This is a genomic window from Streptomyces sp. NPDC048255 (assembly GCF_040652415.1).
In the GTDB taxonomy this organism is placed as follows: Bacteria; Actinomycetota; Actinomycetes; order Streptomycetales; family Streptomycetaceae; genus Streptomyces.
In genome coordinates this window covers 1-57,671 of the sequence record NZ_JBEZMA010000047.1, presented here as the reverse complement: position 1 = coordinate 57,671, position 57,671 = coordinate 1, and the positions used below count along the sequence as shown (strand labels likewise).

Annotated in this window: 44 protein-coding genes, 1 other RNA gene and 1 pseudogene; 24 read left to right on the top strand and 22 right to left on the bottom strand. The window is 72.7% G+C overall.

Annotation, left to right across the window (positions count from 1 at the left end):
* Positions 1–102: 102 nt before the first annotated feature.
* From AB0D94_RS28590 to AB0D94_RS28565, 6 genes are read right to left on the bottom strand one after another with little or no spacing between them, the layout of a single operon-like run.
* Positions 103–744 (bottom strand): Uma2 family endonuclease, encoded by a 642-nt coding sequence (locus tag AB0D94_RS28590; RefSeq protein WP_362057215.1) that lies wholly within the window; start codon positions 742–744, stop codon positions 103–105.
* 24 nt (positions 745–768) lie between these two features.
* Entirely contained in the window at positions 769–2,079 is a 1,311-nt protein-coding gene (locus tag AB0D94_RS28585; RefSeq protein ID WP_362057213.1) for a DUF58 domain-containing protein, read from the bottom strand.
* On the bottom strand, positions 2,079–3,059 hold the full coding sequence (locus tag AB0D94_RS28580; protein WP_362057210.1) for a MoxR family ATPase: 981 nt from the start codon (positions 3,057–3,059) through the stop codon (positions 2,079–2,081). Before AB0D94_RS28580 ends, AB0D94_RS28585 begins: the two co-directional genes overlap by 1 nt.
* Positions 3,056–4,270, bottom strand: coding sequence for a DUF4350 domain-containing protein (locus AB0D94_RS28575; protein WP_362057207.1), 1,215 nt, complete (start codon positions 4,268–4,270; stop codon positions 3,056–3,058). Before AB0D94_RS28575 ends, AB0D94_RS28580 begins: the two co-directional genes overlap by 4 nt.
* Complete coding sequence (locus tag AB0D94_RS28570; protein ID WP_362057237.1) at positions 4,267–4,944, bottom strand: DUF4129 domain-containing protein; 678 nt, start codon at positions 4,942–4,944, stop codon at positions 4,267–4,269. The genes AB0D94_RS28575 and AB0D94_RS28570 overlap by 4 nt, the downstream gene beginning before the upstream one ends.
* Before the next feature lie 10 nt (positions 4,945–4,954).
* Positions 4,955–6,295 (bottom strand): hypothetical protein, encoded by a 1,341-nt coding sequence (locus AB0D94_RS28565; protein WP_362057204.1) that lies wholly within the window; start codon positions 6,293–6,295, stop codon positions 4,955–4,957.
* 234 nt (positions 6,296–6,529) lie between these two features.
* On the opposite strand from AB0D94_RS28565, the gene mtrA reads away from it, so the two are divergent.
* The 6 genes from mtrA (at position 6,530) to AB0D94_RS28535 (ending at position 13,900) form a co-directional block, all read left to right on the top strand.
* The gene (gene mtrA, locus AB0D94_RS28560; RefSeq protein WP_189747360.1) at positions 6,530–7,219 is read left to right on the top strand and encodes a two-component system response regulator MtrA; all 690 of its coding nucleotides are present in this window, start codon (positions 6,530–6,532) and stop codon (positions 7,217–7,219) included.
* Positions 7,220–7,307: 88 nt separating this feature from the next.
* Positions 7,308–9,164 carry an MtrAB system histidine kinase MtrB gene (mtrB, locus tag AB0D94_RS28555; protein ID WP_362057234.1) on the top strand — a complete coding sequence of 619 codons (1,857 nt, stop codon included), beginning with the start codon at positions 7,308–7,310 and terminating at the stop codon, positions 9,162–9,164.
* Between the two features lie 4 nt (positions 9,165–9,168).
* Positions 9,169–11,106: an LpqB family beta-propeller domain-containing protein gene (locus AB0D94_RS28550; RefSeq protein ID WP_362057200.1), complete on the top strand. Its 1,938-nt coding sequence runs from the start codon at positions 9,169–9,171 to the stop codon at positions 11,104–11,106.
* A gap of 74 nt (positions 11,107–11,180) precedes the next feature.
* A complete protein-coding gene (locus AB0D94_RS28545; protein WP_362057197.1) occupies positions 11,181–11,918 on the top strand; it encodes a phosphoribosyltransferase family protein in 738 nt (245 codons plus the stop codon).
* Between the two features lie 312 nt (positions 11,919–12,230).
* Complete coding sequence (raiA, locus tag AB0D94_RS28540; protein ID WP_362057194.1) at positions 12,231–12,959, top strand: ribosome-associated translation inhibitor RaiA; 729 nt, start codon at positions 12,231–12,233, stop codon at positions 12,957–12,959.
* Positions 12,960–13,150: 191 nt separating this feature from the next.
* Positions 13,151–13,900 carry a response regulator transcription factor gene (locus AB0D94_RS28535; RefSeq protein WP_362057191.1) on the top strand — a complete coding sequence of 250 codons (750 nt, stop codon included), beginning with the start codon at positions 13,151–13,153 and terminating at the stop codon, positions 13,898–13,900.
* 135 nt (positions 13,901–14,035) lie between these two features.
* Here the strand turns inward: AB0D94_RS28535 and AB0D94_RS28530 are convergent, their stop codons facing one another.
* Positions 14,036–15,229, bottom strand: coding sequence for a crosslink repair DNA glycosylase YcaQ family protein (locus AB0D94_RS28530; protein WP_362057187.1), 1,194 nt, complete (start codon positions 15,227–15,229; stop codon positions 14,036–14,038).
* Between the two features lie 10 nt (positions 15,230–15,239).
* A complete protein-coding gene (locus AB0D94_RS28525; RefSeq protein WP_362057184.1) occupies positions 15,240–15,821 on the bottom strand; it encodes a GNAT family N-acetyltransferase in 582 nt (193 codons plus the stop codon).
* 240 nt (positions 15,822–16,061) lie between these two features.
* Here AB0D94_RS28525 and secA point away from each other — a divergent pair, with 240 nt between their 5' ends.
* A complete protein-coding gene (gene secA, locus AB0D94_RS28520; protein ID WP_362057181.1) occupies positions 16,062–18,869 on the top strand; it encodes a preprotein translocase subunit SecA in 2,808 nt (935 codons plus the stop codon).
* Positions 18,870–19,120: 251 nt separating this feature from the next.
* On the opposite strand, the gene AB0D94_RS28515 is transcribed toward secA, so the two are convergent.
* Entirely contained in the window at positions 19,121–19,822 is a 702-nt protein-coding gene (locus tag AB0D94_RS28515; RefSeq protein ID WP_362057178.1) for an Rv3235 family protein, read from the bottom strand.
* A gap of 337 nt (positions 19,823–20,159) precedes the next feature.
* Between AB0D94_RS28515 and AB0D94_RS28510 the strand changes: the two genes are divergently transcribed.
* The 3 genes from AB0D94_RS28510 (at position 20,160) to AB0D94_RS28500 (ending at position 26,664) form a co-directional block, all read left to right on the top strand.
* On the top strand, positions 20,160–20,660 hold the full coding sequence (locus AB0D94_RS28510) for a hypothetical protein (protein ID WP_362057175.1): 501 nt from the start codon (positions 20,160–20,162) through the stop codon (positions 20,658–20,660).
* The gene (locus AB0D94_RS28505; RefSeq protein ID WP_362057172.1) at positions 20,657–21,325 is read left to right on the top strand and encodes an HAD family hydrolase; all 669 of its coding nucleotides are present in this window, start codon (positions 20,657–20,659) and stop codon (positions 21,323–21,325) included. The genes AB0D94_RS28510 and AB0D94_RS28505 overlap by 4 nt, the downstream gene beginning before the upstream one ends.
* A gap of 356 nt (positions 21,326–21,681) precedes the next feature.
* Positions 21,682–26,664: an NAD-glutamate dehydrogenase gene (locus AB0D94_RS28500; RefSeq protein ID WP_362057169.1), complete on the top strand. Its 4,983-nt coding sequence runs from the start codon at positions 21,682–21,684 to the stop codon at positions 26,662–26,664.
* A 313-nt stretch (positions 26,665–26,977) separates the two neighbouring features.
* Here the strand turns inward: AB0D94_RS28500 and AB0D94_RS28495 are convergent, their stop codons facing one another.
* Entirely contained in the window at positions 26,978–27,721 is a 744-nt protein-coding gene (locus tag AB0D94_RS28495; protein ID WP_362057231.1) for an ABC transporter ATP-binding protein, read from the bottom strand.
* 82 nt (positions 27,722–27,803) lie between these two features.
* Positions 27,804–28,640: an ABC transporter permease gene (locus AB0D94_RS28490; RefSeq protein ID WP_362057228.1), complete on the bottom strand. Its 837-nt coding sequence runs from the start codon at positions 28,638–28,640 to the stop codon at positions 27,804–27,806.
* 257 nt (positions 28,641–28,897) lie between these two features.
* Between AB0D94_RS28490 and AB0D94_RS28485 the strand changes: the two genes are divergently transcribed.
* Positions 28,898–29,530: a TetR/AcrR family transcriptional regulator gene (locus AB0D94_RS28485; protein WP_362057167.1), complete on the top strand. Its 633-nt coding sequence runs from the start codon at positions 28,898–28,900 to the stop codon at positions 29,528–29,530.
* A gap of 125 nt (positions 29,531–29,655) precedes the next feature.
* Here the strand turns inward: AB0D94_RS28485 and AB0D94_RS28480 are convergent, their stop codons facing one another.
* The 5 genes from AB0D94_RS28480 to AB0D94_RS28460 form a co-directional block, all read right to left on the bottom strand.
* Entirely contained in the window at positions 29,656–31,926 is a 2,271-nt protein-coding gene (locus tag AB0D94_RS28480; protein ID WP_362057164.1) for a bifunctional glycosyltransferase family 2 protein/CDP-glycerol:glycerophosphate glycerophosphotransferase, read from the bottom strand.
* A 121-nt stretch (positions 31,927–32,047) separates the two neighbouring features.
* Positions 32,048–32,914 (bottom strand): carbohydrate ABC transporter permease, encoded by an 867-nt coding sequence (locus tag AB0D94_RS28475; RefSeq protein ID WP_362057161.1) that lies wholly within the window; start codon positions 32,912–32,914, stop codon positions 32,048–32,050.
* On the bottom strand, positions 32,911–34,176 hold the full coding sequence (locus AB0D94_RS28470; RefSeq protein WP_362057224.1) for a sugar ABC transporter permease: 1,266 nt from the start codon (positions 34,174–34,176) through the stop codon (positions 32,911–32,913). Before AB0D94_RS28470 ends, AB0D94_RS28475 begins: the two co-directional genes overlap by 4 nt.
* Before the next feature lie 92 nt (positions 34,177–34,268).
* Complete coding sequence (locus AB0D94_RS28465; protein ID WP_362057158.1) at positions 34,269–35,630, bottom strand: ABC transporter substrate-binding protein; 1,362 nt, start codon at positions 35,628–35,630, stop codon at positions 34,269–34,271.
* A 118-nt stretch (positions 35,631–35,748) separates the two neighbouring features.
* A complete protein-coding gene (locus AB0D94_RS28460; protein ID WP_362057155.1) occupies positions 35,749–38,718 on the bottom strand; it encodes an FHA domain-containing protein in 2,970 nt (989 codons plus the stop codon).
* 435 nt (positions 38,719–39,153) lie between these two features.
* Between AB0D94_RS28460 and AB0D94_RS28455 the strand changes: the two genes are divergently transcribed.
* Both AB0D94_RS28455 and AB0D94_RS28450 read left to right on the top strand, forming a co-directional pair.
* Positions 39,154–40,920 (top strand): protein kinase, encoded by a 1,767-nt coding sequence (locus AB0D94_RS28455; protein WP_362057152.1) that lies wholly within the window; start codon positions 39,154–39,156, stop codon positions 40,918–40,920.
* A gap of 159 nt (positions 40,921–41,079) precedes the next feature.
* Positions 41,080–42,330 (top strand): serine/threonine-protein kinase, encoded by a 1,251-nt coding sequence (locus AB0D94_RS28450; RefSeq protein WP_362057149.1) that lies wholly within the window; start codon positions 41,080–41,082, stop codon positions 42,328–42,330.
* Between the two features lie 121 nt (positions 42,331–42,451).
* Here the strand turns inward: AB0D94_RS28450 and AB0D94_RS28445 are convergent, their stop codons facing one another.
* Positions 42,452–43,453, bottom strand: coding sequence for a 2-oxoglutarate and iron-dependent oxygenase domain-containing protein (locus AB0D94_RS28445; RefSeq protein ID WP_362057146.1), 1,002 nt, complete (start codon positions 43,451–43,453; stop codon positions 42,452–42,454).
* 314 nt (positions 43,454–43,767) lie between these two features.
* Here AB0D94_RS28445 and prfB point away from each other — a divergent pair, with 314 nt between their 5' ends.
* Positions 43,768–44,877, top strand: coding sequence for a peptide chain release factor 2 (gene prfB, locus AB0D94_RS28440; protein WP_362057143.1), 1,110 nt, complete (start codon positions 43,768–43,770; stop codon positions 44,875–44,877).
* Between the two features lie 96 nt (positions 44,878–44,973).
* Here the strand turns inward: prfB and AB0D94_RS28435 are convergent, their stop codons facing one another.
* Positions 44,974–45,165 (bottom strand): hypothetical protein, encoded by a 192-nt coding sequence (locus AB0D94_RS28435; RefSeq protein WP_362057140.1) that lies wholly within the window; start codon positions 45,163–45,165, stop codon positions 44,974–44,976.
* 235 nt (positions 45,166–45,400) lie between these two features.
* Here AB0D94_RS28435 and ftsE point away from each other — a divergent pair, with 235 nt between their 5' ends.
* From ftsE to ssrA, 5 genes are all read left to right on the top strand, one after another.
* Entirely contained in the window at positions 45,401–46,090 is a 690-nt protein-coding gene (ftsE, locus tag AB0D94_RS28430) for a cell division ATP-binding protein FtsE (RefSeq protein WP_266936419.1), read from the top strand.
* Positions 46,091–46,107: 17 nt separating this feature from the next.
* Positions 46,108–47,070, top strand: a complete 963-nt coding sequence (ftsX, locus tag AB0D94_RS28425) for a permease-like cell division protein FtsX (protein WP_362057135.1) — start codon at positions 46,108–46,110, stop codon at positions 47,068–47,070.
* Positions 47,071–47,137: 67 nt separating this feature from the next.
* Positions 47,138–48,340 (top strand): S41 family peptidase, encoded by a 1,203-nt coding sequence (locus AB0D94_RS28420; protein WP_362057132.1) that lies wholly within the window; start codon positions 47,138–47,140, stop codon positions 48,338–48,340.
* Between the two features lie 18 nt (positions 48,341–48,358).
* Positions 48,359–48,844 carry an SsrA-binding protein SmpB gene (smpB, locus tag AB0D94_RS28415; RefSeq protein ID WP_362057129.1) on the top strand — a complete coding sequence of 162 codons (486 nt, stop codon included), beginning with the start codon at positions 48,359–48,361 and terminating at the stop codon, positions 48,842–48,844.
* Between the two features lie 127 nt (positions 48,845–48,971).
* Positions 48,972–49,360: a transfer-messenger RNA gene (ssrA, locus tag AB0D94_RS28410) on the top strand.
* A 61-nt stretch (positions 49,361–49,421) separates the two neighbouring features.
* Here the strand turns inward: ssrA and AB0D94_RS28405 are convergent.
* Positions 49,422–49,574, bottom strand: a pseudogene (locus tag AB0D94_RS28405) (type II toxin-antitoxin system prevent-host-death family antitoxin); the annotation flags it as partial.
* A gap of 136 nt (positions 49,575–49,710) precedes the next feature.
* Here AB0D94_RS28405 and AB0D94_RS28400 point away from each other — a divergent pair.
* Positions 49,711–50,055, top strand: a complete 345-nt coding sequence (locus AB0D94_RS28400) for a DUF6247 family protein (RefSeq protein ID WP_362057126.1) — start codon at positions 49,711–49,713, stop codon at positions 50,053–50,055.
* 40 nt (positions 50,056–50,095) lie between these two features.
* Here AB0D94_RS28400 and AB0D94_RS28395 read toward each other — a convergent pair whose 3' ends face one another.
* The 3 genes from AB0D94_RS28395 to AB0D94_RS28385 form a co-directional block, all read right to left on the bottom strand.
* A complete protein-coding gene (locus AB0D94_RS28395; RefSeq protein ID WP_362057123.1) occupies positions 50,096–50,275 on the bottom strand; it encodes a hypothetical protein in 180 nt (59 codons plus the stop codon).
* 105 nt (positions 50,276–50,380) lie between these two features.
* Positions 50,381–51,691 (bottom strand): SH3 domain-containing protein, encoded by a 1,311-nt coding sequence (locus AB0D94_RS28390; protein WP_362057120.1) that lies wholly within the window; start codon positions 51,689–51,691, stop codon positions 50,381–50,383.
* Between the two features lie 46 nt (positions 51,692–51,737).
* Positions 51,738–53,015: an MFS transporter gene (locus tag AB0D94_RS28385; protein WP_362057221.1), complete on the bottom strand. Its 1,278-nt coding sequence runs from the start codon at positions 53,013–53,015 to the stop codon at positions 51,738–51,740.
* 165 nt (positions 53,016–53,180) lie between these two features.
* Between AB0D94_RS28385 and AB0D94_RS28380 the strand changes: the two genes are divergently transcribed.
* The 4 genes from AB0D94_RS28380 (at position 53,181) to AB0D94_RS28365 (ending at position 57,533) form a co-directional block, all read left to right on the top strand.
* The gene (locus AB0D94_RS28380) at positions 53,181–54,155 is read left to right on the top strand and encodes a LysR family transcriptional regulator (RefSeq protein ID WP_362057218.1); all 975 of its coding nucleotides are present in this window, start codon (positions 53,181–53,183) and stop codon (positions 54,153–54,155) included.
* 97 nt (positions 54,156–54,252) lie between these two features.
* Positions 54,253–55,620: a nitrate/nitrite transporter gene (locus AB0D94_RS28375; RefSeq protein ID WP_362057117.1), complete on the top strand. Its 1,368-nt coding sequence runs from the start codon at positions 54,253–54,255 to the stop codon at positions 55,618–55,620.
* Positions 55,621–55,725: 105 nt separating this feature from the next.
* Positions 55,726–56,877, top strand: a complete 1,152-nt coding sequence (locus tag AB0D94_RS28370; protein WP_362057114.1) for a uroporphyrinogen-III synthase — start codon at positions 55,726–55,728, stop codon at positions 56,875–56,877.
* 107 nt (positions 56,878–56,984) lie between these two features.
* A complete protein-coding gene (locus AB0D94_RS28365; protein WP_362057111.1) occupies positions 56,985–57,533 on the top strand; it encodes a GNAT family protein in 549 nt (182 codons plus the stop codon).
* Positions 57,534–57,671 lie beyond the last annotated feature (138 nt).

Sequence of the window (57,671 nt, the reverse complement as noted above, 5' to 3'; positions counted from 1 at the left end):
GCCGCCGAACAATCATTGCGGAAGCCCCGCACCAAACCCTTCGGGGTTCGGTGCGGGGCTTTCTGCGTTTACGGCCCGCGCCGTTTGGTGCGACCCTGCGCTTCACCAGTCGGCGGGGTAGCTCTTGAGGCTGCTCGTTTCGAGGGTCCAGCGGCCGGCGGTGACGGTGTCCCCGAAGGCGTAGGGCACGGTCTTGCGGAAGCGGATGCCGTCGGGCCCTGTTGAGGGATCGCTGTGTACGGTGACGGTCTTCTTCTCCTTGCGGGGGTCTACGACGACATACAGCGGGACCCCCATCCTCGGGTAGTCGTGCAGCTTGTCGCGGATGTCGGTGAGCGAGTTCGTGCGTGAGACGACTTCCACCACCATCAGGACATCGCGGGAGTTGACGACCTTTGCCGTGTCGTCGGTGTCCTCTTCCGCGATGACCATGAGATCGGGCACCTTTGTGAGGCCGGTTTGAGGATCGCCCATGTTCGTGTCGTTGAGGGCCATGACCTCTGGTGTCTGGGCCTCGATCTGGCGGCGCAGCCGGACCACGTTGAGCCCGTGGGGGGCCGTAGGGCTCATCATCGTGAGGAAGATCTGACCATCGGTGGTCTGCACCTTCCACTGGTCCTCCTGGTGCTCGGCCAGCTCCGCGAGCTGCTCCGCGAAATCGTGCATGCGGCGCATCTGCTCGGGGGTGAGGTCGGCCATGGTGTCCTCCTGGTGGGTGCGCGACCAGCGTATCCAGCCCGCCACGGTGAAACCTTGTAGTTCGGGAGGCTAGAGGCGGCCGGCGGCCTTGAGGGCGAGGTAGGCGTCGGCCAGGGCCGGGGCCAGGGTGTCCGGGGTGGCGTCGACGACGTGGACGCCGTGGCGGGTGAGCTGGTCCGCCGTGCGGCGGCGTTCCGTCTGGGCCTGGGTGCCGGCGGCGGCTTCGTAGACCGCGTCGACACTGCCGCGAGACGTTGTCATGTCAGCGACGTGCGGGTCGGCCACGGAGGCCACCAGGACCGTGTGGCGCTGGGTGAGGCGCGGGAGGACGGGGAGCAGGCCCTCTTCGATGGGGGCCTTGTCCAGGCTCGTCAGGAGGACCACCAGGGAGCGGCGCGGGGCGCTGCGCAGGATGGTGGACACCAGCGTGCGGGAGTCCGTCTCGACCAGTTCTGCTTCCAGCGGGGCCATCGCGTTCACGAAGGACGGCAGGACGTCGGCCGCGGGGCGGCCCTGGACCTGGGCGCGGGGGCGGCGGTCGTGGGCCAGCAGGTCCACGCGGTCGCCGGCGCGGGTGGCGAGGGCGGCCAGCAGCAGGGCCGCGTCCATGGCGGAGTCCAGGCGGGGGGCGTCGCCGACGCGGCCGGCCGAGGTGCGGCCGGTGTCCAGGCAGATCAGGATGTGCCGGTCGCGTTCGGGGCGCCAGGTGCGGACGGCCACCTTGTGCTGGCGGGCCGTGGCGCGCCAGTCGATGGAGCGGGTGTCGTCGCCGGGGACGTAGTCGCGCAGGCTGTCGAACTCGGTGCCCTCACCGCGGGTCAGGAGGCTGGTGCGGCCGTCCAGTTCGCGCAGCCGGGCGAGCCGGGAGGGCAGGTGCTTGCGGCTGGTGAAGGGGGGCAGGACGCGGACCGTCCAGGGGACGACGTGGGTGCCCTGGCGGGCCCACAGGCCCAGCGGGCCGTACGAGCGGATCGTGACGCGGTCGGCCGTGCGGTCGCCGCGGCGGGTGGGCCGCAGGCGGGTGGTCAGGCGGCGGCGCTCGCCCGCGGGGACGGTGACCTCGTGGCGGGAGGCCGCGATCTCCGTCCCGGGCAGCCAGCTGCTCGGGGGCCACGCGTCGCGGACGCGGGCGCGCAGTGTGCGGCCGCTCGGGTTGGTCACCGTGAGGTGGACGTCCGCGGTTTCGCCCAGGCGGACCGAGGTGTCGCCCGAGCGGGACAGGCCGAGGGTGCGGACCGGCGCCGCGAGGGCGTGGTCGATCGCGCAGGCCAGGGCGAGCGGGCCGTTGACCGCGATGATCCCCGCCCAGCTCGGTTCGAGGATGCCGACGGGGATGCTGCCGAGGGCCGCCAGCAGGGCGGCGCGTCCGGTGAGGGCCATCAGCGCGGGACGGGGACGTGGGAGAGGATCGCGGTGATGACGGCGTCGGCCTTGACCCCCTCCATCTCCGCTTCCGGGCGCAGCTGGACGCGGTGGCGGAGGGTGGGCAGGGCGAGGGCCTTGACGTCGTCGGGGGTGACGTAGTCGCGGCCGGTGAGCCAGGCCCAGGCGCGGGCGGTGGCCAGCAGGGCGGTCGCGCCGCGCGGGGAGACGCCGAGGGTGAGGGACGGCGATTCGCGGGTGGCGCGGCAGACGTCGACGACGTAGCCGGCGATCTCGGGGGAGACGGAGACCTTGGCGACGGCTTCGCGGGCGGCTTCGAGCTGGTCGGGGCCGGCGACCGCGCGGACGCCCGCGGCGTGCAGGTCGCGGGGGTCGAAGCCGGCGGAGTGCCGGGTGAGGACGGCGATCTCGTCCTCGCGGGAGGGCAGCGGCACGGTGAGCTTGAGCAGGAAGCGGTCCAGCTGGGCTTCGGGGAGGGGGTACGTGCCCTCGTACTCAAGCGGGTTCATGGTGGCCGCGACGAGGAAGGGCTCGGGGAGCGGGCGCGGGGTGCCGTCGACGGTGACCTGCCGTTCCTCCATCGCTTCGAGGAGGGAGGACTGGGTCTTGGGAGGGGTCCGGTTGATCTCGTCCGCGAGGAGGAGGTTGGTGAAGACCGGGCCGTTCTGGAAGGAGAACTCGGCGGTGCGGGCGTCGTAGACGAGCGAGCCGGTGACGTCGCTGGGCATCAGGTCGGGGGTGAACTGGACGCGCTTGGTGTCGAGTTCGAGGGAGGCGGCGAGGGCCCGCACGAGGAGGGTCTTCGCGACGCCGGGGACGCCTTCGAGGAGGACGTGGCCGCGGCACAGGAGTGCGACGACGAGACCGGTGACGGCGGAGTCCTGACCGACCACGGCCTTGCCGATCTCGGTGCGGAGCGCTTCGAGGGAAGCGCGGGCGCTGTCCGCGGCGGCGGACTCGGTGGCCGGGTACGTCATGACGTACGGACCTCTCTTTCGAGGGCGTCGAGGTGGTCGGCGAGCGCGACGAGTGCCGCGTCGTCGGAAGGGGTGGGGCCGAAGAGGAGGGTGTTCACGTCCCGGGTTCCGTCCGTGAGGCGGGCGGAGACCGAGGGGACCAGTGCCGAGGGGTCGTGGGCCTGGGAGTGCGGGACGCCGACCAGCGCGGCCAGGCGTTCGCGGGCGGCGGCGCGCAGCACGGTGGCGGCGCGGTCGCGGGCTCCGGCCTTGCGGTAGAGGCGGGCGCGGCCCTCGGTGGCCTCGGAGGCGCGGATGGCGACGGGCAGTTGCTCGGTGACGAGGGGGCCGTGGCGGCGGCCGCGCCAGAGGGCGGCGAGGGCGGCGGCGACGAACAGCTGGAGCAGGGCCCAGGACCAGCCGGCGGGGATGAGGTCGAAGAGGGTCTTGTCCTCGTCGGCGGCGCCGGCGTCCGGGTCGGTGTCGGCGAGGGAGGGCAGGTACCAGACGAGGTCCGGGCGGGAGCCGAGGAGTTGGAGGGCGAGGGAGGCGTTGCCCTCCTTCGCGAGGCTCTCGTTGAGGAGGATCGTCTCGGAGCCGAGGATGACGGTGTCGCCGCCGGTGGTGCCGGTGGGCAGGACGAGGAGGGTGGGGTGGCCGTCGCTGGGGTAGCAGGCGGTGGCCCCGGGGAGGGTGGTGCTGTACCGCAGGCCGGTGCCGGTGGTGGCGCGGCCGGCCGTGGTGGCTGCGGGCAGGGCGCAGGCGGGGGCGAGGGCGGCGGCGGTGAAGCCCTGCTCGGTGCGTACGCCGGGGGCCAGGCCGGGCAGGCTCGGGCCGTCGGGGCCGAGGAGGACCGTACGGCCGCCGGAGAGGTCCATGGCGGAGCGGACGGTCCGGCGCTGGGCTTCGCCGAGCAGGGCGGGGTCGGTGACCAGGAGGGTGGTGCCGGGTCCGGATGCGGCGGCGGCCTCGCGGGCGGTGGTGACGACGCGGGTGGTGACTCCGCGCTCCTTGAGGAGTTCGGCGACGGCCCGGCTGCCGGTGGGGTCGGCGGAGCGGGGGTCGAGGTAGCCGTGCCGGGTGCCGCTGTCGAGGGCGGCGAGGGCGACCGCGGAGCCGAGGAGGATGGCGAGGACGGCCAGGACGGCGCGGGCCCGGCGCCAGAGGGTCGTGCCGCTGGGGGCGGTGGAGGTGGACCCCCAGGCCGGTGTGGTCGGGGTGGGGCCGGTCATGCGGTGGGTCCCGTCAGGAGCGGCTTGGCGCGGTCCAGGGTGAGGTCGAGGGCGCGCAGCCGGTCGTAGGTCTCGGGGTCGCCGGTGCGGCCGCCGTAGGTGACGTCGTCGAAGGCGCGGGCGGCGGCGCGCAGGTCTGCGGCGTGGTCGGGGAGGGACACGGCGGCTTCGGCGGCCGCCTCGTCGGCGGTGCGGCCGGGGCGGGGGTCGAGGAGGGTGCGTTCCTCCAGGGAGCGGACGACGGCGCGCATGCGTTCCTGGACGGCTTCGGTCCAGCGGCCGGCGGCGGCGTGGGCGTCGGCGGCCTTGCGGTGGTCGGCGGCGCTGCGGATCCCGTCGTCGAAGAGGGTGCCCGTGTCACTGGTGGCCCGGCGGGGTGAGCCGAGGCGCCACCACAGGGCGGCGATGACCAGGACGACGAGGGCGAGGATCACGAGGAGGCCGACCGCGCCGCCGGGGGCTGCCCCGGAGGCGCGGTCGAAGAGTCCGCCGACCCAGTCCCAGAAGCGGTCCAGGGCGCGGTCCAGCAGGCTCGGGTCGTTCTGGTGGTACAGCCGCTTCGACAGTTCGTGCTCGGCCGCCTCGCGGGCGGGTTCGCGCGGTGTCGTCACCGGTGGTGTCTCCGCGCGCGGCAGCAGTGCCGCGGCGTGGTTGATGAGGCCCCCCGTGCTCATCATCGGTGCATCAGCCTCCGGTCACCGGTCCGTCGGCGGGCTGTGCGGTGGTCGCGTCGTCGTTCTCGACGCCGGCGGCCCGGGCGAGTTCGAGGTCGAGTGCCTCGCGGCGGATGCGCTGGTCGATGTAGAGGAGGCTGGTGACGCCCGTCTGCATCGGCATGGTGACGGCGGCGCCGATGACCGAGCCGATCGCGGCGATGACCAGGAAGGTCGTGCTCTGGGTGGCGGAGCCGTCCATGAAGCCCCGGAGGCCGCCCGGGGCCACGAACATGGCGGTGATCGCGAAGGGCATGACGATGATCGCGGCCGTGACCTTGGTGATGAGGGCGGTGAGCAGGCTGATCCCGCAGACGCGCCACCAGGAGCCCTTGACGAGCTTGGCGGAGCGCTTCAGGGCGTCGCTCACGCTGCCGCGTTCCAGCATCAGCGCGGGCGGTGCCAGCAGGAAGACCACGTAGAACCAGGCGAGCAGGACGACGCCGACGGGGACGCCGAGCGCGATCAGGACGGGGCTGTCCGCCAGGATGCCGGGAAGCATCGGCAGGACTCCGGCGGCGAGCGAGCCCAGGAGCAGGACCAGGGTCAGGCCGAGCATGCGGCCCCACAGGGGGCGCAGGGCGCGCAGGGTCGAGGAGAGCGTGGAGCTCTGGCCGAGGACGGCGCTGCTGACGACGGGTGCGAGGAGCGCGGTGATCAGGAACAGGCCGAGGATCTCGACGTAGTAGTTGAAGACGTAGAAGAGCATGACGTCGCCCACGGCGTCGAGCGCCTCGGAGGGGCTGGCCTGTCCGCGGGGGCCGAACGCGGCGGTGTTCACCGTGGCGCGCTGTACGAGGACGAGGGCCAGCTGGAACAGGGCGGCGACGACCAGGCTGATGGAGAGCACGGGGCGCCAGTGGGCGCGCAGGGTGCTGACCGCGCCGTCGAGGATCTCGCCGAGGCCCAGGGGGCGCAGCGGGATCACGCCGGGCTTGGCGGCGGGGGGCTTGCCCCACTGGCCGGGGCCGCCCGGGTAGCCGTACTGCCCGGAGGGGCCGTACTGGCCCGCGTACGGGGCGCCGGGCGCTCCGCCGGGCTGCTGGCCGTAGGGCTGGCCGTACGATCCCCAGCCCTGGCCCTGCGGTGCCTGCGGGGCGTTCTGGCCGGTGGGCCGGGGTGCCTCGGTGCCCGGGCTCGACCACTGGCCGGGCGGGGGCTGCTCGGACGACCACTTCTGGTCGCCGGCGGGCTGTGCGGGCTGGCCCGGCGGCTGGGTGGCGCCGGAGCCGGACTGGTCGGCTGGTGCCCCCGGCCGCTCGCCGTCGGACGGAGAGGATCCGGGCGTAGCCCAGCCCGGAGAGTCGTTCATCGTCGCTCCTTCACGTGCACCTGCTGCGGCGGGGGCGCTGGTCGCTGCCATCGTGCCACGTGGGGTCCACGAACGGACCAGCCGTCCCCCCGGATCCTCGGCAGCCCGTACCTTCAATTGTCACCCGGATCCGGGGCAGACTGGTCGACCTGATCTCCACGCAGGTCCGAGGGGCGATTTCCAGCCCTTTTGGCTGTGGGACAGCTCACCGCCAGGTAACGATTAGCTAATGGGATGATGTCAACCATGAAGGGACGCGTCCTTGTCGTCGACGACGACACCGCGCTGGCCGAGATGCTCGGCATTGTGCTGCGTGGAGAAGGTTTTGAGCCGTCGTTCGTAGCGGACGGTGACAAGGCACTGGCTGCCTTCCGGGAGGCGAAGCCGGATCTGGTACTGCTCGACCTCATGCTGCCCGGAAGGGACGGCATAGAGGTGTGCAGGCTGATCCGGGCCGAGTCGGGGGTGCCCATCGTCATGCTCACCGCCAAGAGCGACACGGTGGACGTCGTCGTGGGCCTGGAGTCCGGTGCCGACGACTACATCGTCAAGCCGTTCAAGCCGAAGGAGCTGGTGGCCCGTATCCGGGCCCGCCTGCGCCGGTCGGAGGAGCCCGCACCCGAGCAGCTGGCCATCGGTGACCTCGTCATCGACGTGGCCGGGCACTCGGTCAAGCGGGACGGTGCCTCCATCGCCCTGACCCCGCTCGAGTTCGACCTGCTGGTCGCCCTCGCGCGCAAGCCCTGGCAGGTGTTCACCCGTGAGGTGCTGCTGGAGCAGGTCTGGGGCTACCGGCACGCGGCGGACACCCGGCTGGTGAACGTGCATGTGCAGCGGCTGCGCTCCAAGGTCGAGAAGGACCCGGAGCGCCCCGAGATCGTCGTGACGGTGCGCGGTGTCGGCTACAAGGCCGGACCCAGCTGACGTGCAGCCCGGCAGGGACCGGGGCGGTTCCCGCCGGGGGCTCCTGCGGGGCGCCCGGCTGCTCCAGGAGGGGGCGCCCGCCGGCCGTGTGCTGCGGCTGTTCGTACGTCTCGTACAGCGGCCGCTGCTTCCGGCTGTCCGGCTGTGGCGGCGCAACATCCAGCTCCGGGTGGTCGCGGCGACCCTGCTGATATCGCTGGCCGTGGTCCTCGCGCTCGGCTTCGTCGTCATCGCCCAGGTCAGCAAGGGCCTCCTCGATGCCAAGGAGGAGGCCGCGCAGAGCCAGGCCGCGGGCGGGTTCGCGGTCGCACAGGAGAAGGCCAACACCCCCGCGACGGTGGACGGGCCCGACGCCACGGACAACAAGGTCGGCCGTGACGCGAGCACCTGGATGAACTCGCTCGTCAAGCAGCTGGCCAGTGGTGGCCAGACCGCCTTCGAGGTGGTCGCGCTCGGCGCGGGCACCGGGGTGGAGCAGGCCGGCCCCAATGCGCTGGGCGTCCGCGGAGCCCGTGCTTCCGGCAATGTGGACCCGACCGCGAGCGTCCCGCTGGAGCTGCGCCGGGCCGTCAACCACGCCACCGGGGCCTTCAAGACCTTCTCGGAGATCCGGTACACCGCCGGGGCCGGGGAGAAGGCGCCCGGGCCCGCGCTGGTCGTGGGCAAGCGGCTCACCGACATCAACGGGGAACCGTACGACCTGTACTACCTCTTCCCGCTGACCCAGGAGGAGGAGTCCCTCAACCTGGTCAAGGTCACCATCTCCACCGCGGGCCTGTTCGTCGTGGTCCTGCTGGGCGGTATCGCCTGGCTCGTCGTGCGCCAGGTCGTCACCCCCGTACGGATGGCCGCCGGGATTGCCGAGCGGCTCTCCGACGGGCGGCTCCAGGAGCGGATGAAGGTCACCGGCGAGGACGACATCGCCCGTCTGGGCGAGGCCTTCAACAAGATGGCGCAGAACCTCCAGAACAAGATCCAGCAGCTGGAGGAGCTGTCCCGGATGCAGCGCCGCTTCGTCTCGGACGTCTCGCACGAGCTGCGGACCCCGCTGACGACGGTACGGATGGCCGCCGACGTCATCCACGACGCCCGGGTCGACTTCGACCCGGTCACCGCGCGCTCCGCCGAACTGCTCGCCGGGCAGCTGGACCGGTTCGAGTCGCTGCTGTCCGACCTGCTGGAGATCAGCCGCTTCGACGCGGGGGCGGCCGCGCTGGAGGCGGAGCCCATCGACCTGCGCGACGTCGTGCACCGCGTCATCGACGGGGCCGAGCCGCTCGCCGAGCACAAGGGCACCCGCATCCGCGTCCTGGGCGACACGCAGCCCGTCATCGCCGAGGCGGACTCCCGGCGCGTGGAGCGGGTGCTGCGCAACCTCGTCGTCAACGCCGTGGAGCACGGCGAGGGCCGCGACGTGGTGGTGCGCCTGGCCTCCGCGGGCGGGGCCGTCGCCGTCGCCGTACGGGACTACGGCGTCGGCCTGAAGCCCGGCGAGGCCACCCGCGTCTTCAACCGCTTCTGGCGGGCCGACCCGGCGCGGGCGCGCACCACCGGCGGGACGGGCCTGGGCCTGTCCATCGCCGTCGAGGACGCCCGGCTGCACGGCGGCTGGCTCCAGGCCTGGGGGGAGCCCGGCGGGGGCTCGCAGTTCCGACTCACCCTGCCGCGCACCGCCGACGAGCCGCTGCGGGGCTCTCCCATCCCGCTGGAGCCCGAGGACTCCCGGGGCAACCGGGCCAGGGCCGCCGCGGAGGCCGCGGGCGGCGCGGCGGAGCGGCAGCCGGCCCACGCCGGCGACCACTCGCCGATGCCTCCCAGGTCGCCGGTGGCCAACGCGATGCCCGTACCCGCCGACCCGACGGCCCTGCCCGGCAGCGGGGCCCGGGTGGTGGCCCGGCCGGCCGAGCAGTCAGCACAGGAGGACCGAGGAGCCGATGGAGGCTGAGCCCATGGGTGTGCGGACGGGGAGTTCGCGGGCGGGGGATCCGGAGGCCGGTGGGGCGCGGGCGGCGGGCGGACGGCTGCGCGGCCGGGGCCGGATGCCCGGCGCCGGCCGGACGCGCGGCCGCGGGCGGCTCTCGCGGACCGTACGGGCGTACGTGTTCGGGACGGCCGGGCTGCTGCTCGCCGGCTGCGCCTCCATGCCCGACCACGGGGAGATCCGCCCGCTGGAGGCCTCGCAGGGCGTCGACTCCCAGGTGCGGGTGTTCAGCGTGCCGCCGGCCGACAAGGCCAGCGCGGCCGAGATCGTCGACGGCTTCCTGGAGGCGATGACCAGTGACGACCCGCAGCTGGAGACGGCCCGCCAGTACCTCACCGAGGAGGCCGCGAAGTCCTGGAAGCCCGGAGCGGCCGTCACCGTGCTCTCCGCCGGCCTCGACCGGCGCTCGGTACAGGGCGAGAAGGACCCGTCGGGCCCCCGCTGGAAGGTGACCGGCGAGAAGCTCGCCACGGTGGACGAGCGCAGCGCCTACCAGCCGGAGACCGGCGACAGAGGTTACGTGGAGTACCTCCAGCTCGTCCAGGAGAACAAGCAGTGGCGGATCGCGACCCCGCCGAGCAGCCTCGTCCTCAGCGACTTCGACTTCCAGCGCATCTACATGCCGGTGAACAAGTACTACTTCGCGGGCGGCACGCTCGTCTCCGACCAGGTGTACGTGCGTCAGCGCAGCGACCCCGAGTCACGGATGGACCCCACCACGCAGACCGTGCAGTCCCTGCTCGCCGGGCCGTCCAAGTGGCTCGGGCCGGTCGTCGCCTCCAGCTTCCCCACCGGTACGGAGCTGCGCCCGGGCACCAAGTCCCTGTCGTACGACGGCCAGAACACGCTGCGCGTGCCGCTCAACGACAAGGCTGACAACGTCGCGCAGCCGCAGTGCCAGAAGATGGCCACCCAACTCCTGTACACGGTCAAGGAGCTGACGGCCTCCCGGCTGGAGCGGGTCGAACTGCTGCGCTCCGACGCCAAGTCCTCCTCGTTGTGCGTGGTGACGGAGGCGGCGGCGGCCGTGATCGCCAACCGGGTGCAGGGTCCCGAGTACCAGTACTACGTGGGCAGTGAGAGCCGGCTGGTCCGGATGAAGCTCGACGTCACCAGCGAGGACCAGCAGAACCGCGCCGAACGGGTGCCGATGCCGCTGCCCGCCGGTTTCAAGACGCTCTCGGCGGCCGTGTCGCACGACGAGCGGCGGGCCGCGGTGGTCTCCGACGACGGGCACGGGCTGTACGTGGTTCCGCTCTCGGACGCGGAGCCCATGCCGCAGCCGGCGCTGACCAGCAAGGGGAACAAGCCGAACGGGCTGAGCGCGCCCAGCTTCGACGCGGCGGGCGACGTGTGGGTCGCGGACCAGGATCCGCAGCACGCCGGGCTGTTCCGGGTGCCGGCCGGTGTCGGGGCCGTTGCTGAGAAGGTGCAGGTGGCGGGGCTCGACGGTGGGCGGATCACCTCGCTGAAGGTCTCCTCCGACGGGGTGCGGATCGCGCTGCTGGTGGAGAAGGGCGGCAGCCGCAAGCTCTTCATCGGGCGGATCGAACGGCCCGACGGCAAGGGGGACACCTCGGCGGTGTCGGTGCGCGAGCTGCGCCCGGCGGCCCCGCAGATGGCCGAGGTGACGGCGATGAGCTGGGCGCCGCGGGGCCGGCTGCTGGTGGTGGGCCGGGAGAGCGGCGGTGTCCGGCAGGCCCGCTACATGCTGGCGGACGGTTCGATGGTCGCGGGCAGCCTGCCCGGTGCCACCGGGCTCATCGCGGTCGCGGCCTCGGAGGACGAGACGAAGCCCCGGCCGGTGGTCGCGTACCTGGAGGACGACGGGATCGTGTGGCTGCCGCCGGGGGCGCAGTGGCGCACGGTGACGGCGGACGGGCGGGCACCGGTCTATCCGGGCTGAGCGGCGGGTCCGGGGGATCCGGGTGGTTTTCCACAGGGGTGGCGGGGCCTTGTACCGCCCGGGAGAGTGGAGCCATGCGGGGGTGGTGGCAGGAGCTCGCGGGGCTGGTGCTGCCGGTCGACTGCGCCGGGTGCGGGGCCGCCCGGGTGCTGCTGTGCGCCGTCTGCCGGGATGAGCTGAGCGGGGCGTACGCGGGGCCTGTGCGGCCGTCTCCGCGGCCCGCGGGGCTGCCCGTGGTGCATGGGGCCGCCGTGTACGAGGGGGCCGTACGGGCCGTCGTACTGGCGCACAAGGAGCGCGGGGCGCTGCCGCTGGCCGGGTCGCTCGGCGGGGCGCTGGCGGCCGCGGTCCGCTCGGCCCTGACGGGGGCGGGCGGAGAGGTGGCGCTGGTCCCGGTGCCCTCGGCGCGGCGGCAGGTCCGGGCGCGCGGGCACGATCCGGCGCGCAGGATCGCGCTGGCGGCCGCGGCGCGGCTGCGGCGGGCCGGTGTTCCCGCGCGCGTGGCTCCCGTACTGCGGCTGCGGCGGGCGGTGGCCGACCAGGCGGGCCTGGGCGCGAGGCAGCGCCGCGAGAACCTCGCGGGGGCGCTGGAGGTGTGCCGGGACGGGGCGCGGGTGGTGGCCGGGGCCCGGATCGTGCTGGTGGACGACCTGATCACCACCGGGTCCACCCTGACGGAGGCGGCGCGGGCGGTGCGCGCGGCGGGGCTGGCGCGCGGGGCCGGGCCGCGGGCGGCGGTGGTGGCCGCGGCGGCGGACTCCTTCGTACGGAACCGGTCGGCAACGAGCAGCAGGCAAAAATCTTGTGAATAGATTTGGAACTGGAGGGGAAGGCCCATCGTTGCAGGTAGTAAGAGGGAATAGCCACCTGAACGGAGGTACGTTCCGGTAGCGGGTGCCGACAACCGTCATTGAGAGATATGTTCGGTTGTGAGGAACTGGCGAACCTTGGGCCCCACGCATCGGATCGCAGGTTTTGGAAATCTTCGTGTCAGGAGGCTGTCTCTCGACTCCGAAGTCGGTGGGGTGCAGATCTTGCCGATGGGGGAGGAGGAGGTGAAAGTCGCCAAGTCCGAGGCTCCGGTGCTCATCGGAGTCTGGTGCGAAAGGGAGACGCTTCGCCCCATGAGGCGGAGCTATCCGGGAACGGAGTTCTGCGTGGACATCGTCGTCAAGGGCCGCAAGACCGAGGTGCCCGACCGGTTCCGCAAGCACGTGGCCGAGAAGCTGAATCCGGAGCGGATCCAGAAGCTCGACGCCAAGGTGATCAGCTTGGACGTCGAGGTGTCCAAGGAGCACAACCCGCGCCAGGCCGACCGTTCCGACCGCGTGGAGATCACCCTGCGTTCGCGGGGCCCGGTGATTCGTGCCGAGGCCGCCGCCGCGGACCCGTACGCGGCGCTCGACCTGGCTCAGGACAAGCTGGAGGCCCGGCTGCGCAAGCAGCACGACAAGCGCCACACCCGGCGTGGCAACGGACGGCTCTCGGCGGCGGAGGTCGCCGACGTCGTACCGGACGCCGCGCACCTGAATGGAAGCGGAGAGCCGGTCTCCGAGGAGAAGGCGGACGCGATCCCGACCACGAGGATCGGATCGCTGGAAGTGCAGGGCGAAGGCCCGCTGATCGTCCGCGAGAAGACCCACTCGGCCGCACCCATGTCGCTCGACCAGGCCCTGTACGAAATGGAACTGGTCGGCCACGACTTCTATCTGTTCGTCGACTCCGAGACCAAGTTGCCCAGCGTCGTCTACCGGCGCCACGCGTACGACTACGGCGTCATCCACGTGAACCCGGACGGGGCCTCGAGTTCTGAGGAACCGCGCGGCGGCGCCGGCGGAGCGCTCGGCGGCTGAGCACGCCATTTCGCTGCCCCTGCGGGACGCCGAGGCGCCCCGCAGGGGCACCTGTATGAACGCGTATGCGCCAGACCCGCAACGGCAGACCTCCGCGCCATGGTGCGGGCATGGAATCATGGCGGGCAGTCAACCGGCGGCGATGCCTTTCCGGTTGGCCCGGCAGTTCGGCACATGCAGGGGGAGGAACGATGGCGGACAGCTTCGGGCCGGTGCGCGGTGACGGCGGCGCGGGCTGCCGTGAGGCGGACCCGGCGGGGCCCGCGCAGACGCCCTCCGGGGAGCCCATCAGGGTGCTCGTGGTCGACGACCACGCGCTCTTCCGGCGCGGGCTGGAGATCGTCCTCGCGCAGGAGGAGGACATCCAGGTCGTCGGCGAGGCGGGGGACGGCGCGGAGGCGGTGGACAAGGCCGCGGACCTGCTGCCGGACATCGTGCTGATGGACGTGCGGATGCCCCGGCGCGGCGGCATCGAGGCCTGCACCTCGATCAAGGAGGTGGCCCCCTCCGCGAAGATCATCATGCTGACGATCAGCGACGAGGAGGCGGACCTCTACGACGCGATCAAGGCGGGCGCGACCGGGTACCTCCTGAAGGAGATCTCGACGGACGAGGTGGCCACGGCGATCCGGGCGGTGGCCGACGGGCAGTCGCAGATCAGCCCGTCCATGGCGTCGAAGCTGCTCACCGAGTTCAAGTCGATGATCCAGCGCACGGACGAGCGGCGGCTGGTGCCGGCGCCGCGGCTGACGGACCGGGAGCTGGAGGTCCTGAAGCTGGTGGCGACGGGCATGAACAACCGTGACATCGCGAAGCAGTTGTTCATCTCCGAGAACACCGTGAAGAACCACGTCCGCAACATCCTGGAGAAGCTCCAGCTGCACTCCCGGATGGAGGCCGTGGTCTACGCGATGCGGGAGAAGATCCTCGAGATCCGCTAGCCCGCCCGCCTAGCCCGCCCGCCTAACCCGCGTGCCCAGCCCGCCCGCCTGGCCCGTTCTCGCCGGCCCGGACGGGCCCGACTGCCTGCCTGCCCGTCCCCGCCCGCCTGTCTGCCGTCCGCCGCCCGCCTCCGGCTACGGGCGCCGCGCGCGGAGTTCCGCGGTGACGGCCGCCGCCTCCGCGGGGGAGCCGGCGCGCTCGACGCGCACCTCCTCGCACCCCACCCACCCGGCGGCCTCCCACAGCGCCTCGGCCATGGCGGCGGCGGCCCGGGGCGTCTCCAGGGAGAGCTGGCGGGCGACCAGGGTGGCGCCCTCGCGGCCCGGGTCGACGCGGCCCTGGAGCCGCCCGCCCGCCAGCAGCGGCATCGCGAAGTACCCGTGTATCCGCTTGGGCTTGGGGACGTACGCCTCCAGCCGGTGCGTGAACCCGAAGATCCGCTCCGTGCGCGGGCGGTCCCAGACGAGGGAGTCGAACGGGGAGAGCAGCGTGGTGCGGTGGCGGCCCCGCGGGACCGTCGCGAGCGCCGCCGGGTCCGCCCAGGCCTGCTTGGACCAGCCCTCGACCTCGACCGGGAGGAGTCCCGAGTCCGCGATCACCGCGTCGACCTGCGCGCCGCCCAGGCGGTGGTAGTCGGCGATGTCGGCGCGGGTGCCGACGCCCAGGGACCGGCCGGCGAGGGCCACGAGGCGGCGCAGGCACTCGCGGTCGTCCAGGTCGTCGTGGAGCAGGGTGTCCGGCACGGCCCGCTCGGGCAGGTCGTAGACCCGCTTCCAGCCGCGGCGCTCCCCGCACACCACCTCGCCGGTGTCGAGGAGCCACTCCACCGCGATCTTGGTCTCGGACCATTCGAACCACTCGCCGCCGTTCTTGGCGCCGCCCAGCTCGGTGGAGGTCAGCGGGCCTTCGGCCTTGAGGCGGTCCAGGACCGTCTTCGTCGAGCGCTCCTTGTCCTGGAGGACGTGCCAGCGGTGGCCGCGCGCGCGGCGGGCCCGGCGGCGGAAGGCGAAGTGCGGCCACTCCTCGACGGGCAGGATGCAGGCGGCGTGCGACCAGTACTCGAAGGCGTGGCGGTCCGACCAGTACGCCGACTCCACCGTGCCGCGGCCGACCGCGCCCAGGCGCGCGTACGGGATCAGCTCGTGCGACCGGGCCAGGACCGAGATCGTGTCCAGCTGTACGGCGCCCAGGTGGCGCAGGACCCCGCGGACCCCCGCGCGCCGGTCGGGCGCTCCTACGAAGCCCTGGGCGCGCAGGGCGATGCGCCGGGCGTCGTCGGCGGACAGGGACACGGTCGGCGGCGGCAGGCTGGGCACGGTCGCGGTCATGCTCCGCACCCTAGGCGGTGCCACTGACAGCGGGCAGGTACGCGAGGGCGGGGGTCAGGCCGAGGTCCGAGGGGAGCAGGGCGCCCACCCAGGAGTCCCGCGCGGTGCCGTTCTTCACGATGGCGGCCCGCAGCAGGCCCTCCAGCCGGAATCCGGCCTTCTCGGCGACGGCCCGCGAGCCGTGGTTGCCGACCTCGGCGCGCCACTCCAGCCGTACGGCGTCCAGCTCGGTGAAGGCCCAGCGGGCGACGGCGCCCACGGCCTCGGTCATGTAGCCGCGGCCCCGGTGCTCCTTGACCGTCCAGTAGCCGATCTCGTACCCGTCCTCACCGTGCACGTGCACGCCGAGGGCGGCGACCAGCGGGCCGCCGGGACCCAGGCGGACGGCGAAGCTGTAGGCGGTGTCCTCCCGCCAGCCGTTCGGGACGGTCTCGCCGACGAAGGCGCGGGCGTGCTCGCGCTCGTACGGGGAGGGGACCATGGTCCAGCGCTGGATGTCGGGGTCCTGGGCGGCGGCGTAGACCTCGTCCTCGTCGGCGGGTGCGAAAGGCCGCAATTCCAGCCGGTCTGTGATCAGTGTGGTGGGCTCCATGGACGGATTCTGGTGCCCGGAGGCGGGATGCGGCGAACACTTTTCCAGAATCACGGCCGTGAACCGCGGCACCTTCCCGGGCCTCCGTACGTTCTCATTCCGGGCGCCCGTGCCCTGGCGGTACGGCGGACCTCCCGACGCGGCCACGTCCTCGCTTACGATGGCCGTTGCGGTGGGGCCCACCTGCCGTGCCCGCGTACGTACAGTGCCCAGGCCCGACCGGCAAGGAGACAAACCTCGGTGTCCGTCTTCAACAAGCTCATGCGTGCAGGCGAAGGCAAGATCCTGCGCAAACTGCACCGCATCGCGGACCAGGTCAACTCCATCGAAGAGGACTTCGTCAACCTCTCCGACGCCGAGTTGCGAGCGCTCACGGACGAGTACAAGCAGCGTTACCAGGACGGCGAGAGCCTGGACGACCTGCTGCCCGAGGCCTTCGCGACGGTCCGCGAGGCCGCCAAGCGCGTCCTCGGTCAGCGGCACTACGACGTCCAGATCATGGGCGGTGCGGCGCTGCACCTCGGCTACGTGGCCGAGATGAAGACCGGTGAGGGCAAGACCCTCGTCGGCACGCTGCCCGCGTACCTGAACGCGCTGTCCGGCAAGGGCGTCCACCTGATCACGGTGAACGACTACCTCGCCGAGCGTGACTCCGAGCTGATGGGCCGGGTGCACAAGTTCCTCGGCCTGGAGGTCGGCTGCATCCTGGCGAACATGTCGCCCGCGCAGCGGCGCGAGCAGTACGGCTGCGACATCACGTACGGCACGAACAACGAGTTCGGCTTCGACTACCTGCGCGACAACATGGCGTGGTCCCAGGACGAGCTCGTCCAGCGCGGCCACAACTTCGCCGTGGTCGACGAGGTCGACTCGATCCTCGTCGACGAGGCCCGTACCCCGCTGATCATCTCCGGCCCGGCCGACCAGGCCACGAAGTGGTACGGCGACTTCGCGAAGCTGGTCACCCGCCTGACCAAGGGCGAGGCCGGCCAGCCGCTGAAGGGCATCGAGGAGACCGGCGACTACGAGGTCGACGAGAAGAAGCGGACCGTCGCCATCCACGAGGCGGGTGTCGCAAAGGTCGAGGACTGGCTCGGCATCGAGAACCTCTACGAGTCGGTGAACACCCCGCTCGTCGGCTACCTGAACAACGCCATCAAGGCGAAGGAACTGTTCAAGGTCGACAAGGACTACGTCGTCATCGACGGCGAGGTCATGATCGTCGACGAGCACACCGGCCGTATCCTCGCCGGCCGCCGCTACAACGAGGGCATGCACCAGGCGATCGAGGCGAAGGAAGGGGTGGACATCAAGGACGAGAACCAGACCCTCGCCACGATCACCCTGCAGAACTTCTTCCGCCTGTACTCGAAGCTGTCGGGCATGACCGGTACGGCCATGACCGAGGCCGCCGAGTTCCACCAGATCTACAAGCTCGGTGTCGTCCCGATCCCGACCAACCGCGCCATGGTCCGCAAGGACCAGGCGGACCTGATCTACCGGACCGAGGTCGCGAAGTTCGCCGCCGTCGTCGACGACATCGCGGAGAAGCACGAGAAGGGCCAGCCGATCCTCGTCGGTACGACGTCGGTCGAGAAGTCCGAGTACCTCTCCCAGCAGCTCTCCAAGCGCGGCATCCCGCACGAGGTGCTCAACGCCAAGCAGCACGACCGTGAGGCGACGATCGTCGCCCAGGCCGGCCGCCGCGGCGCCGTCACCGTCGCCACGAACATGGCCGGCCGCGGTACCGACATCAAGCTCGGCGGCAACCCGGACGACCTCGCCGAGGCCGAGCTGCGCCAGCGCGGCCTGGACCCGGAAGAGCACATCGAGGAGTGGGCGCACGCCCTGCCCGAGGCGCTCACCCGCGCCGAGGCGGCCGTGAAGGCCGAGTTCGAGGAGGTCAAGGAGCTCGGCGGGCTGTACGTGCTGGGCACCGAGCGCCACGAGTCGCGCCGTATCGACAACCAGCTGCGCGGCCGCTCCGGCCGACAGGGCGACCCGGGCGAGTCCCGCTTCTACCTGTCGCTGGGCGACGACCTGATGCGGCTGTTCAAGGCGCAGATGGTCGAGCGCGTCATGGCGATGGCCAACGTGCCCGACGACGTGCCGATCGAGAACAAGATGGTGACGCGCGCGATCGCGTCGGCCCAGTCGCAGGTCGAGACCCAGAACTTCGAGACGCGCAAGAACGTCCTGAAGTACGACGAGGTCCTCAGCCGCCAGCGCGAGGTCATCTACAGCGAGCGCCGCCGGGTGCTCCAGGGCGAGGACCTGCAGGAGCAGGTGCGCCACATGATGGACGACACGATCGACGCGTACATCGCGGCCGAGACGGTCGAGGGCTTTGCCGAGGAGTGGGACCTGGAGCGCCTGTGGGGCGCCTTCCGGCAGCTCTACCCGGTGAAGGTCACCATCGAGGAGCTGGAGGAGGCCGCGGGCGACCGGGCGGGCATCACCGCCGAGTTCATCGCGGAGTCCGTCAAGGACGACATCCACGAGCAGTACGAGGCGCGCGAGAAGACGCTCGGCTCGGACATCATGCGCGAGCTGGAGCGGCGCGTGGTGCTGTCGGTCCTGGACCGCAAGTGGCGCGAGCACCTGTACGAGATGGACTACCTGCAGGAGGGCATCGGCCTGCGGGCGATGGCCCAGAAGGACCCGCTGGTCGAGTACCAGCGCGAGGGCTTCGACATGTTCAACGCCATGCAGGACGGCATCAAGGAGGAGTCCGTCGGCTACCTGTTCAACCTGGAGGTCCAGGTCGAGCAGCAGGTCGAGGAGCTTCCGGTGCAGGACGCGGCGCCGTCCCTGACGAAGGAGCCGGCCGCGGCGGGTGGCCGTCCGGAGATCCGGGCCAAGGGGCTGGACGCTCCGCAGCGCCCGGACCGGCTGCACTTCTCGGCGCCGACCGTCGACGGTGAGGGCGGTGTGGTCGAGGGCGACTTCGACAACGGCGCCGCCGGTGACAGTGACGGGGACGGGATGACGAGGGCGGAGCGCCGCAAGGCGCAGAAGGCCTCCGGCGGGCGTCGCCGTAAGAAGTAGCCCCCGCGGGGGGCGTTCACGGCCGGGGCCGGGCACCGATGGGTGTCCGGCCCCGGCCGTGTTGCGTTCCCGCGTCTGGTGGGTGCGGGTGCGGGTGCGGGTGCGGGTGCCGGTGCCGGTGCCGGTGGGTGGGCCGGTGCGGCGCCGTTGCGGGGCTCCGCCCCGCGCCCCGCGCCTCAAACGCCGGCGGGGCTGGAATGGCCGGGGCTGGAATGGGGCCCCGAGCCTCAGACGCCGGCGGGGTCGGGCCGTCATGGGCGGGGGCCCTGGATCTCTACCGCCGCGCAGCGCCAGCGGAGGTCCTGGCCCTGTTCCAGGCGGAAGGCCATCGCCGTCACGCGCTCGCCCGTCGCGATGCGGGCGAAGGCCTCGATGACGCCCGGGCCGGGGATGAAGCGGCCGCACTGGCGGACGACGGGGCGCAGCCGGCCGCGCAAGGGGTCCTCCGGGGCCAGGGTGACCAGCTGCTGGTAGGCCGGGCCGACGGTGTGGCCGAGGAGCGAGTGCACCGGGCGGCGGCCGCTGACCACCGCCAGGAGGCGTTCGGCGAACCAGTGGTGGGGCCCGGTGCGGGCCCGGGTGCGCCCGGCGCCGGCCGGGCGCACCGGCCCACCCGGGCGGGGCAGACCGGCCGGGCGCAGGGCTTCGGCCGGCCGGGGCGGGCCCGCCGGACGTACCGGCTCGGTCGGGTTGGGGAGGCTTGCCGGGCGTACCGGCCTGGCCGGGCCGGGCAAGCTCGCCGGGCGCAGGGTTTCGGCCGGGCGGGGCGGGCCCGCCGGGCGTACCGGCTCGGTCGGGTGGGGCAGGCCTGCCGGGCGGGGCGGGCTCGCCGGACGCAGGGCTTCGGGTGGGCGGCGGGGGTCCCGGCGGCCTGCGGGGCGGGTCCGGGCCGGGCCGGTGGGGCCGCGGCGGCTCGCGTCGCCGCCGATCGTGCCACGCGTCGTGGTGTCCATCGCGTTCTGCCCCCGAACAGGCCGGGCCCGGAGCGGTACCGGGCGGTAACTTGATGGGGACCTTCTACGGTCGCCGCACACGCTCCGCAACCGCCCGCAGGCCCCGTACCGGCCGCCCGCCCGCTTCACCTATCCGGGTGCCCGCCGGGCCGTCCACGGCCTGCTACCGCCCGCCGGGGGGCGCCCGCGGAGGTACGGGGGTGGACGGGGGTGGACGGCCGCCCGAGGCGGTCCGGCAGCCCGATGGGGGACGCGGGCCGTCACTCCGCCGGAGCCCCCGGGTCCCGGCGGGCGGTCGTATCCTGGGGGCGTTTCCGACTACCGAAAGCAGCCGGCCATGCGCGTGTACGTCCCCCTGACCCTCCCCGGGCTCGCCGAGGTGCACAAGGCGGGTGAGCTGGGCCCCGCCCCGCTGCGTGCGTACGCCGTCACCCCCGGCCTCCGCGAGTGGTACGTGTCGGACGACATCGAGGAGCTGGAGTACGCGGCCCTGAGCCGGGCCGCCGCCGCCTCCCTGCGGCTGATCGCCGAGGACGAGGGCGCCCCGCGCCGGCGCGTGGTCGTCGCCCTGGACGTCGCCGACAAGGCCGCCACCGCCACCCCCGGGCTCGACGAGGCCACCCTCGGCCAGGTGACCCTGGCGGCCGCCGTACGGCTCTCCGTGGCCGCCGCCGTGCACGTGGACGCCGATGACGCCCAGGAGGACGTCGCCGCCGCGGCGGGCGCCCTGGCGGCCGCGGACGCCGGGGACGACGACGCCCGGTTCACCGTCGACGGCGCCGACGACCACGAGCTGCTCTGGTTCGGGGTCCAGGAGATCCCGGGGCTGCTCAAGTGACGGCGCACCCGACCCACATCGTCTGGGACTGGAACGGCACGCTGCTGCACGACATCGACGCCGTCATGGTCGCGACCAACGCCTCCTTCGCCGAGCTCGGCTTCCCGCCGATCACCCTGGCGACCTACCGCGACCTGTACGTCGTACCGGTGCCGAAGTTCTACGAGCGGCTGATGGGAAGACTGCCCACCGACGAGGAATGGATCGTCATGGACGAGGCCTTCCACCGCCACTACTGGGCCGCCGCCGAGAGCGCCGGGCTCGCCGAGGGCGCGCGGGAGCTGCTCCAGGAGTGGGAGCGGGAGGGGCTCACGCAGTCCCTGCTGTCCCTGGCACCCCATGAGAAGCTCGTGCCCCTGGTGCGCTTCCACGGGATCGACCGGCACTTCCTGCGCGTCGACGGCAGGACCGGCCCCTCGCACACCTCCAAGGCCGGACACCTGGTGCGCCACCTGGCCGCCCTGGACGGCACGGGCGTGACGGCGGGCCGTACGGTCCTCATCGGGGACGCCGTGGACGACGCGCTCGCCGCCGCTCACGTGGGCGCCCGGGCGGTCCTCTACACGGGCGGTTCGCACAGCCGCAGCAGTCTGGAATCAGCCGGTGTGCCCGTCGTGGACTCCCTGGCCGAAGCCGTCCGCACAGCTCGCGAGCTGGCCGAATAGCGTCGGGCACGGAAGCCCGGCCCCGTCGCTGTCCAGAGTGTCAAAGTTCCACCCCCAGTTTTGTACACATACAGCTCATGACGGGCTGGGGGTGCGGGGAGATAGCCTTGTACCCGTGATCAGCGCGATAGTCATCGGGGGCACTGAAGCCCCCGGCCTGCGCCCGGCGCACGACCGTGCCCGGGCCTTCGCTGATCCCCGCTGCCGGGACCACCTGCCGATCATGGCTGAATCCCTCCCGGTCGGCTCTCTCGACGGCATAGCGTCGAACCCGAACGCGCATCCCGCATCGCGGCGCTATGCCATTCCTTCCTTCACCTACGTCACGCAATGGCGCGCGACAGGAGCCAGAGGACATGCAGACCAAGCTGGACGAAGCAAAGGCCGAGCTGCTCGCACGGGCGGCCCGGGTAGCTGAGCACAGCCCGGCCGGGGGGCTACTTCCGACTGGGTCCGACCAGGGGGAGCGTCCCGACCGGGACTCGGTGCTCGCCTACCTCCAGCGCTACTACCTGCACACCGCCCCAGAGGACCTGTTGGACCGGGACCCGGTCGACGTGTTCGGTGCGGCGCTCTCGCACTACCGGCTCGCCGAGAACCGGCCGCAGGGCACCGCGAACGTGCGCGTGCACACCCCCACGGTGGAGGAGAACGGCTGGACCTCCAGCCACTCCGTCGTCGAGGTGGTCACCGACGACATGCCGTTCCTCGTGGACTCCGTCACCAACGAGCTGTCCCGCCAGGGCCGCGGCATCCACGTCGTGATCCACCCGCAGGTCGTCGTCCGCCGTGACGTCACCGGCAAGCTGATCGAGATCCTCGGCCCCGACTGCGACGCGCACGGCCCCCGTACCGCGCGCCCCCACGACTCCCTCGTGGAGTCCTGGATCCACGTCGAGATCGACCGCGAGACCGACCGGGCCGACCTCAAGCAGATCACCGGCGACCTGCTGCGCGTCCTGTCCGACGTACGCGAGTCCGTCGAGGACTGGGAGAAGATGCGCGACGCCGCGCTGCGCATCGCCGAGGGCCTGCCCGAGGAGCCCACCGCCCCCGACCTGCGCGAGTACGAGCTCGAAGAGGCCCGCGAGCTGCTGCGCTGGCTCGCCGACGACCACTTCACCTTCCTCGGCTACCGCGAGTACAACCTGGTCGACGGAGACGCCCTGGCCGCCGTGCCCGGCACCGGCCTCGGCATCCTGCGCGCCGACCCGCACCACAGCGGCAAGGAGGACGGCCACCCCGTCTCGCCGTCCTTCAACCGGCTGCCGGCCGACGCCCGCGCCAAGGCCCGCGAGCACCGCCTGCTGGTGCTGACCAAGGCCAACAGCCGCTCCACCGTGCACCGCCCCTCGTACCTGGACTACGTGGGCGTCAAGAAGTTCGACGCCGACGGCAACGTCGTCGGCGAGCGCCGCTTCCTCGGCCTGTTCTCCTCCGCCGCGTACACCGAGTCCGTGCGCCGCGTCCCGGTCGTCCGCCGCAAGGTCGCCGAGGTCCTCGAAGGCGCGGGCTTCGCGCCGAGCAGCCACGACGGCCGCGACCTGCTCCAGATCCTGGAGACCTACCCGCGCGACGAGCTGTTCCAGACCCCGGTCGACCAGCTCCAGGCCATCGTCACCTCCGTGCTGTACCTCCAGGAGCGCCGCCGGCTGCGGCTGTACCTGCGCCAGGACGAGTACGGGCGCTACTACTCCGCGCTGGTCTACCTCCCGCGCGACCGGTTCACCACGGGCGTCCGGCTGCGTCTGATGGACATCCTGAAGGAGGAGCTCGACGGCACCAGCGTCGACTTCACCGCCTGGAACACCGAGTCGATCCTGTCCCGCATCCACTTCGTCGTCCGCGTCCCGCAGGGCACGGAGCTGCCCGTCCTCACCGACGCCGACGTCGAGCGCATCGAGGCCCGGCTCGTCGAGGCCGCCCGCTCCTGGGCCGACGGCTTCGGCGAGGCCCTGGTCGCCGAGCTCGGCGAGGAGCGCGCCGCCGAGCTGCTGCGCCGCTACGGCACCTCCTTCCCCGAGGGCTACAAGGCCGACCACTCGCCGCGCGCCGCGGTCGCCGACCTCTGCCACCTGGAGCGGCTCTCCGCCAGCGACCGCGAGTTCGCGCTGTCGCTGTACGAGCCGGTCGGCGCGGGCCCCGGCGAGCGCCGGTTCAAGATCTACCGCACCGGTGAGCAGGTCTCGCTCTCCGCGGTCCTGCCGGTGCTCCAGCGCCTCGGCGTCGAGGTCACCGACGAGCGCCCGTACGAGCTGCGCCGCTCCGACCGGGTCAGCGCCTGGATCTACGACTTCGGCCTGCGGATGCCCGTCTCCTCCGGGAACGGCGACAACGCGGGGAGCTCCAACTACCTCGGCGACGACGCCCGCGAGCGCTTCCAGGAAGCCTTCGCGGCCGTCTGGCAGGGCGACGCGGAGAACGACAACTTCAACACCCTGGTGCTGAGCGCCGGGCTCACCTGGCGGCAGGCCGTCATCCTGCGCGCGTACGCCAAGTACATGCGCCAGGCCGGCTCCACCTTCAGCCAGGACTACATGGAGGACACCCTCCGCAACAACGTCCACACCACCCGGCTGCTGATCTCGCTCTTCGAGGCGCGGATGTCGCCCGGCCGCCAGGCTGCCGGCAGCGAGCTCGTCGACGCGATGCTGGAGGAGCTGGACGGGGCCCTGGACCAGGTCGCCTCGCTCGACGAGGACCGCATCCTGCGCGCCTTCCTCACCCTCATCAAGGCGACGCTGCGCACCAACTTCTTCCAGCAGAACGCGGCGGGCGAGCAGCACTCCTACGTGTCGATGAAGTTCGACCCGCAGGCCATCCCGGACCTCCCGGCGCCGCGCCCGGCCTTCGAGATCTGGGTGTACTCCCCGCGCGTCGAGGGCGTCCACCTGCGCTTCGGCAAGGTCGCCCGAGGCGGCCTGCGCTGGTCCGACCGCCGCGAGGACTTCCGTACGGAGATCCTCGGCCTGGTCAAGGCGCAGATGGTCAAGAACACCGTCATCGTGCCGGTCGGCGCCAAGGGCGGCTTCGTCGCCAAGAACCTGCCCGACCCGTCGGTGGACCGCGACGCGTGGCTGGCCGAGGGCATCGCCTCGTACAAGATCTTCATCTCGGCGCTGCTCGACATCACCGACAACATGGTGGCGGGCGAGGTCGTGCCGCCCACCGGGGTGGTCCGCCACGACGAGGACGACACCTACCTCGTCGTCGCCGCCGACAAGGGCACGGCGACCTTCTCCGACATCGCCAACGGGGTCGCGGAGTCCTACGGCTTCTGGCTCGGCGACGCCTTCGCCTCCGGCGGCTCGGCCGGCTACGACCACAAGGGCATGGGCATCACGGCCCGCGGCGCCTGGGAGTCCGTCAAGCGGCACTTCCGCGAGCTCGGCCACGACACCCAGAACGAGGACTTCACGGTCGTCGGCGTGGGTGACATGTCCGGTGACGTCTTCGGCAACGGCATGCTGCTCTCCGAGCACATCCGCCTGGTCGCCGCCTTCGACCACCGGCACATCTTCATCGACCCGGCCCCGGACGCGGCCACCTCGTACGCGGAGCGCCGCCGGCTGTTCGAGCTGCCGCGCTCCTCGTGGGCCGACTACGACACCTCGCTGCTGTCCGCGGGCGGCGGCATCCACCCGCGCAGCGCCAAGGCCATCCCGGTCAACGCGCAGGTCCGCGCGGCCCTCGGCATCGAGGCGGGCGTCACCAAGATGACCCCCGCCGAGCTGATGCAGGCCATCCTCAAGGCTCCGGTGGACCTGCTGTGGAACGGCGGCATCGGTACGTACGTCAAGGCGACGGCCGAGACGCACGCGGACGTCGGCGACAAGGCCAACGACTCCATCCGCGTCAACGGCTCGGACGTCCGGGCCAAGGTCATCGGCGAGGGCGGCAACCTGGGTCTGACCCAGCTCGGCCGCATCGAGTTCGCCCGGACCGGCGCCGACGGCGAAGGCGGCAAGATCAACACCGACGCCATCGACAACAGCGCGGGCGTGGACACCTCCGACCACGAGGTGAACATCAAGATCCTGCTGAACGCGGTGGTCTCGGACGGCGACATGACCGTCAAGCAGCGCAACCGGCTCCTCGCCGAGATGACCGACGAGGTCGGACGCCTGGTGCTGCGCAACAACTACGCGCAGAACACAGCGCTCGCCAACGGCGCGGCGCAGGCCCCGAGCCTGCTCCACGCCCAGCAGCGGTTCATGCGCCGCCTGGAGCGCGCCGGGCGGCTCGACCGCCAGCTGGAGTTCCTGCCCGCCGACCGGCAGATCCGCGAACTGCTCGGCAACGGCAAGGGCCTGACCCAGCCGGAGCTGGCCGTCCTGTTCGCCTACACCAAGATCACGGTGGCGGACGAGCTCATCGCCACCGGGCTGCCGGACGACCCGTACCTGCGCCGCCTGCTCTTCGCGTACTTCCCGTCCGCACTGCGCGAGAAGTTCCCCGAGCAGATCGACGGGCACGCGCTGCGCCGGGAGATCATCACCACCATCCTGGTCAACGACACCGTCAACACCGGTGGTTCGACCTTCCTGCACCGCCTGCGCGAGGAGACTGGGGCCTCCACGGAGGAGATCGTCCGGGCGCAGCTCGCGGCCCGCGAGATCTTCGGCCTGGCCGAGGTGTGGGACGCGGTCGAGGCGCTGGACAACAGGGTCGCGGCCAGTGTCCAGACCCGGATCCGGCTGCACTCGCGGCGCCTGGTCGAGCGCGGTACGCGCTGGCTGCTCAACAACCGGCCGCAGCCGCTCCAGATGACCGAGACCATCGACTTCTTCGCGGAGCGGGTCGGGCACGTGTGGGCGGAGCTGCCCAAGCTGGTGCGCGGCGCGGACCTGGAGTGGTACCAGTCGATCATGGACGAGCTGGTCGGCGAGGGCGTGCCGGAGGAACTGGCGGCCAAGGTCGCAGGCTTCTCCTCGGCCTTCCCGACGCTGGACGTCGTGGCCATCGCGGACCGCACCGGTGTGGCCCCGCTGGACGTCGCCGAGGTGTACTACGACCTCGCCGACCGCCTGGACATCACCCAGCTGATGGACCGGATCATCGAGCTGCCGCGGGCCGACCGCTGGCAGTCCATGGCCCGCGCCTCCATCCGCGAGGACCTGTTCGCGGCGCACGCCGCCCTGACCGCCGACGTGCTGTCGGTGGGCAACGGCAGCTCGACTCCCGAGGAGCGCTTCAAGGCGTGGGAGGAGAAGAACGCGGCGATCATCGGCCGGGCCCGGACCACCCTGGACGAGATCCGCGGCTCCGACGACTTCGACCTGGCGAACCTGTCGGTGGCGATGCGGACGATGCGGTCGCTGCTGCGCGCGCACAGCTAGGCGTTCTTGCCGAACGGGCCGGGCCCGGGACCTCGTGGTCCTGGGCCCGGCCCGTTCGTCTGTGCCGGGTGCGGCGCCCTTGCCGGGGCGCTGCCCCGGGCCCCGCGCCTCAAACGCGGGCGGCGCTGGAGGGTGCGGCGGGCTGGAGCTCCCTAGTGCTGTGGCCGGAAAGGTTTGCCGGGTCGCGTCGTCCGGTGCGGTGTATCGCAAGGCGGAGGGCCGCGGCTCGTACTGGACGTACCGGTGCGGTCCGACAACGCGGCGAGGTGCCGTGCCGGGCGGCGCGACCCGGCAAACCTTTCCGGTCACAGCACTAGCGCCGGGTGAAGGCCTCGTACGCGGCGCAGACCTCGTCGGAGGGGCCGTCCATGCGCAGGACGCCCGACTCCAGCCAGATCGCGCGGTCGCAGGTCTCGCGGACCGTGTTGATGCCGTGGCTGACGAGGAAGACGGTGCCCGCGTGCTCGCGGAGCTCCTCGATGCGGGCCTGGCTGCGGCGCTGGAAGGCGGCGTCGCCGGTGGCCAGGGCCTCGTCGATCATCAGGACGTCGTGGTCCTTGGCGGCGGCGATGGAGAACCGCAGCCGGGCGCCCATGCCGGAGGAGTACGTACGCATCGGCAGGGAGATGAAGTCGCCCTTCTCGTTGATGCCGGAGAAGTCGACGATGTCCTGGTAGCGCTCGCGGACCTGCTGCCGGGACATGCCCATCGCGAGGCCGCCGAGGATCACGTTGCGCTCGCCTGTCAGGTCGTTCATCAAGGCGGCGTTCACGCCGAGGAGCGAGGGCTGGCCCTGGGAGTAGACCTTGCCCCGGGCCACCGGCTGGAGGCCGGCGATGGCCTTGAGCAGAGTGGACTTGCCCGAGCCGTTGGAGCCGATGAGGCCGATCGCCTCGCCCTTGTACGCGGTGAAGCTGACGCCCTTCACGGCGTGCACCTCGCGGACGCCGGGGGCGGGTTTGCGGGAGAAGACCCGGCTCAGGGCGGCGGTGGCGCCGCCCTTGCGGCTGCCGCTGCCGTGGACCTTGTAGATGACGTGGACCTCGTCCGCGATCACCGTGGGGGTCTTGGTTCCGGTCCTGGTCGCGGTTTGGGTTGCCGTCTTGGTCTCGGTCTTGGTTGCGGTCTGCAGAGCGGTGTCAGCCACGGCCGTACGCCTCCTCGGCCTTCCAGAAGTAGATGAATCCGCCGACGCCGGCGAGCAGGGCCCAGCCGATGGCCACGGCCCAGACGTGGGGCGGGAGCGAATGCGCCTGGAAGCTGTCGATCAGCGCGAAGCGCATCAGGTCGATGTAGACGGCCGCGGGGTTGTTCTTGAGCACCACCAGGAGCCAGTGGTGCGGCAGGTGGTCCGACTTGAGCATCTGGTCGATGGACCACATGACCCCGGAGGAGTACATCCAGGTGCGCAGGACGAACGGCATCAGCTGGCTGACGTCCGGGCTCTTGCTGCCGATGCGGGCCATGGCCATGGCGCAGCCGGCGGCGAAGACGGCCATCAGGAGCAGGGTCGGCAGGGCCAGCAGCCAGGAGGGGCTCGGGGTCTGGCCGAAGGCGAGGAGCAGGATGACCAGGGCGCCCATGGTGACGAGCAGCTGCTGGAAGAGCTGCACCACGGTGGAGATCGGCAGGCTGGCGCGGGGGAAGTGCAGGGCGCGGACCAGGCCGAGGTTGCTGTGGACGGCCCGGGTGCCGGCGTTGATGGAGCTGCCGATGAAGTCCCAGACGAAGACGCCCGTGATCAGGAAGGGCACGTAGTCCGGCACGTCGTGGCTGGCCTTCATCACGATCCCGAAGATGAAGTAGTAGACGGCCGCGTTGAGCAGCGGCGTCACCAGGTGCCAGACCTGTCCGAGCTTCGCCGTGCTGTACGTGGCCTGCATGCGGGCGGTGGCGTACGCGGTCACGAAGTGGCGGCGGCCCCAGAGCTGCGCGACGTAGCGGGGGAGCGAGGGGCGGGCGCCGCTGAGGGTCAGGCCGTGGGCGGCCGCGAGCGCCTGCCGCTCGGCGGAGGTCGCGGGGTACGGGGGCTCTGCGGGCTGCGGGGGCTGCGCGGGTGAGGTCGGGGGTGCGGTCGCGGTGGTCACGAGGGTCGCTTTCGCCGGGGTCAGGGCGTCGCTGGCGATGGAACGGGTCCGTATCGTCGCTACGGCGACAGTAGGGCGTCGTGCGTCGGAACGCAACCGTATCGTCGTGACGGGTGGGGGCTGGCGTGCGCGGCTATGCTCTGTGCATGACCAAGGACCCTGCCGCCACCTCAGCCGCGCCCGCCGCCCCCGCCCGCCGGGCCCCCGCCGGGGCCGCCGTCCTGCGCGAGGACGTGACCGAGGCGATCCGCGAGGCGGTCGTGGAGGAACTGGCCGCGGTCGGGTTCTCGCGGATGTCGATCGAGGGGATCGCCCGGCGGGCGGGCGTCGGCAAGACCGCGGTGTACCGGCGGTGGAAGTCGAAGCTGCACCTGGTGCTGGACCTCGTGGGCGCCTTCGCCGTGGACGGGCTGCCGGTGCCGGAGACCGGCTCGCTGTACGGGGACGTACGGGCGCTGCTGGAGGTCATGTCACACGTGCTGCGGCACCCGGTGGCCTCGGCCGTGATTCCCGACCTGCTGGTCGAGGCCGCGCGGAACCCGGAGATCGCGGAGGCGGTGCGGGGGGCGCTGGTGGACGGGCAGCGGCGGATGGCCGAGGGGATCGTCTCCGGCGCGGTCGCGCGGGGCGAGCTGGCGGAGGGGGCGGATCCGGGGCGGGCGCTCGACCTGGCGATCGGGCCGCTGTACTGGCGGCAGGTGGTCGTCCGGGACGAGGTCCCCGCCGGCTATCTGGACGACCTGGCCCGGTCGGTGGTGGCGGGCCTCCGAGCCGTCTGAGCCGGGTCCTGGCCGGGCCCTTGCCGGTCCTGGCTGGGCCCTGCCGGTCCTGGCTGGGCCCTGCGGGTCGTCCCAGCCCTGCGGGCCGGCTTCCTGGGGCGGAGCCCCAGGGGGCCGGGCCGGCGTCATGGCCAGACGTGGGCCAGGGTGGGGGCCGCGCCCGGGGCCGGGGCCGGGTCGGAGGTCGCCGCCGGGCAGGGGCGGCGTTCCTCCAGGGGGATGACCGCCGGGATCGGGGCGGACTGGCCCAGGAAGACGCGGCGGACCACCCGTTCCGCCGCGTGCCCGTCGTCGTACGAGCAGAAGCGCGCGCGGAACGCCGCCCGGAGCTGGGCGGAGCGGGAGCCCTGCCAGTGGCCCGTGGCGAAGATGTCCACCAGCTCGTCCTCGGTCCGGGCGATCGCACCCGGTGGGCACGCCCGCAGGTCGAAGTAGGTGCCGCGGGCGGCCTCGTAGGCCTCCCAGTCGTCCGCGTGGATCACGATCGGCCGGTCCAGCGCCGCGTAGTCGAACATCAGGGACGAGTAGTCCGTCACCAACGCGTCCGAGGCCAGGCACAGTTCCTCGACCGAGGGGTGCGCGGAGACGTCGATCAGGCGCGGGTGGGGGTCGGGCGACCAGCCCGAGTCCGCGTACGTCAGGTGGGTGCGGGTCAGCAGCGTGAAGCGCGGCCCCAGATCGCGCAGCACCCGCTCGAAGTCGAGGTGGTCGGGGCGGCTGCGCCGGTAGTCGCGGTGCGTGGGCGCGTACAGGATCGCGGTGGAGCCCGCCGGGATGCCGAGCCGTTCGCGCAGCTCCAGCACGTCGGCCTGGGTCGCCGTGTGGAAGACGTCGTTGCGCGGGTAGCCGTACTCCAGCGTGGTGTAGGAGGAGGGCACGGCCTTCTCCCAGACCAGCGTGGAGTGCCGGTTCGCGGAGAGCAGGTAGTCCCACTGGTCGGCGCCGCGCAGCAGGCCCGCGAAATCGGTCGTCGGGGTCGCCGCCGGGCGGTCCTGGAGGTCCAGGCCGACCCGCTTGAGCGGGGTGCCGTGCTGGGTCTGGACCAGGATCTGGCCCGGGCGCTTGACCAGTGCCCGCTCGAAGTTGACGTTCGTGACCAGGTACGTGGCCCGGGCCAGCGCGCTCCAGTACGCCGCCGAGCCGGGGCGCAGCGCCGTCGTCTGCTGGGGGAGGGTCGCGGCGTGCGCCGGGTCGCAGATCCACGCCGTCCGCATCCGGGGCGCCAGCTCCCGCAGCTTCGCCTCGATCGCCGCCGGGTTGCAGGCGTAACCGCCGTGCCAGTACGCGGAGAAGACCGCCAGTTCCGGGCGCAGCGGCAGCATCCGCTGGACCCGGTAGTGCAGGCGCAGGAAGGTCTCGCGCAGGCCCCGTCCCACGGCGCTCGCCCCGCGCCCGGCCGCCAGCGCGGCCGAGCGCAGCGCCGACAGCAGCCGGTAGGTGCGCCGGGTGCCCAGCCGCATCAGGGTGTGCCGGACGCGGTCGGTCCGGGACAGCGACAGCGGCAGCGCGCCTCCGCCCCCGGGGGCCCGGTAGCGGCGCAGCAGCGCGGAGGCCCGGGCGAAGAACTCGGCCCGGCTCGCGCGCGGCAGGCGGCGCGGGTCGGCGTACAGGGCGCAGAAGTGCTCGGCCATCCGCCGGTGCACGGCGGGCCGCCAGCGCTCCAGCTCGGGGCGGCCGGCGAGGTAGCCGAAGACCCGGTCGTACTGGTCGAAGATGTCGAGGTGGCGGCGGCTGGAGGTGGTCAGGATCGACCCCGTGCGGCGCTGGCGGTAGTGGACGCAGACCCGGTCCAGGACGGCCACGGACTCGGCGGCCAGCAGCGCCGGGTAGGTCCAGGGGGTGTCCTCGTAGAAGCCGGGCGGAAATGCGAAGCCCTCGCGCTCCACGTACTCGCGGCGGTACGCCTTGTTCCACACGACCATCAGCATGCCGAGGAGCGCGGGCCGGTCGGCGAGGCGGAAGCTGGCCGGGCCCTCCTCGGACAGCCGGTTCGAGAGGCGGTTGCGGACGAGTTCGCCGGTCCAGAAGGTGCGCGCGTAGTCGTAGACCAGGACGTCCGGCGAACCGGTGTCCTTCAGCCGGTCGGTGACGGCCTGCAGGGCGCCGGGGGCGAGGGTGTCGTCGCCGTCGAGGAAGATCAGGTAGTCGCCGGTGGCCCGGGCCAGGCCCGCGTTGCGGGCCGGGCCCAGGCCCAGGTTGTGCGCCAGGTGCACGGCGGTGACCCGGGGGTCCCGCGCCGCGTACTCGTCGATGATCGAGCCGCAGGCGTCCGGGGAAGCGTCGTCGACCGCGATCAGTTCGAGATCCGGGTACGACTGGGTCAGGACCGAGTCCAGACTCTCCTGGAGGTACGCCTGGACCTTGTACGCGGGCACGATGACGCTGAACCGGGGCACGGCACATCCAGGGGTCGGCGGGCGGGCATATGGCCCAGGAACCCCCGGCGTGGTGATCGGGTTACGCAGCGTGTGGCATTCGGGTTACGCAGCGTCAACACCCCACGTCGGTCGGGGCGCCTCACTTGATCGCGCCCGCCATCACCCCCGAGACGAACTGCCGCTGGAAGGCGAAGAACACGACGAGGGGGATCACCATCGACAGGAACGCGCCGGGCGCCAGTACGTCGATGTTGTTCCCGAACTGCCGTACCTGCTGCTGGAGCGCGACCGTCACCGGCGGGTTCGCCGAGTCCGCGAAGACCAGCGCGACCAGCATGTCGTTCCAGACCCACAGGAACTGGAAGATCCCCAGCGAGGCGATCGCCGGCCCGCCCAGCGGCAGCACCACCCGGGCGAACAGCCGCAGTTCGCCCGCCCCGTCGAGCCGGGCCGCCTCCAGCAGCTCGCGCGGGATCTCCGCGAAGAAGTTGCGCAGCAGGAACACGGCGAAGGGCAGCCCGAAGGCGGCGTGGAAGAGCACCACCCCGGCGGTGGTCTCGAACAGCCCGATGGAACCGAAGAGTTCGGAGACCGGGATCAGCGCCACCTGCACGGGGACGACCAGCAGGCCCACGACGACGAGGAAGAGCCAGTCCCGGCCGGGGAACTCCAGCCAGGCGAAGGCGTATCCGGCGAACGCGCCCAGGATCAGCACGAGGAGGGTCGCCGGGACCGCGATCGCGACCGTGTTCAGCAGGGAGCCGGTGATCGTGTCGTTGGCCAGCAGCCGCTCGTAGTTGTCGGCGGTCAGCCGCGCGGGCGCGGTCAGCGCCTGCCACCAGCCGCCCTTGTTGAGGTCGGTGGGGGAGAGGAAGGAGGAGATCAGCAGGCCGAGGGTGGGCATCAGCCAGAAGAGGCCCGCGAGGACCAGGAAGACGCGTACGGCCCCGGCGGCCAGGACGCCCGCGGCGCGCCTGCCCGATCCGGCCCGGTCGGAGGCACTCATCGGGACCGCTCCTTCCGCAGCCGACGGATGTTGACCAGCATCACCGGCACCACCAGCAACAGCAGCAGTACCGCGATGGCACTGCCCAGGCCCGGATCGGCGTCCGTGCCGAAGGAGGTCCGGTAGAGCTGGAGCGCGAGGACGTTCGCGTCGTCCTGCACCGCGCCCGGCGCGATCACGAAGACCAGGTCGAAGATCTTCATCACGTTGATCACGAGGGTGACGAGGACGACCACCAGGAGCGGCGCGAGCAGCGGGACGGTGATCCGGCGGAACACCTGCCACTCGTTCGCCCCGTCCACCCGCGCCGCCTCCAGCAGCTCCCGCGGTACGGCGGCCAGTCCGGCCCCGATCAGCACCATCGCGAACCCGGCCCACATCCACACGTAGGCCCCGATGACCGCCGGGGTCACCAGCGCCGGGCCAAGCCACTGGACCCCGGCGTAGGCCTCCTGGAAGTTCGAGGCGGGCAGGCGGATCAGCGCCCCGTCGGCCTTCGCCGACATGAGGAAGGTGCCGTCGGCGCGCGTCGTCGCCCTGTCCACCACCTTGCCGTCCTTGACCGCCTCGACCCGCATCCCGGCGAAGGCCGACTCGGCGGGGTCCACCGTGTTCGTGGTCCCGCCCCCGCCCCGGGTGAAGTCCTGCCAGACCGTGCCGGTGACCTTCTGCGGGTCGGAGCCCGCCGCCTTGGCCGTACGGGTCCCCTCGGGCAGGGCCTCCGGGGCCACCCCGACCAGCGGGAGCAGCGCCGGCGCGCCCGCCCGTACGGGGTCACGGGTCATGAAGGCGCCGCCCTCGGCGGGCACCAGCGGGGAGTCCCGGCCCGGGCGGGCCTTGGGGAAGGCCGAGGACTCCGCGAAGGTGTCGTGGACGCCGACCCAGACCGCGTTGGCGACGCCCCGGTCGGGGTCGTGGTCGTAGACGAGCCGGAAGATGATGCCCGCCGCCAGCATCGAGATCGCCATCGGCATGAACACGAGCAGTTTGAACGCGGTTCCCCAGCGCACCCGTTCGGTGAGCACCGCGAAGATCAGGCCGAGGGCGGTGGCCGTCGTCGGGGCGAGCACCACCCACAGCGCCGTGTTCTTCAGCGCGGTGCGGATCGTGTCGTTGGCCAGGATCTCCCGGTAGTTGTCGGCTCCGACGAAGGTGGAGCCGGAGCGGTCGAAGAAGCTGCGGAAGACCGAGTAGCCGATCGGCTGCACGACGAGCGCGCCGAGCAGCACGAGGGCCGGGAGGAGGAAGGCCGCCGCGACCAGGCGGCGGCGCCTGGCCTCCGCCGAGCGCGCCGTCCTCCCGGGCCCCGCGGCCTTCCCCTTGCCGGTGGTGGTGACCGTGGCCGTCACCGGGATCAGTTCCCGTAGGCCTTGGCCGCGTCCGCCTCCAGTTTCGCCTGGGCACCCGCCACGTCCGACGGGTTCGCCAGGAAGTCCTGGAGCGCCTTCCACTCACCCGCGCCCGGGGTCCCGCCGAAGGCCGCCGGAGCCTGGTCCGACATGTCGAAGCGGAAGTCGTCGCCCGCCGCGATCAGTGCCTTGGCGATGTCCCGCTGGATGTCGTTCGGGTACGCGGCCGGACTGACCCCCTTGTTCGGCGAGATGAAGCCGCCCTCGCGGGCCTGGATCTGCGCCGCGTCCGGCGAGGCCAGGAAGGTCAGCAGCGCCTGCGCGCCCTTCGACGGCTTCAGCGCGACCGCCACGTCCCCACCGGAGACCACCGGCGCCTTGGCGCCGACCGCCGGGAAGGGGAAGACGAGGGCGTCCTCGCCCACCTTGGCCTCGGTCTGTGCGATGTTCACCGCCACGAAGTCGCCCTCGAAGACCATCGCGGCAGCCGGCCGGTCGCCGCCCGTGAAGGTCTGCGTCACCGACTTCGGGAACTCCGTCGACAGCGCCCCGCTGGGCCCGCCCGCCAGGAAGTCCTTGCGCCCGAACAGTTCGCCCAGCGTGGTCAGCGCCTGCTTGACGCTGTCGTCCGTCCACTTGATCTGGTGCTTGGCCAGCTGGTCGTACTTCTCCGGGCCCGCCTGGGAGAGGTAGACGTTCTCGAACCAGTCGGTGAGGGTCCAGCCGTCCGCGCCGGCCACCGAGACCGCCGGGGTGCCGGAGGCGGAGAGGGTGTCGGCCGCCGTCAGCAACTCCTTCCAGGTGGTGGGGGGTTTGACCCCCGCCGCCTCGAAGGCCTTCGCGTTGTACCAGATCAGCGACTTGTTGGCGGCCTTGTAGTACACGCCGTACTGGGTGCCCTCGACCGCGCCCAGCGCCTTCCAGCCCGCCGAGTAGTTCTTGTCGAGCTGCGCCTGGGCTTCCGGGCCCACCGGCTGCGCCCACTTGTTCTGCACCGCCGAGACCAGCGCCCCCACCTGCGGGAGCAGCGCCACGTCCGGCGGAGCGCCGCCCGCGATCTTCGAGCCGAGGAAGGTGACGATGGGGTCCTGCGCCGGGACGAAGGTGACGGTGGCCCCCGTCCGCTTCTCGAACTCCTTGAGGACCTTGGTGAAGTTCTCCTGCTCCGGGCCCGTCCAGACGGCCGCGACCTCCAGCTTCTCGCCGGTCAGCCGAGGTAATTCGACGCTCGGCCCGGACGGCGCCCCGCTCTGCGTAGGGCCTGCCTTCGGCGCCGGGTCGCCCCCGCACGCGGTGAGCGCGAGCGCCCCCGCGGCCGCCAGGGCGGCCCAGCTGATCGTCGTACGGCTCGTTCCGTGCTTGCGCATGGCTCTGCCCCCGAGGTTCATGGTGTGTCCCGGACCACAGGTCTACGCCCGACCCGCCCGCCCCCGCAATACCGCGTCGCCCTGGCGGGCGGACGACACCACCTCGGACTCGCTCGTCTCAGGGGGCCGGCGGGAACAGCACGGGTATCGCCGCGACCAGGTGCGAGGCCCGGTCCAGGGCGCTGGCCAGCAGCGCGAGGTCGGTGGGCCCGTTGCCGAGCTCCCGGACCGGGCGGCGGGCCGGCGGGTCGCCCATCCGCTCCCACTCCACCGGGACCACGGTCGGCCGCAAGGTCGCGGTCCGCGGGATCCGGCCGGTGACCCGGCCCGCCTGGAACGGAACCGTCCGGCCGTCGGCGTACCGGAGCAGGCCGCGGCCGGGGCCCGGCTGGTCCGGGGCGTCCAGCTCCACCCGCAGCTTGGCCAGCCGGGCCAGCCCGGTGTCGGCCGTACGGTCCGGGTGGGCGGTGGTGGCCACCAGGTGCACGCCGAGCCGGCCGCCGTCGCGGGCCACCGCCTCCAGCGCCCGGACCACCGAACCGGCGGCGGGGCGGCCCGTACTGCCCAGCCCCGGTGCGACCAGTGCGTCGAGATCGTCGACGAGGACCACCAGACGGGGCAGCGGGCTGGGCCCGCCCGGATCGGTACGGGGCGCCGCGGAGCGCAGCCGGAGCGTGCCCGAACGCTGGGGGTCGAGGTCGCCGCGCAGCTCACCGGGGGTGGGCTGGCGGGGCGAGACCATCCGCTCGGCGAGCTCGCGGTGGCCGTGCCACTCGGCGAACGGCACCCCGTCCAGGAGTTCGGCACGCCGCTTGAGCTCGGCGCCGAGCGCCTGGGCGAACTCCCGCATGCGCAGCGGGTCGGTGGCGACGAGGTGGGCGGACACGTGGGGGAGTTCGGTGCAGGGCGCCAGCCCGTCCCCGCGCTCGCCGCCGGCCCCGTCGAGGAGGACCAGCCCGAGCCGGTCGGGGCGCGCGCCCGCGGACAGGGAGGCGGCCACCGACCGCAGCAGCTCGGTCCGGCCGCTTCCCGCGGGCCCCTCGATGAGCAGGTGCGGGCCGTCGTGGACCAGCTCGGCGCCGACGGCTCCGCGCCGCCCGCTGCCCAGTACGAGCTCGGCCAGGCCGCCCGTTCCCTGCCCGTGGTCGGTGGCGGCGGCCCAGCGGGCCATCAGGGAGGCCGGGGTGGCGCGGGCCAGCCCCAGCTCGTCCAGCAGCCGTGCGGTGGGCGGCAGCGAGGCGGTGGTGGGCCGGTGGGGCTCCGCGGAGCCCCCGTCGGCGCGCAGCGGGGCCAGGGCGCGGGCGAACCGCTCGGCCCAGGCCACGGACACGGCGTCGGCGGTGGCGGTGGTGCCGGAGGGGACGGGTCTGCCGCCGCTGACCGCGAAGGTCCGTACGGTCGTGGCCACGTCACCGCTGAGCAGGGCCACGGCGCCGCAGTCCCGGAAGGCCGGGTTGCTCGCGCAGGCGGCCTCGTAGGTCTCGGTGACGGGGGAGGCGGGCGTGGCGGCCGGGGCCTCGGCGAGCGCGAGCACGTGGATGCCGGCGGCCGGACCGTGGGAGGCGAGCCGCCCGGTGATGTCGCGCAGGGCGCCGGTGCCGGGGTCGCCGTCGAGGATGACCAGCGTGTACGGGCCCTCGTGGGCGCGGGCGGCCTGCCGGACGCCCTCGGGGTCGGTGGCGGCCCAGTGGGTGCCGAGCGGGCCCTCGTCCAGCCGCCGGGTCAGCTCGCCGGCCCGGGCGGCGGCCTGGTCGCGGTCGTAGGCGAGGAGCAGCCGGCAGTCCTGGCCGTGCGCGGGCCGGACGTGCGGCAGCCAGCCCAGCCAGCCCCAGTCGCGCCGCCGTTCGGCGAGGCCGCGGGCCCGGTCGGTGGAGACGAGCACGATCTCCAGCTGGGCCGGCCCGTGCAGGCCCGCCAGCTGGGCGACCACGCAGCGCGCCACGCCGGCCAGCCGGGCCCGGGGACCGGCGACGCCGAGCGCGCCGACCGTGCGCAGGGCCACCCGGCTCCCGGCGCCGAGGCCCACGTCGAGCACCCCGGGGTGGCCGGGGCCGCGGGACCACAGGCGTTCGGTGGGGCCCAGGGCCGCCAGGAGCAGTGCGGCGGGGTCGTCCGGGTCGGGTGCGGCGGTGGCGGGGACGGCCGCGGCCTCCGGTTCGGGCAGCTGCAGCGCGGCCTCGTCGCCCCGGACCCACTTGCGGGCCCAGGCACCGAGGGCCTTGCGGCGGCCCGCCGGGGCGGGGGCGCCACCGGGGGCGGCGGCGCCGGGGGAGGCCGCGGCCGTGCCGTAGGCGTCGGGTGCCGAGCCGGGGGTGCCGGTCCAGCCGGTGCCGGGCAGCGAAGGCCGCATCGCCGCGGGCGTGCCCGGCCCGCCCGGCGCGGCGGGGGCGACGGCCGCGGCCGGGTCGGGGGCGGACGCGGGGGTGGACGCGGGGGTGCGGCCCGGGAGTGCGAGGTGGCCCTCCAGGTCCGGGGTCACCGTCAGCGGCGCGGCCGAGCCGACGGGCGTCAGCCGCAGGGTGGACTCGCCGACGCGCAGCAGGGCCCCCGGCGGCAGGGCCACCGGCTGGGGTCCCACGGGGACGCCGTCCAGGGTGGTGCCGTTCGTCGAGTCAAGGTCGGCCACCGCCACCCGGCCGTCCCCCATCACCGTCACCGCGCAGTGCAGCCGGGACACGTCGGGGTCGTCCAGCGGGACGTCGGCGTCGGCGGACCGGCCGACCCGGATCTGGCCGCTGTGCAGCAGGTGCACCCCGCCGGCGTCGGGCCCGGCCACCACGTGCAGCTGGGGCGCGCCCAGGCTCTCCTCGGGCAGTACGTCCGGCACCGGCCCGTGCAGTGCCAGCACCGCGCCGTCCACCAGCGGGGGCTCGCCCAGTACCCGCCGCTGGAGGTCGAGCCGCTCGGCACCGGCGTACAGCACGACCGTGCCGCCGGTGTCGGGACCGCCCACGGTGGCCGCGAGCCCGGAGGCGACCGCGGCCAGCGCGGTACCGGCGGGCGCCGTGACGAGTACGTCACAGCTGGCGGGTGCGGTCGCGGTCTGGTGGCCGCTGCGCGACCCGAGGACGGTCAGCCGGATCTGCATCGCCGTCAGCGGTCCCTTCTGCGCGGTGCGCGGTGCGTGCGCCCGGCAGGGAGGTCCGGGACGTGCCCGCCCGATCGCCCCCCACCCGGCACGGACGCGTCGTCCGGTCAGGTCTGACGGACGGCGGGGCTCCCGTCCCGTGCCGTTCCGTACGGGTGCATCCTCGCACCTGTCACCGACAACACGCCCGGCACCCGGCAACAAGTGATCTTGATTGGTCGCGGCCCGGCGCAGATCCGGACACCAACCCGAGGAATGGCGAGGAAAGCCGAGGAAAATCGCCTCCGGCATACCCGGCGAACATCACCCTTCGTACATATGTACGGCAACCAACCTCCGGTGCCCGGCGTCTTCCACCGGGACACCCCCTAGAGTGGGCCGGAAAAACCAAGCACGAACCAAGCAGCGGATGACGACAGCATGGGAGCGCGAGACGTGCGGCCAGTCGGCAGCAAATATCTGCTCGAGGAGCCGCTCGGGCGCGGCGCCACGGGCACCGTCTGGCGTGCGCGCCAGCGCGAGACCGCCGGCGCGGAAGCAGCCGTCGCCGGGCAGCCCGGCGAGACCGTGGCCATCAAGGTCCTCAAGGAGGAGCTGGCCCAGGACGCGGACATCGTCATGCGCTTCCTGCGCGAGCGCTCGGTGCTGCTGCGCCTGACGCATCCCAACATCGTCCGCACCCGCGACCTCGTCGTCGAGGGAGATCTGCTGGCGCTGGTCATGGACCTCATCGAGGGCCCCGACCTGCACAAGTACCTCCGTCAGAACGGGCCCTTCACCCCCGTCGCCGCGAGCCTGCTGACCGCCCAGATCGCCGACGCGCTCGCCGCCAGCCACGCCGACGGGGTGGTCCACCGCGACCTGAAGCCCGCCAACGTGCTGCTCGACGAGCGCGGCGGGCAGATGAAGCCGATGCTCACCGACTTCGGCATCGCCCGCCTCGCGGACTCCCCGGGCCTGACCCGCACCCACGAGTTCGTCGGCACCCCGGCCTACGTGGCCCCCGAGTCCGCCGAGGGACGGCCGCAGACCTCCGCCGTCGACATCTACGGCGCGGGCATCCTGCTCTACGAACTGCTCACCGGCCGCCCGCCGTTCGCCGGCGGCACCGCGCTCGAAGTGCTCCACCGCCACCTCAGCGAGGAGCCGCAGCGCCCCTCGACCGTGCCCGAGCCGCTGTGGACCGTCATAGAGCGCTGCCTGCGCAAGGAGCCGAACGAGCGCCCCAGCGCCGTGAGCCTGGCCCGCGGCCTGCGCGTGGTCGCCTCCGGCATCGGCGTGCACTCCACGCCCGCCGAGGTGGAGGCCGCGCTCGGCGTCGGCGCGCTGCTCGCCCCCGACCCCTCGCCCGCCCCGGTCCCCGAGACCCCCGGCGCCGCGGACCCCACCCAGGTGCTGCCCGGAGGAGCGGGCCAGTCGCCGATGGGCGCCTACGACCCGAACGCCATGACCAGCGTCATGCCGCCGGTCGGCGCGGCCGACGCCACCTCGGTGCTGCCGAGCACGGGCGCCCCCGGCGCCGATCCGACCTCCGTCATGCCCCCCGTGCAGCAGCCGGACCAGCCGCACCCGTGGCAGTCGCAGATGCGGGCCGCCCGCGACCGCAACGAGCAGACGCAGATGCAGTACCTCGACCCGGACGAGGACCCGCTGCGCCGCCGTCCGCAGCGGCAGGCGCCCCCGCCGCCGCAGCAGCAGCCGCGCCGGCCCCAGCAGCCTCCGCAGCAGCAGCCGTACCGTCAGGGTCCGCCGCCGCAGCAGTACCAGCAGCCGCAACAGCCCCCGTACCAGCAGCAGTACGCGCCTCCGCCGCCGCAGCACTACCAGCCGCAGCAGCACCAGCCGCAGCCGTACCAGCAGCCGCAGCAGCCCCAGTACCGGCAGCAGCCCCAGCAGCCGCAGCAGCAGCCCCCGCAGGGTCCGCCGCCGCAGCAGCAGGCCCCCCGGGCCCCGCGGGAGCCGCGCGAACCGCGCCGGCGCAGCGCCAACCCGGTGCGGATCCCCGGCCTCGGCTGCCTGAAGGGCTGCCTGGTCATGATCCTGCTGTTCTTCGTGGCGGGCTGGCTGATCTGGGAGCTGACCCCGCTTCAGGAGTGGGTCGGCACCGGCAAGGGCTGGTTCGACCAGGTGTGGAGTTGGGGCTCCGGCATCGCCGACTGGATCGGCTCCGTCGGCGACTCGACGGGCGGCACCCAGCCCTGAACCGGCCCGCGTAACGCCGAGTTCGTGGATTTGTCGACTTCTGGGGCATGATTTCGCCCGCAGAAGTGAAGGTCGCCGCGAATCGGGCCCCCTACTGGCCTCCAACCCCCACCTGGCCGCGTAGCTTTGGTGCGTACGCCAGCCGCTGAGGGAGCAGTCGTGGCACGGAAGATCGGCAGCCGGTACACCGCGCACCAGATCCTGGGGCGCGGCAGCGCGGGCACGGTGTGGCTGGGTGAGGGGCCGGACGGGCCCGTCGCCGTCAAACTGCTGCGCGAGGACCTCGCGTCCGACCAGGAGCTGGTCGGACGGTTCGTCCAGGAGCGCAGCGCGCTGCTCGGCCTGGACCACCCGCACGTGGTCTCCGTCCGCGACCTCGTCGTCGACGGCAACGACCTCGCCCTCGTCATGGACCTCGTACGCGGTACGGACCTGCGTACGCGCCTGGACCGCGAGCGGCGGCTCGCCCCCGAGGCGGCCGTGGCGATCGTCGCGGACGTGGCGGACGCGCTCTCGGCGGCCCACGCGGCGGGGGTCGTGCACCGGGACGTCAAACCGGAGAACGTCCTGCTGGACATGCAGGGCCCGCTCGGCCCCGGCGGCGCGCACCCGGCGCTGCTCACCGACTTCGGCGTGGCCAAGCTGATCGACTCCCCGCGCCGGGCCTCGGCCGGCCGGGCCTCGGCCCCGACGACCCGGATCATCGGCACGCCGGACTACCTGGCGCCGGAGATCGTGGAGGGCCTCCCGCCGCGGGCGGCGGTGGACATATACGCCCTGGCCACCGTCCTGTACGAGCTGCTGGCCGGTTTCACCCCCTTCGGCGGCGGTCACCCGGGCGCCGTGCTGCGCCGGCACGTCACGGAGACGGTCGTCCCGCTGCCCGGGATCCCCGACGAGCTGTGGCAGCTGATCGTGCAGTGCCTGGCCAAGGCGCCGGCTTCGCGGCTGCGGGCCTCCGAGCTGTCGGCCCGGCTGCGGGACCTGCTGCCGCTGCTGGCCGGGATGCCGCCGCTGGACGTGGACGAGCCGGACGACGCCGAGCCGGAGCCCGAGCCCTCGGAGGAATCCGGGTCCGCCGAGCCGGTCCGCCGCCGGGGCGTGGTCCCGCTGGTGCCGGGCTCGGCCACCGACTCAAACCGGGACACGCACACCTCCATGCGGGTGCCGGGGCCCGACGAGCTGGCGGGCGGCGCGCTGGGCACCGCGCGGGTGCCCCGGCCCGCCGGCGGCCACCGCCCGGGCTCCGCGCGGCACCGGGCCGAGGCGGCGCGCAAGCGGAGGCTGGTGCTGTCCGTCTCGGCCGTGGCGCTGGCCGCCGTGGCCGGGCTGGGTACGTGGCTCGCCGTCTCCGGCGGCGACGAGGCCCCGCCGCAGGACACCAAACAGTCGGGCCCCCGCACCCCGTAGCCCGGGCCGGGCTCCGTCCCGGACCCCGCCGCTGCGGCGCCCCGGTCTTCGAGCCCCGCCGGCGATTGAGGCGCGGGGCCGGGCAGAGCCCGGGTAGGCCGGGCGGAGCCCGTGAGGGCGGCTACGCGCTGACCAGTTCCGGATGCCAGCGCCGCGCCACGGCCGGGTGGGCGCGGACCCAGCCCTTCAGCTCGTTGCGGCCGTACTCCGCGTGCAGCGGGTTCGTCGCGTCGTGCGCGAGGCCCGGCGCGGACCGCAGGTAGTCGCCGGGCACGGTCTCCACCACCGCGTCGAGGCGCGGGTTGTAGAAGAACGGCACCGAGTACCGCTCCACCGCCCCGGGCGGGCTGACCACCCGGTGGTCGGTGGCCGTCAGATAGCCCTCGGTGGCGATCTCCAGCAGCTCGCCCAGGTTGACCACGAAGGCCCCCGGCAGCGGCGGCACGTCCACGTACCCGCCGTCCCGGACCACCTGGAGCCCGCCCACCGTGTCCTGGAGCAGCAGCGTCAGGAAGCCGTAGTCCTTGTGCGCGCCGACCCCCTGGTCCGTGCCGGAGGGGGCGGATCCGGGGTAGCGGATCAGCTTGGTGTGCAGGTGGGGCCGGTCGGCGAAGGCCTCGTCGAAGAAGTCCGCCGGGGCGCCGATCGAGACCAGCAGCTCCTGGAGCAGCCGGTGGGCCACCGCCGCCAGCCGCGCCTGCCACTCCAAGACCGCCGTCCGCAGCTCCGGGAGGGCGGCGGGCCACTGGTTGGGTCCCTCCAGCCAGAGGTACGCCGGGTCGTCCGGCCCCAGCACCGGCGCGGGCCGCTCGGCGCCGACGTCCAGCTGGTCCCGCCAGTCGGTGGCCCCGCCGGTCAGCTCGTGGCCGATCCGGGTGTAGCCGCGGAAGTGCGGGGAGTTCAGATTGCTCACGGCGAGCCGGTCGGCCTCCGGGAGGGCGAAGAAGGCCCTGGTCAGGTCCAGGATGCGGGCGGTCTCGGCGGCGGAGACGCCGTGGCCCGTGAGGTGCAGGAAACCGGTGTCCCTGGCTGCGGCGTGCAGCTTCTTCAGGAAGTCGGCCCGCTGGGCCGGGTCGTCGGCCTGGGAGAGGTCCAGGACCGGGAGGGTGTGCGCGGACGGCATGACGGCTCCGTTTCGGATGTCACGGGGTCCTGTTCCCCTGGAGATGGCGGGGACCGCGGGTGGGGAGGGCCGCCGGCAGGGATGTGCCGGGGCCGCGTGGGCCGCGTACAGGACCAAGTCGGATCGGGGTGGATCAGGCTTGGGGATGGTCCGGCGGCCGACAGCTCGTCGTCGTGACACGCATGTGGTCCACATGGCGGCGCTTGACGAGGCGAACAGTCATACGGTGAGCGTACGCCCGTACGGTCGTCCATCAGTACGGGTGAATCGGCCTGGCCGGACGGCTTCGTCCGGGGACCGGCTACGCTGGACCCGTGGCAGTCGTCGATGTTTCCGAAGAGCTGAAGTCCCTCTCCTCGACCATGGGGTCGATCGAGGCCGTCCTGGACCTCGACAAGCTGAGGGCAGATATCGCCGTGCTCGAGGAGCAGGCCGCCGCGCCGTCCCTGTGGGACGACCCGGAGGCCGCTCAGAAGATCACGAGCAAGCTTTCGCACCTCCAGGCCGAGGTCCGCAAGACCGAGAACCTGCGCAGCCGCATCGACGACCTCGCGGTCCTCTTCGAGCTCGCGCAGGAGATGGAGGACGCGGACACCCTCGCGGAGGCGGAGACCGAGCTGGTCTCCGTCCGCAAGGCGCTGGACGAGATGGAGGTCCGGACCCTGCTGTCCGGCGAGTACGCCGAGCGCGAGGCCCTGGTCAACATCCGTGCCGAGGCCGGCGGCGTCGACGCCTCCGACTTCGCCGAGCGCCTCCAGCGCATGTACCTGCGCTGGGCCGAGCGCCACGGCTACTCCACCGAGATCTACGAGACCTCGTACGCGGAAGAGGCCGGCATCAAGTCGACCACCTTCGTCGTCAAGGCCCCGTACGCCTACGGCACCCTCTCCGTCGAGCAGGGCACGCACCGCCTGGTGCGCATCTCCCCCTTCGACAACCAGGGCCGCCGCCAGACCTCCTTCGCGGGCGTCGAGGTGCTGCCGGTCGTCGAGACCAGCGACCACGTCGAGATCGACGAGACCGAGCTGCGCGTGGACGTCTACCGCGCTTCGGGCCCCGGCGGCCAGGGCGTCAACACCACCGACTCGGCGGTGCGCATCACGCACATCCCGACCGGCATCGTGGTCTCCTGCCAGAACGAGCGCTCGCAGATCCAGAACAAGGCCAGCGCCATGAACGTCCTCCAGGCCAAGCTGCTCGAGCGGCGCCGCCAGGAGGAGAAGGACAAGATGGACGCCCTCAAGGACGGCGGCAGCTCCTGGGGCAACCAGATGCGCTCCTACGTCCTGCACCCGTACCAGATGGTCAAGGACCTGCGGACGGAGTTCGAGGTCGGCAACCCGCAGGCGGTGCTCGACGGCGAGATCGACGGCTTCCTGGAGGCCGGCATCCGCTGGCGCAAGCAGCAGGAGCAGACCGCGTAACCCGCGCACGGCATGACGGAGGGGCCCGGACACCGACGGTGTCCGGGCCCCTCCGCTGCGTGTGATCGGGCTGCATGTGATCGGTACGTGGCGCGGCTATGCCGTCTGCTGAGCCACCAGCGCGAGCGCCGCCACGAGGACCACCAGAAGCGCGATCAGCGCCACGGGGGTCAGGCCGGAGAAGGGGCCCTCCTGCTGGAGGCGCTCCCGGTTCGCCCGGCACACCGGGCAGCGACCCTGGCTGACGGGTGCGGCGCAGTTCGCGCACACGAGCCGGTCATATGTCATGCGCTCCTCCTCTCGTCCCCTTGGTCTCCTGTGGAGACAACGGCGTGGGGAACGAGACGGTTCCCCCTACCACTGTGCCAGCTTCGAGAACATTCGGCGCGGCCCCTCCGGGCAATCACGGTCGGGGACCACCGGGAGCCGGGGACATATGGGGCATCTCCGGATGCCGGGTCCACACCCCGCGCCCGTTCGCGTATGGTCACGCACACCTACTCCCGGCGACCGTGGTGCACCCGTGATCCGATTCGACAGTGTCTCCAAGTCCTACCCGAAGCAGAGCCGTCCCGCACTCAGAGATGTCTCCCTGGACATCGCGAAGGGCGAGTTCGTCTTCCTGGTCGGCTCCTCCGGCTCCGGCAAGTCCACCTTCCTCAGGCTCCTCCTGCGCGAGGAGCGGGCGAGCCACGGACAGGTGCACGTACTGGGCAAGGACCTCGCCAAGCTCTCCAACTGGAAGGTCCCGCAGATGCGGCGCCAGCTGGGGACCGTGTTCCAGGACTTCCGCCTGCTGCCCAACAAGACGGTGGCCGAGAACGTCGCCTTCGCGCAGGAGGTCATCGGCAAGCCGAGGGGCGAGATCCGCAAGGCCGTCCCGCAGGTCCTGGAGCTGGTCGGCCTGGGCGGCAAGGAGGAGCGGATGCCCGGCGAGCTCTCCGGCGGCGAGCAGCAGCGCGTGGCCATCGCCCGCGCCTTCGTCAACCGCCCGGCCCTGCTGATCGCCGACGAGCCCACCGGCAACCTCGACCCGCAGACCTCGGTCGGGATCATGAAGCTGCTGGACCGGATCAACCGGACCGGCACCACCGTGATCATGGCGACCCACGACCAGCAGATCGTCGACCAGATGCGCAAGCGCGTCATCGAACTCGAACAGGGCCGACTCGTGCGCGACCAGTCGCGCGGCGTCTACGGCTACCAGCACTGAAAGGTCCCTGAGACGCAATGCGCGCCCAGTTCGTCATGTCGGAGATCGGCGTCGGTCTCCGTCGCAATCTCACCATGACCTTCGCGGTCATCATCTCCGTGGCCCTGTCGCTGGCCCTGTTCGGTGGCTCCCTGCTCATGCGCGAGCAGGTGAGCAGGATGAAGGGCTACTGGTACGACAAGGCCAACGTCTCGATCTACCTGTGCAACAAGCAGGACGCCGAGGAGGCGGGCGGGACGAAGCCTGACTCCGGTCAGGGCGGCGCCACCGGCGTCGCCACCTGCTCCAAGGGCGCGGTGACGGCGGAGCAGAAGCAGCAGATCGAGTCCGAGCTCAAGAAGATGGACCTGGTCAAGTCCGTCGCCTACGAGTCGGCCGACGAGGCCTTCAAGCACTACCAGGAGCAGTACGGCCACACCGCGCTGGCCTCCTCCATCACCCCTGACCAGATGCAGGAGTCCTTCCGGGTCAAGCTCAAGAACCCGGAGAAGTACAAGGTCGTCACCTCGGCCTTCGCGGGCCGCGACGGCATCCACACCGTCGACGACCAGCGCAAGGAGATCGACGACCTCTTCCGGATCCTCAACTACCTCAACTTCGCCGCGCTCGGCATCATGCTGATCATGCTGATCGTGGCACTGCTGCTGATCGTCAACACCGTGCGCGTCTCGGCGTTCAGCCGTCGGCGGGAAACGGGGATCATGCGGCTGGTGGGCGCCTCCAGCTTCTACATCCAGGTCCCCTTCATCATGGAGGCCGCCGTCGCGGGCCTGATCGGCGCCCTGTTCGCCTGCGCCATGCTCGCCTCCGGCCAGTACTTCGTGATCGACCACGGCGTCGGGCTGCGGGACAAGATCCAGCTCATCGACTTCATGGGCTGGGGATCGGTGCTGGGCAAGCTCCCGTACGTGCTGTTCATCGGCGTCCTGATGCCCTCCATGGCCGCCTTCATCGCATTGCGCAAGTACCTGAAGGTGTGACAAGCGCCCCGTGAGCGGTCCGGTCAACCATCCGTACCGGCACGGGGCTTGTCCTAGACTCGGCGCCATGCTGGGCTTGCCGAGTATCCCCGCCTTCTGTCTCCGGCCCCGCGACCTGCGTCGCGGGGCCGTCTTGACGTTGGTCTTCCTCGCGTCCGTCGCCACCGCCGCGGGCACCGGCTGCTGGGACCGGGGGGAGGCCGCCGCAGCCTCCGCTTCCGCCTACGGCGCCCGTACGGACGACGCCCCGCCCGAGGCGTCCCGCCCCGCCGGCACCGCCGACCGGGAAGCCGTCGCCCGCGCCGCCGCCGAGGCCGTCGCGGAGGGGAAGTCCGGGAAGAAGGCCGCCCAGGAGGTGGTCAGCCGCAGCGGCGACCGCTGGGGCACCGTCTACGACCAGGGCGAGTACGCCGCCTTCGCCGAGGACCTCGACGGCAGCTGGACCGGCGTCGGGGTCTGGGCCGGACGCGGACCGGACGGCCGCATCGAGGTCGACAAGGTGCAGCCCGGCAGCCCCGCCGCCCGGGCCGGCCTGCGCGCCGGGGACCGGCTGCTGAGCATCGACGGGCAGACCGTCACCGGGCTGGCCGTCGCCGACGTGATCGCCTTACTGCGCGGCCGGGCCGGCACCCCCGTCGTACTGAACCTGAGCCGGGACGGCGCCGACCTCACCGAGACCGTCCGCCGCGAACAGCTGCGCACCGAGCCCGTGACCGTACGGCGGCTGCCCGGCGGGATCACCGTCATCAAGGTCGCCTCCTTCACCCGCGGCTCGGGCGAGCGGGTGAAGGCCGCCGTCCGCGCCGCCCCGCCCGGCGCCGGGGTCATGCTCGACCTGCGCGGGAACCCGGGCGGACTGGTCACCGAGGCGGTGGCGGCCGCCTCCGCCTTCCTGGACGGCGGGCTCGTGGCGACGTACGACGTACGGGGCTCCCAGCGCGCCCTCTACGCGGCCCCGGGCGGGGACACCGCCCGGCCGCTGGTGGCCCTGGTGGACGGCGGCACGATGAGCGCGGCCGAGCTGGTGACGGGCGCCCTCCAGGACCGCGGCCGGGCGGTGGCGGTGGGCACCCGGACCTTCGGCAAGGGCTCGGTCCAGATGCCGACGGAGCTTCCGGACGGCTCGGTGGCCGAGCTGACGGTCGGCACGTACCGCACGCCGGCGGGCCGCAGCCTGGACGGTGGCGGCATCACCCCGGACCTGGCGGCGGGCGAGGGCGTCGAGGAACGGGCCGCGCAGGTATTGGGTGGCCTCGGGGTGGGTCCGTAGTGCGAAAATGGCCGCACTATGGCTAAGGAAAAAGGGCGCAAGCTGATCGCCCAGAACAAGAAGGCGCGGCACGACTACACGATCATCGACACCTACGAGTGCGGTCTCGTGCTCACGGGTACCGAGGTCAAGTCCCTGCGCCAGGGCCGGGCCTCGCTGGTGGACGGCTTCGTGTCGGTGGAGAGCGGCGAGGCCTGGCTCTACAACGTGCACGTGCCGGAGTACAGCCAGGGCACGTGGACCAACCACAGCGCGCGGCGCAAGCGCAAGCTCCTGCTGCACCGCGAGGAGATCGACAAGCTGGACTCGAAGACGGGGGAGACGGGCAACACGATCGTGCCGCTCGCCCTGTACTTCAAGGACGGCCGGGCGAAGATCGAGATCGCGCTGGCGAAGGGCAAGAAGGAGTACGACAAGCGGCAGGCGCTGCGCGAGAAGCAGGACACGCGCGAGACGAACCGGGTGATCTCGGCTGTGAAGCGCAAGGAGCGCGGCCAGCTCTAATCTCCTGGCACGCGGTGGTCCACTTCGCGTACGATGGCGTAAGCACCACGCGCTTGCGAGTGGTGCCGGTCGAGCGGGACGCATGGAGAGCGCCGGCTGGATCTCATAACTGAACAGCGTGAAACATGGGGATGATCGGTTTCGACAGCGGATGTCGATGCAGGGGAAGCGAGCCGAGGAAGCGGCAATGATCTCGCTAACCACATGTCGCAAAAAATAATCGCCAACTCCAAGAGCGATAACTCCCGCTTCACCCTCGCTGCCTAATAACAGTGAGCTGAAGCCTCTGTGAGGAGCGTCAGCCCGGAAGTGGTCCCGGTCCGGATCCTGGCGTCAATTAGGGATCTAAACCTCTAGCCCCGGTCACGGGGGTTGGAGGGAAACCAAACAGTGACTGAGCCCGTCGGAGACTTGTCCGTGTGATCTCCGGGGCCGAGAAAAGCGCAGCGGACTGCGCTCGGAGAAGCCCTGCTTCTGCACCGTTGGACGCGGGTTCGATTCCCGCCATCTCCACCACCCCATGTGGATGGACCCCCTGGTCTGCGACAGCGTCGCCGGACCGGGGGGTTCTCGCATGTCAGGGGTCAGTAGTGGTGGCTTCCCCCGCGGCTGTGCTCTCACGGTCACGGGCCACGGCCTCCATGAGCCGCCGGGCGTTGGCGGGGGAGCGGAGCAGGTGGAGGGTCTCCTGCCACGAGTCGTAGTCGTCGGCGGACATGAGGACGGCGTCATCGATCATGAGGGCAAGGTAGCGAGAAACCCCCTCGCGGATGTGGGCTTCAGGCCCTTCCCGGAGTGCCGGGCGCGCGCCCTCGTCGCGGCGGTACCGTGAGGTTTCGAGTGGCCCGCACGACTGAGGAGGACACGTGACTGCGCCGATCCCTGCCGACGGGCCGCTGATCCCGATGCCGGAGCTCACGGTCGCCGCGATGAGGCGTGCCGTCGCCCGGATCACCCCATCCCGCGTACGCGCCTTCGACGAGCATTTGGCAGAGGCTGCCACGAACGCGCAGCAGGCCCAGAGTCTGGCCCCACTGCGTGCTTTCATCCACGTCTGGGCCGTCAACGTGGCCATCGCCCGTTACCCCGCTCGCGCTGCCCGCTTTCGCGCGTTGGAGGCCCTCATCGATGCAGGGAACGAGGACCCTACGGAAGCGCTCGCGGAGATCCAGCAGATCCTCGACGGGGCAAAGGCCGAGGCGGGTTTGTGAGCGAGTGGCGATGGGATTACAACACGGACGATCCCGCGTATCACACCAGCAGCCTGCCTCCCGGGTGATCGCCGAGGTCGAGCGGCTGGCCACGGAACTCGCGGCCCTGGGCCGGGATGCCGTGCGAGCCGGAAATCCCACCGGCCAAGAGGGCGGCCTGCGCGGCTTTGACATCCTCGGCGGTCGCGGCGTGGTCCAGTTCCTCGTCGTTCCGCGCCATGAGTGCGTGTACGTGTGCAACATCGTTTGGTACGGGTAGCGCTCGACGGCGAAGGCCCCGCGGCCTCAAGGCTGCGGGGCCTTCGTCATGTCTGGCGGGGAGCTGCTAGCAGAACGGGACCTTGTTGAGGTTCAGGGCGTAGCGGGCGGCGATCCAGCCGCTGCCGTCGGCGAGCTTGTACCAGATCGAATTGCCGTCGACGTTCTGGCCGTTGACCTTGCACTGGAGGGCGACGATCGTGCCGGTCTTGGCCTTGCCGGTCTTCGCGTAGTGCGTGCCGGGGCCGGAACGGACGCCGAGTCCCTTGCCCTTGGCGACGATCTTCGCCTTCGGGGTCTCGTGGTGGCCGCCGCACTTCCCGCAGGTGCCGGGCTTGCCGGTGTCACCCTTCGGGCCCTTCGGCCCCTGGGGTCCCTTGGGGCCCTGCGGGCCGATCGGGCCGGGCTTGCCCTGGTGGCCCTTGGGGCCCTGCGGTCCGGCCGGGCCGGGCTTGCCCTGGTGACCCGGGTTGCCCTTGGGGCCCTGCGGGCCTCGCTGGCCCGGCCTGCCCTGGTCTCCCTTCCAGCCCTTGTCTCCCTTGTCTCCCTTGTCTCCCTTGGGGCCGGCGGGTCCGCCCGGGCCTCGCGGGCCGGCGGGGCCGGTGTCGCCCCTGGGTCCGCCACCCGGGCCCTGCGGGCCTTCGGGTCCCCGGGGTCCTCCGGGTCCGGCCGGGCCCTCGGGCCCCTCGGATCCCTGCGGTCCGGCGGGGCCGGGGTTGCCCTGGGGGCCCCGGGGCCCGGCCGGACCGGGCTTGCCGCGCTCACCCCGTTCGCCGCGCTCGCCCTGGTCTCCCTTGTCCCCCTTCTCGCCCTTGGGTCCGTGCTTGCCCGGCCTGCCGTGGTGGCCGGGCTTTCCGGGCTTGCCGTCGTCTCCCTTGTCGCCCTTGGGGCCGGCCACCGGGGTGGCGACGGCGAACAGGGCGGGCGCGGCGGTGTCGGTCGCCCACTCGCCGCCGTGCAGCGTCGTGCCCTGCGGGGCGTCCGCGTCCACCCGTACGGACACGCCCAGCCGCGTCTGCTCCTGCGCGGGGAAGGCGAAGCCGGCGCGGGTTCCGGCGTCGCAGGTCAGCAGCCGCGCGTCGGAGGACCGGGTGCACGGGACGGAGGCGCGCAGGCCGTTCCAGTAGAAGCCGGCCTCCGGGAAGGTCGTCCGTTCCGGGGCGACGATCCGGAAGCTGCTGCTGCGGGCCGGCTCCGCCCCGGTGGCGGCCGCGATGACGACGCGGCCCGTCGCGCCGGGAGCGATCGAGGGGACGTACGGCTGGGAGAAGCGGATGTTCGACGAGTCGGCCAGAGCCGGTACGGCCGGCACCAGACAGCTCGCGGTGACAGCTGCGACGAGCAGTGCGGCGGGCGCGACGGAGCGGGAAGCAGGCAAGGGTGGTTCCTCCGCAAAGGGAAGGGCGCTGGGGAAGACACCACAGTTATTGCCGATCTTGACCGTCCGCCGTGGGTACCACGCGGGAGCGATCACCCGGGCGCCGGATCGATCGCCCCGTCACACTGGCCAGAAGGGCCAGCAGCCCGGCCATCGCGGGCAGGACGTAAGCGGTTTCGGTGCCCAGGTGGTCGACGGTCAGGCCGGCGGTGGCCGAACCGGCCGCGATGCCCGCGAGGATGGCGGTCACCGCGAGGGTCATGCCCTCGTTCAGGCGGCCCTCGGGGGTGAGGTCATGGACCCGGGCCATCGCGGTGACCATCGTCGGGGCGGTGGCCATGCCGGCCAGCAGCAGGGCGCCCGCGAGGGCGGCCAGTGAGCCGGTGGCCGCCGCGGCCCAGGGCAGGGCCATGAGGACGGCCATGGCGCACACGCAGCCCCGCAGCGAGCGGGGGCGCAGGGTCCCGTAGAGCAGACCGGCCGCGCAGGAGCCCGCCGCCTGGAGGGCCAGTACGGGGCCGGAGGCGGCGCCAAGGCCGTGGGCGGCGAGATGGGCGATGGAGGTGACCTCCATCGAGCCGAAGACCAGGCCCATCGCCAGGAAGAGCAGCAGCAGCGGCCCCAGGGCGCGCAGCGGGGAGCCGCGCCGGGGCGCCTTGGTCACCGGGGGCTCGGTGGAGCGGCAGCAGACGAAGACCACCATGCCGGTGAGGAGCAGGGCCGCGCCCGCGAGGGTGCCCGCCTCGGGGAAGACGGTGGTGCAGAGGAAGGCGGCCAGCACCGGGCCGAGCATGTAGCAGAGTTCGTCGGCGGCCTGTTCGAAGGACATCGCGGTGTGGTGCGAGGCGGGTGAGTCGCGCAGCAGGCGGGTCCAGCGGGCGCGGGACATGCCGCCGATGTTGGGGGTGGTGGCGGTCGCCGCGTACGAGGCGAAGAGGGTCCAGGCGGGGGCGCCGGTCCGCACGCACACGACCAGGGCGAGCGAGCCGAGGACCGCGATCAGGGTGGCCGGGAGGGCGATCCTGGCCTGGCCGTGGCGGTCGACGAGCCGGGCGGTCCAGGGCGCGACGAAGGCGGTGGCGGCCAGCCCGGTCGCGGCGACCGCGCCGGCGAGGGCGTACGAGCCGCGCTGCCCGGCGATCATCATCACCGCGCTGATCCCGAACATGCCGATGGGGAGCCGGGCGATCAGGTTGCCGACGGTGAAGGCGCGGGTGCCGGGGAGGGCGAACAGCCGGCGGTACGGCCCGTGGGCGCGGGCGGGGCGGCGGGCCGGGGCCCCGGCGGGGGCGGCGAGGACGAGGGTGCCGCCGGTGACGGTCATCCGGGGCGTACGGGCGGCAGTAGGGGCAGCAGTACGGGCGGCGGTACGGGAGGTGGTGGCGGAGGCGGGCATGGGGAAAGCCTCGCGCCGGCCCCCCGGCGCGGTCCAACACCTGTTCCGGGGCCATTCACGCCCTTTCGTTGTTAGTCTCCGGGGGTGACACCGGTGATACCCCGCGACCTCGAACCCCGGCTGCTGCGCGGGTTCGTCGCCGCCGCCGAAGAACTGCACTTCACCCGCGCCGCCGCCCGCCTGTACGTCGCCCAGCAGGCGCTCAGCCGGGACATCCGCAGGCTCGAACAGACGCTGGGAGCGCCCCTGTTCACGCGCACCACCCGGCAGGTGGAACTCACCACCGAGGGGCACCGGCTGCTGCCGCTGGCCCGGCGGGTGCTGCGCGCCCACGAGGAGCTCGCCGCCGCCTTCGGCGGGGCCGCGGAACCCCGGGCGCTGCTCGTCGACCTCAACACCGACGGCCCGAGCACGGGGCGCGCCGTGCTGGAGCGGGCCCGCGAACTCGCCCCGGACCACGAGCTGATGGCCCGCTTCGAGAGCGGGCTCACCCACGCCGCCGCCGAGATCGCGGCCGGGCGGCTGGACGTCTCCTTCGGGTACGCCGACGGGCTGGACCCGGCACTGCGGGCCCGGCTCGCACGGCGGCCCGTACGGTACGAGCCGCTCGCCGTCCTGCTGCCCGAGGACCACGCCCTGGCCGCGCTGAGCCCCGTACCGCTGGACGCGCTGGCCGGGGAGAGCGTGTACACGGGCGCCGGGAACCCGCGGACGCTGGAGTGGACGGGGCTGGCGCGCGAGCTGTTCGCCGGGCGGGGGATCGGGGCGGCGCCGCCCGCGCCGGTGGCCGTGGGGAAGGAGGAGTTCCGCCGGGTGATGGCCAAGACCCGCAATCCGGTGCTGGTGACCGTGGACTTCCCCGACATGCCGGGGAGCGTGAAACGGCCGCTGACCGCTCCGGTGCCGCTGTCGCCGCTGTCGATGGTGTGGCGGAAAGGTTTCAGCCATCCCGGGCTGGACGCCCTGCGCGCGGCGGCCGACGCCCTGGCCGCCGAACGGGGCTGGCTGGAGGTGCCGCCCGGGAGCTGGGTGCCCGCCCGGCTCACACCCGGCCCGGGCGGCGGGTGAGTCCAAGGTTTCGCAGTGGTCATCGGGCGGGGACCGGAGCCGAAACGCGCCACGCCTAGGGTCTTCACCACGGACGCGACAGCTGTGGAGGCTTGTGATGACCGGTACCGCACCGCGCAAGGGGGGCCGCTGGATCGAGCGGTGGGAACCCGAGGACGAGGCGTTCTGGAAGGAGACGGGGGAGCGGATAGCCCGCCGGAACCTCCTCTACTCGGTCCTCTCCGAGCACATCGGGTTCTCCATCTGGTCGCTGTGGTCGGTGATGGTCCTCTTCATGGGGCCGCAGTACGGGATCGACCCCGCGGGGAAGTTCTTCCTCATCGCGACCGCGACCCTGGTCGGGGCCCTGGTACGGATCCCCTACACCTTCGCCGTCGCCCGGTTCGGTGGCCGGAACTGGACCGTCGTCAGCGCCCTGCTGCTGCTCGCGCCGACCGTGGCCGCGCTGGTGGTCATGGAGCCCGGGACCTCGTACGGCACCTTCCTGGCCGTGGCCGCGCTGACCGGTGTGGGCGGCGGCAACTTCGCCTCGTCGATGACGAACATCAACGCCTTCTTCCCGCTGCGAAAGAAGGGCTGGGCCCTCGGCCTGAACGCGGGCGGCGGGAACATCGGGGTTCCCGTGGTGCAGCTCGTCGCGCTGCTGGTCATCGGGACCGCCGGAGCCGGCCACCCGCGGCTGCTGCTCGCCGCGTACATCCCGTTCATCGTGGTCGCCGCCGTCCTGGCTGCGCTGCGCATGGACAACCTGGCGCCCGTCAGCAACGACACGGGCGCGGTGCGCGAGGCCCTGCGCGAACCGCACACCTGGATCATGTCCTTCCTCTACGTCGGCACCTTCGGCTCCTTCATCGGCTACAGCTTCGCCTTCGGGCTGGTGCTCCAGACCCAGTTCGGCCGGACCCCGCTCCAGGCCGCCTCGCTGACCTTCATCGGACCGCTGCTCGGATCCCTGATCCGGCCGGTGGGCGGGGCGCTGGCGGACCGCTTCGGCGGGGCGCGGATCACCCTCGGCAACTTCGTGGCGATGGCCGCCGCGACCGGAGTGGTGATCTTCGCCTCGGTACGGGAGTCGCTGCCCGTGTTCCTGGCCGGGTTCGTGGCGCTGTTCGTCCTGAGCGGCCTCGGCAACGGGTCCACGTACAAGATGATCCCCGGCATCTTCCAGGCCAAGGCGCTGGCCCGGGGCATGAGCGGCGAGGGCGCGGCGGCCTACGGGCGCAGGCTCTCCGGGGCGGCCATGGGGCTGATCGGCGCAGTGGGCGCGCTCGGCGGGCTGGGCATCAACCTGGTCTTCCGCGAGGCGTTCCTGAGCTCCGGATCCGGAACGGCCGCCTTCGTGACCTTCCTCGGCTGCTACGCGGTGTGCTGCGCCGTCACCTGGGCGGTATACCTTCGCCGGCCCGTCGCCCCCGCGGTCCCGGCCGCCGGAGAGACGGTGAAACCGCAGCTCACGTCGGTGTAACAGCGCTTAACCGCACCGAAATACGGTGGAACCGAGCCTGACACGCCGCATTGGCAGGCTCGGTTCCGCGATGCGATACCGACCCACTGGGCAAGGCAGGTCACGATGGACCACGACAGGCAGACCGGTCCGCTCGCGGGCTTCACCGTCGGAGTCACCGCAGCGCGCCGGGCCGACGAACTGATCGCCCTGCTGCGCCGCCGCGGGGCCTCCGTCCTGCACGCGCCCGCGCTGCGGATCGTCCCCCTGGCCGACGACAGCGAGCTGCTCGCCGCCACGAAGGACCTCATCGGCTGCGCGCCCGACGCGGTGGTCGCCACCACCGCCATCGGCTTCCGCGGCTGGATCGAGGCCGCCGACGGGTGGGGGATCGGCGAGGAGCTGCTGGAGCGGCTGCGGGCCACCGAACTGCTGGCGCGCGGGCCGAAGGTCAAGGGCGCCATCCGGGCCGCGGGGCTCGTCGAGGCCTGGTCCCCGCAGTCGGAATCGCTCGCCGAGGTCCTGGACCGGCTGCTCGGCGCCGGGGTGGCCGGGCGCCGGATCGCGCTCCAGCTGCACGGGGAGCCGCTGCCCGGCTTCGTCGAGGCCCTGCGGGCCGGCGGGGCCGAGGTGGTGGTCGTGCCCGTGTACCGGTGGATGGCGCCGGAGGACCCCGGTCCGCTGGACCGGCTGCTGGACACGGTGATCGCCGGCGGGGTGGACGCGGTCAGCTTCACCTCGGCGCCGGCCGCGGCCTCCCTGCTGTCGCGGGCCGAGGAGCGCGGCGTACGCGAGGACGTGCTGGCCGCGCTGCGGGGAGGGGTGCTGTCGGCGTGCGTCGGGCCGGTGACGGCCCTGCCGTTGCAGGCGCACGGCGTGGACACGGTCCAGCCGGAGCGGTTCCGGCTGGGCCCGCTCGTGCAGCTGCTCTGCCAGGAACTGCCCGGCCGGGCCAAGGTGTTGCCGGTGGCCGGGCACCGCCTGGAGATCCGCGGGCACGCCGTGCTGGTCGACGCCGAGCTGCGGCCGGTGCCGCCTGCCGGAATGGCCCTGCTGCGGGCGCTGGCCCGGCGGCCGGGCTGGGTGGTGGCCCGGGCGGACCTGCTGCGGGCCCTGCCGGGGGCGGGCCGGGACGAGCACGCCGTGGAGACGGCCATGGCCCGGCTGCGGGGGGCGCTGGGGGCGCCGAAGCTGATCCAGACGGTGGTCAAGCGGGGGTACCGGCTGTCGCTGGACGCGGGCGGGGAGCTCAAGTACGCGGGCTCCGAGCCGGTCTGAACCGGCCCGGCCCGCCCCGCCCCCGCCCCGGCCCGCCGAGCCGGGGCGGGCCCGGGCGTTGCCGGGCGGGGCTGGGCAGGCCCGGGGGCTTCGGCTAGCGTGCCCGGATGATCATTGACGGAGTGGAGATGAGGGGCCTCGCGCTCGGGGACGCCGCCGCGCTCGCCGAGGCGTTCACCCGCAACAAGGCGGCCATGGCGCACATCGAGCCGGTCCGGCCCGCCGCCTTCTACACCGAGCAGGGCCAGCGCGACCGCATCGAGGGCGCGCTCGCCGACCGGGACGCGGGCCGGCTGCGCCCGTACGTGTTCGCCGAGACCGCGACCGGCGGACTGATCGGGGCGATCAACCTCGGCTCCATCGTCCTCGGGCCGCTGTGCAGCGGCGGCCTCGGCTACTGGGTGGACGAGGCCTGGCACGGCAAGGGACTGGCCACGGCCGCGGTGGAGGAGGTCTGCCGGATCGCTCGCGACGAGGTGGGGCTGCACCGGGTCGAGGCCGGGACCCTCGTCGACAACCTGGCCTCGCAACGGGTACTGGCGAAGGCGGGCTTCGAGCGGTACGGGCTCGCGCCGCGGTACCTGCACATCGCGGGTGCCTGGCGCGACCACCGGCTCTTCCAGCGGCTCCTGCACGACGAGCCGCCGGGGCACTAGCCGCCCTGGCGGGCGGACCCGGGGCTCCGCCCCGGACCCCGCGCCCTCCTCCTTCGCCGACCAGGTCACGCGGATGGCCCGGGACGTGGGTACGGAGGGCCGGCTCGGCGGCCAGGCCCGGGTGGAGGGGGTGTCGGG

Coding starts and splice junctions, on each gene's coding strand:
- AB0D94_RS28385 (WP_362057221.1), bottom strand. CDS start 53,015: ATGACCGTCACCGGCGGCACCCTCGTCCTCGCCGCCCCCGCCGGGGCC.
- AB0D94_RS28565 (WP_362057204.1), bottom strand. CDS start 6,295: ATGAACGACTCTCCGGGCTGGGCTACGCCCGGATCCTCTCCGTCCGAC.
- AB0D94_RS28550 (WP_362057200.1), top strand. CDS start 9,169: ATGGGTGTGCGGACGGGGAGTTCGCGGGCGGGGGATCCGGAGGCCGGT.
- AB0D94_RS28525 (WP_362057184.1), bottom strand. CDS start 15,821: ATGGAGCCCACCACACTGATCACAGACCGGCTGGAATTGCGGCCTTTC.
- AB0D94_RS28535 (WP_362057191.1), top strand. CDS start 13,151: ATGGCGGACAGCTTCGGGCCGGTGCGCGGTGACGGCGGCGCGGGCTGC.
- AB0D94_RS28485 (WP_362057167.1), top strand. CDS start 28,898: ATGACCAAGGACCCTGCCGCCACCTCAGCCGCGCCCGCCGCCCCCGCC.
- ftsX (WP_362057135.1), top strand. CDS start 46,108: ATGCGCGCCCAGTTCGTCATGTCGGAGATCGGCGTCGGTCTCCGTCGC.
- AB0D94_RS28395 (WP_362057123.1), bottom strand. CDS start 50,275: ATGGCGCGGAACGACGAGGAACTGGACCACGCCGCGACCGCCGAGGAT.
- AB0D94_RS28510 (WP_362057175.1), top strand. CDS start 20,160: ATGCGCGTGTACGTCCCCCTGACCCTCCCCGGGCTCGCCGAGGTGCAC.
- AB0D94_RS28420 (WP_362057132.1), top strand. CDS start 47,138: ATGCTGGGCTTGCCGAGTATCCCCGCCTTCTGTCTCCGGCCCCGCGAC.
- raiA (WP_362057194.1), top strand. CDS start 12,231: ATGAGGCGGAGCTATCCGGGAACGGAGTTCTGCGTGGACATCGTCGTC.
- AB0D94_RS28500 (WP_362057169.1), top strand. CDS start 21,682: ATGCAGACCAAGCTGGACGAAGCAAAGGCCGAGCTGCTCGCACGGGCG.
- AB0D94_RS28515 (WP_362057178.1), bottom strand. CDS start 19,822: ATGGACACCACGACGCGTGGCACGATCGGCGGCGACGCGAGCCGCCGC.
- AB0D94_RS28545 (WP_362057197.1), top strand. CDS start 11,181: ATGCGGGGGTGGTGGCAGGAGCTCGCGGGGCTGGTGCTGCCGGTCGAC.
- AB0D94_RS28570 (WP_362057237.1), bottom strand. CDS start 4,944: ATGAGCACGGGGGGCCTCATCAACCACGCCGCGGCACTGCTGCCGCGC.
- mtrA (WP_189747360.1), top strand. CDS start 6,530: ATGATGTCAACCATGAAGGGACGCGTCCTTGTCGTCGACGACGACACC.
- AB0D94_RS28575 (WP_362057207.1), bottom strand. CDS start 4,270: ATGACCGGCCCCACCCCGACCACACCGGCCTGGGGGTCCACCTCCACC.
- AB0D94_RS28435 (WP_362057140.1), bottom strand. CDS start 45,165: ATGACATATGACCGGCTCGTGTGCGCGAACTGCGCCGCACCCGTCAGC.
- AB0D94_RS28370 (WP_362057114.1), top strand. CDS start 55,726: ATGGACCACGACAGGCAGACCGGTCCGCTCGCGGGCTTCACCGTCGGA.
- AB0D94_RS28585 (WP_362057213.1), bottom strand. CDS start 2,079: ATGGCCCTCACCGGACGCGCCGCCCTGCTGGCGGCCCTCGGCAGCATC.
- smpB (WP_362057129.1), top strand. CDS start 48,359: ATGGCTAAGGAAAAAGGGCGCAAGCTGATCGCCCAGAACAAGAAGGCG.
- AB0D94_RS28375 (WP_362057117.1), top strand. CDS start 54,253: ATGACCGGTACCGCACCGCGCAAGGGGGGCCGCTGGATCGAGCGGTGG.
- AB0D94_RS28465 (WP_362057158.1), bottom strand. CDS start 35,630: ATGCGCAAGCACGGAACGAGCCGTACGACGATCAGCTGGGCCGCCCTG.
- AB0D94_RS28530 (WP_362057187.1), bottom strand. CDS start 15,229: ATGACCGCGACCGTGCCCAGCCTGCCGCCGCCGACCGTGTCCCTGTCC.
- AB0D94_RS28475 (WP_362057161.1), bottom strand. CDS start 32,914: ATGAGTGCCTCCGACCGGGCCGGATCGGGCAGGCGCGCCGCGGGCGTC.
- AB0D94_RS28365 (WP_362057111.1), top strand. CDS start 56,985: ATGATCATTGACGGAGTGGAGATGAGGGGCCTCGCGCTCGGGGACGCC.
- AB0D94_RS28445 (WP_362057146.1), bottom strand. CDS start 43,453: ATGCCGTCCGCGCACACCCTCCCGGTCCTGGACCTCTCCCAGGCCGAC.
- AB0D94_RS28580 (WP_362057210.1), bottom strand. CDS start 3,059: ATGACGTACCCGGCCACCGAGTCCGCCGCCGCGGACAGCGCCCGCGCT.
- AB0D94_RS28460 (WP_362057155.1), bottom strand. CDS start 38,718: ATGCAGATCCGGCTGACCGTCCTCGGGTCGCGCAGCGGCCACCAGACC.